This window comes from Alloalcanivorax sp. C16-2 (genome assembly GCF_046507615.1).
Classification (GTDB): domain Bacteria; phylum Pseudomonadota; class Gammaproteobacteria; order Pseudomonadales; family Alcanivoracaceae; genus Alloalcanivorax; species Alloalcanivorax marinus_A.
On sequence record NZ_JBKFTL010000001.1, the window covers coordinates 1,180,845 to 1,224,300 of the forward strand.

Annotated in this window: 48 protein-coding genes and 1 riboswitch (1 of these 49 running past the window's edge); of the genes, 14 read left to right on the forward strand and 34 right to left on the reverse strand. The window is 65.7% G+C overall.

Annotation, left to right across the window (positions count from 1 at the left end):
- The 7 genes from ACLD02_RS05615 to ACLD02_RS05645 all read right to left on the reverse strand — a co-directional run.
- Positions 1-225 carry the 5' portion of a hypothetical protein gene (locus tag ACLD02_RS05615; protein WP_410298133.1) on the reverse strand. Its footprint begins 786 nt before the window's first position, so the window shows 225 of its 1,011 coding nt (coding positions 1-225); its start codon is at positions 223-225; its stop codon lies beyond the left edge, outside the window.
- 106 nt (positions 226-331) lie between these two features.
- On the reverse strand, positions 332-652 hold the full coding sequence (gene glpE, locus ACLD02_RS05620; RefSeq protein WP_203104977.1) for a thiosulfate sulfurtransferase GlpE: 321 nt from the start codon (positions 650-652) through the stop codon (positions 332-334).
- A gap of 26 nt (positions 653-678) precedes the next feature.
- Positions 679-1,902, reverse strand: a complete 1,224-nt coding sequence (gene rhlB, locus ACLD02_RS05625) for an ATP-dependent RNA helicase RhlB (protein WP_410298134.1) — start codon at positions 1,900-1,902, stop codon at positions 679-681.
- A gap of 95 nt (positions 1,903-1,997) precedes the next feature.
- Positions 1,998-2,585 carry a DUF938 domain-containing protein gene (locus ACLD02_RS05630; protein ID WP_410298135.1) on the reverse strand — a complete coding sequence of 196 codons (588 nt, stop codon included), beginning with the start codon at positions 2,583-2,585 and terminating at the stop codon, positions 1,998-2,000.
- A gap of 11 nt (positions 2,586-2,596) precedes the next feature.
- Positions 2,597-3,430, reverse strand: a complete 834-nt coding sequence (locus tag ACLD02_RS05635; RefSeq protein ID WP_203104974.1) for an SDR family NAD(P)-dependent oxidoreductase — start codon at positions 3,428-3,430, stop codon at positions 2,597-2,599.
- Between the two features lie 122 nt (positions 3,431-3,552).
- Complete coding sequence (locus ACLD02_RS05640) at positions 3,553-4,293, reverse strand: lysophospholipid acyltransferase family protein (protein ID WP_410298136.1); 741 nt, start codon at positions 4,291-4,293, stop codon at positions 3,553-3,555.
- 76 nt (positions 4,294-4,369) lie between these two features.
- Positions 4,370-5,083 (reverse strand): START domain-containing protein, encoded by a 714-nt coding sequence (locus ACLD02_RS05645; protein WP_410298137.1) that lies wholly within the window; start codon positions 5,081-5,083, stop codon positions 4,370-4,372.
- Between the two features lie 176 nt (positions 5,084-5,259).
- Between ACLD02_RS05645 and ACLD02_RS05650 the strand changes: the two genes are divergently transcribed.
- Positions 5,260-6,534, forward strand: coding sequence for a sialidase family protein (locus ACLD02_RS05650; RefSeq protein ID WP_410298138.1), 1,275 nt, complete (start codon positions 5,260-5,262; stop codon positions 6,532-6,534).
- Positions 6,531-7,166, forward strand: coding sequence for a hypothetical protein (locus ACLD02_RS05655; RefSeq protein WP_410298139.1), 636 nt, complete (start codon positions 6,531-6,533; stop codon positions 7,164-7,166). The genes ACLD02_RS05650 and ACLD02_RS05655 overlap by 4 nt, the downstream gene beginning before the upstream one ends.
- On the opposite strand, the gene ACLD02_RS05660 is transcribed toward ACLD02_RS05655, so the two are convergent.
- Complete coding sequence (locus tag ACLD02_RS05660; protein ID WP_410298140.1) at positions 7,163-8,677, reverse strand: sodium:solute symporter; 1,515 nt, start codon at positions 8,675-8,677, stop codon at positions 7,163-7,165. The two genes, ACLD02_RS05655 and ACLD02_RS05660, sit on opposite strands and share 4 nt — an antisense overlap.
- A gap of 10 nt (positions 8,678-8,687) precedes the next feature.
- Positions 8,688-9,275, reverse strand: a complete 588-nt coding sequence (locus ACLD02_RS05665) for a cold shock domain-containing protein (RefSeq protein WP_203104968.1) — start codon at positions 9,273-9,275, stop codon at positions 8,688-8,690.
- A 123-nt stretch (positions 9,276-9,398) separates the two neighbouring features.
- Here ACLD02_RS05665 and ACLD02_RS05670 point away from each other — a divergent pair, with 123 nt between their 5' ends.
- Positions 9,399-10,475: a GNAT family N-acetyltransferase gene (locus ACLD02_RS05670; RefSeq protein WP_410298141.1), complete on the forward strand. Its 1,077-nt coding sequence runs from the start codon at positions 9,399-9,401 to the stop codon at positions 10,473-10,475.
- On the opposite strand, the gene ACLD02_RS05675 is transcribed toward ACLD02_RS05670, so the two are convergent.
- The 7 genes from ACLD02_RS05675 to ACLD02_RS05705 all read right to left on the reverse strand — a co-directional run bounded on the left by ACLD02_RS05675 (position 10,427) and on the right by ACLD02_RS05705 (position 16,776).
- Positions 10,427-10,819: a hypothetical protein gene (locus tag ACLD02_RS05675; protein WP_410298142.1), complete on the reverse strand. Its 393-nt coding sequence runs from the start codon at positions 10,817-10,819 to the stop codon at positions 10,427-10,429. The two genes, ACLD02_RS05670 and ACLD02_RS05675, sit on opposite strands and share 49 nt — an antisense overlap.
- Positions 10,820-10,883: 64 nt before the next feature.
- Entirely contained in the window at positions 10,884-12,680 is a 1,797-nt protein-coding gene (locus tag ACLD02_RS05680) for a M48 family metalloprotease (RefSeq protein WP_410298143.1), read from the reverse strand.
- 10 nt (positions 12,681-12,690) lie between these two features.
- Positions 12,691-13,278 (reverse strand): LemA family protein, encoded by a 588-nt coding sequence (locus ACLD02_RS05685; protein WP_203104964.1) that lies wholly within the window; start codon positions 13,276-13,278, stop codon positions 12,691-12,693.
- 86 nt (positions 13,279-13,364) lie between these two features.
- Entirely contained in the window at positions 13,365-14,285 is a 921-nt protein-coding gene (gene cyoE, locus ACLD02_RS05690; protein WP_410298631.1) for a heme o synthase, read from the reverse strand.
- Positions 14,286-14,323: 38 nt separating this feature from the next.
- Positions 14,324-15,397: a COX15/CtaA family protein gene (locus ACLD02_RS05695; RefSeq protein WP_238401057.1), complete on the reverse strand. Its 1,074-nt coding sequence runs from the start codon at positions 15,395-15,397 to the stop codon at positions 14,324-14,326.
- Between the two features lie 31 nt (positions 15,398-15,428).
- Positions 15,429-16,040 (reverse strand): SCO family protein, encoded by a 612-nt coding sequence (locus ACLD02_RS05700; RefSeq protein WP_410298144.1) that lies wholly within the window; start codon positions 16,038-16,040, stop codon positions 15,429-15,431.
- Between the two features lie 4 nt (positions 16,041-16,044).
- Entirely contained in the window at positions 16,045-16,776 is a 732-nt protein-coding gene (locus ACLD02_RS05705) for an SURF1 family protein (protein WP_410298145.1), read from the reverse strand.
- A 100-nt stretch (positions 16,777-16,876) separates the two neighbouring features.
- Between ACLD02_RS05705 and ACLD02_RS05710 the strand changes: the two genes are divergently transcribed.
- Positions 16,877-17,125 carry a twin transmembrane helix small protein gene (locus ACLD02_RS05710; RefSeq protein WP_410298146.1) on the forward strand — a complete coding sequence of 83 codons (249 nt, stop codon included), beginning with the start codon at positions 16,877-16,879 and terminating at the stop codon, positions 17,123-17,125.
- 258 nt (positions 17,126-17,383) lie between these two features.
- Here ACLD02_RS05710 and ACLD02_RS05715 read toward each other — a convergent pair whose 3' ends face one another.
- From ACLD02_RS05715 to coxB, 4 genes are read right to left on the reverse strand one after another with little or no spacing between them, the layout of a single operon-like run.
- A complete protein-coding gene (locus tag ACLD02_RS05715; protein WP_410298147.1) occupies positions 17,384-18,265 on the reverse strand; it encodes a cytochrome c oxidase subunit 3 in 882 nt (293 codons plus the stop codon).
- Positions 18,266-18,294: 29 nt separating this feature from the next.
- Complete coding sequence (locus ACLD02_RS05720) at positions 18,295-18,864, reverse strand: cytochrome c oxidase assembly protein (protein ID WP_203104959.1); 570 nt, start codon at positions 18,862-18,864, stop codon at positions 18,295-18,297.
- Positions 18,865-18,885: 21 nt separating this feature from the next.
- The gene (gene ctaD / locus ACLD02_RS05725; protein ID WP_203104958.1) at positions 18,886-20,487 is read right to left on the reverse strand and encodes a cytochrome c oxidase subunit I; all 1,602 of its coding nucleotides are present in this window, start codon (positions 20,485-20,487) and stop codon (positions 18,886-18,888) included.
- A 14-nt stretch (positions 20,488-20,501) separates the two neighbouring features.
- A complete protein-coding gene (coxB, locus tag ACLD02_RS05730; protein ID WP_203104957.1) occupies positions 20,502-21,710 on the reverse strand; it encodes a cytochrome c oxidase subunit II in 1,209 nt (402 codons plus the stop codon).
- A 405-nt stretch (positions 21,711-22,115) separates the two neighbouring features.
- On the opposite strand from coxB, the gene ACLD02_RS05735 reads away from it, so the two are divergent.
- A complete protein-coding gene (locus tag ACLD02_RS05735) occupies positions 22,116-22,445 on the forward strand; it encodes a DUF1820 family protein (RefSeq protein WP_203104956.1) in 330 nt (109 codons plus the stop codon).
- A 436-nt stretch (positions 22,446-22,881) separates the two neighbouring features.
- Here ACLD02_RS05735 and ACLD02_RS05740 read toward each other — a convergent pair whose 3' ends face one another.
- Both ACLD02_RS05740 and ACLD02_RS05745 read right to left on the reverse strand, forming a co-directional pair.
- A complete protein-coding gene (locus ACLD02_RS05740; protein WP_203104955.1) occupies positions 22,882-23,073 on the reverse strand; it encodes a hypothetical protein in 192 nt (63 codons plus the stop codon).
- A 92-nt stretch (positions 23,074-23,165) separates the two neighbouring features.
- On the reverse strand, positions 23,166-23,606 hold the full coding sequence (locus ACLD02_RS05745) for a hypothetical protein (protein WP_238401056.1): 441 nt from the start codon (positions 23,604-23,606) through the stop codon (positions 23,166-23,168).
- Positions 23,607-23,741: 135 nt separating this feature from the next.
- Between ACLD02_RS05745 and ACLD02_RS05750 the strand changes: the two genes are divergently transcribed.
- Positions 23,742-24,515, forward strand: coding sequence for a dienelactone hydrolase family protein (locus tag ACLD02_RS05750; RefSeq protein ID WP_410298148.1), 774 nt, complete (start codon positions 23,742-23,744; stop codon positions 24,513-24,515).
- On the opposite strand, the gene ACLD02_RS05755 is transcribed toward ACLD02_RS05750, so the two are convergent.
- Both ACLD02_RS05755 and rapA read right to left on the reverse strand, forming a co-directional pair.
- Positions 24,467-25,126, reverse strand: a complete 660-nt coding sequence (locus ACLD02_RS05755; protein WP_410298149.1) for an alpha/beta hydrolase — start codon at positions 25,124-25,126, stop codon at positions 24,467-24,469. The genes ACLD02_RS05750 and ACLD02_RS05755 overlap by 49 nt on opposite strands.
- 13 nt (positions 25,127-25,139) lie before the next feature.
- The gene (gene rapA / locus ACLD02_RS05760; protein WP_203104952.1) at positions 25,140-28,019 is read right to left on the reverse strand and encodes an RNA polymerase-associated protein RapA; all 2,880 of its coding nucleotides are present in this window, start codon (positions 28,017-28,019) and stop codon (positions 25,140-25,142) included.
- 173 nt (positions 28,020-28,192) lie between these two features.
- Between rapA and ACLD02_RS05765 the strand changes: the two genes are divergently transcribed.
- The 4 genes from ACLD02_RS05765 (at position 28,193) to ACLD02_RS05780 (ending at position 30,349) form a co-directional block, all read left to right on the forward strand.
- Positions 28,193-28,372: a hypothetical protein gene (locus ACLD02_RS05765; protein ID WP_203104951.1), complete on the forward strand. Its 180-nt coding sequence runs from the start codon at positions 28,193-28,195 to the stop codon at positions 28,370-28,372.
- A gap of 1 nt (position 28,373) precedes the next feature.
- Positions 28,374-28,565: a DUF1272 domain-containing protein gene (locus ACLD02_RS05770; RefSeq protein ID WP_203104950.1), complete on the forward strand. Its 192-nt coding sequence runs from the start codon at positions 28,374-28,376 to the stop codon at positions 28,563-28,565.
- A gap of 82 nt (positions 28,566-28,647) precedes the next feature.
- Positions 28,648-29,433, forward strand: coding sequence for a glutamate racemase (murI, locus tag ACLD02_RS05775; RefSeq protein WP_410298150.1), 786 nt, complete (start codon positions 28,648-28,650; stop codon positions 29,431-29,433).
- A 46-nt stretch (positions 29,434-29,479) separates the two neighbouring features.
- Positions 29,480-30,349 carry a glycine betaine ABC transporter substrate-binding protein gene (locus ACLD02_RS05780; protein WP_203104948.1) on the forward strand — a complete coding sequence of 290 codons (870 nt, stop codon included), beginning with the start codon at positions 29,480-29,482 and terminating at the stop codon, positions 30,347-30,349.
- Here the strand turns inward: ACLD02_RS05780 and uca are convergent.
- The 10 genes from uca to ACLD02_RS05830 form a co-directional block, all read right to left on the reverse strand.
- Positions 30,327-33,938, reverse strand: coding sequence for an urea carboxylase (uca, locus tag ACLD02_RS05785; protein WP_410298151.1), 3,612 nt, complete (start codon positions 33,936-33,938; stop codon positions 30,327-30,329). The two genes, ACLD02_RS05780 and uca, sit on opposite strands and share 23 nt — an antisense overlap.
- An 85-nt stretch (positions 33,939-34,023) precedes the next feature.
- A complete protein-coding gene (locus tag ACLD02_RS05790; RefSeq protein WP_203104946.1) occupies positions 34,024-34,662 on the reverse strand; it encodes an urea amidolyase associated protein UAAP2 in 639 nt (212 codons plus the stop codon).
- An 11-nt stretch (positions 34,663-34,673) separates the two neighbouring features.
- On the reverse strand, positions 34,674-35,390 hold the full coding sequence (locus ACLD02_RS05795) for an urea amidolyase associated protein UAAP1 (protein ID WP_410298152.1): 717 nt from the start codon (positions 35,388-35,390) through the stop codon (positions 34,674-34,676).
- Entirely contained in the window at positions 35,387-36,181 is a 795-nt protein-coding gene (locus tag ACLD02_RS05800; RefSeq protein ID WP_203104944.1) for an ABC transporter ATP-binding protein, read from the reverse strand. The genes ACLD02_RS05795 and ACLD02_RS05800 overlap by 4 nt, the downstream gene beginning before the upstream one ends.
- A 9-nt stretch (positions 36,182-36,190) precedes the next feature.
- Positions 36,191-37,006: an ABC transporter permease gene (locus ACLD02_RS05805; protein ID WP_203104943.1), complete on the reverse strand. Its 816-nt coding sequence runs from the start codon at positions 37,004-37,006 to the stop codon at positions 36,191-36,193.
- 25 nt (positions 37,007-37,031) lie between these two features.
- Complete coding sequence (locus tag ACLD02_RS05810) at positions 37,032-38,102, reverse strand: putative urea ABC transporter substrate-binding protein (protein ID WP_203104942.1); 1,071 nt, start codon at positions 38,100-38,102, stop codon at positions 37,032-37,034.
- Between the two features lie 56 nt (positions 38,103-38,158).
- Positions 38,159-38,258: riboswitch (guanidine-I (ykkC/yxkD leader) on the reverse strand.
- Between the two features lie 213 nt (positions 38,259-38,471).
- The gene (locus ACLD02_RS05815) at positions 38,472-39,245 is read right to left on the reverse strand and encodes a dienelactone hydrolase family protein (RefSeq protein ID WP_203104941.1); all 774 of its coding nucleotides are present in this window, start codon (positions 39,243-39,245) and stop codon (positions 38,472-38,474) included.
- Between the two features lie 37 nt (positions 39,246-39,282).
- On the reverse strand, positions 39,283-39,600 hold the full coding sequence (locus ACLD02_RS05820; RefSeq protein WP_203104940.1) for a hypothetical protein: 318 nt from the start codon (positions 39,598-39,600) through the stop codon (positions 39,283-39,285).
- A 64-nt stretch (positions 39,601-39,664) separates the two neighbouring features.
- Positions 39,665-40,231, reverse strand: coding sequence for a glutathione peroxidase (locus ACLD02_RS05825; RefSeq protein ID WP_410298153.1), 567 nt, complete (start codon positions 40,229-40,231; stop codon positions 39,665-39,667).
- 70 nt (positions 40,232-40,301) lie between these two features.
- Positions 40,302-40,712, reverse strand: a complete 411-nt coding sequence (locus tag ACLD02_RS05830; protein WP_203104938.1) for a hypothetical protein — start codon at positions 40,710-40,712, stop codon at positions 40,302-40,304.
- A gap of 86 nt (positions 40,713-40,798) precedes the next feature.
- Here ACLD02_RS05830 and ACLD02_RS05835 point away from each other — a divergent pair, with 86 nt between their 5' ends.
- From ACLD02_RS05835 to ACLD02_RS05850, 4 genes are read left to right on the forward strand one after another with little or no spacing between them, the layout of a single operon-like run.
- On the forward strand, positions 40,799-41,140 hold the full coding sequence (locus ACLD02_RS05835; protein WP_338015224.1) for a GIY-YIG nuclease family protein: 342 nt from the start codon (positions 40,799-40,801) through the stop codon (positions 41,138-41,140).
- The gene (locus tag ACLD02_RS05840) at positions 41,137-41,727 is read left to right on the forward strand and encodes a LemA family protein (RefSeq protein ID WP_203104937.1); all 591 of its coding nucleotides are present in this window, start codon (positions 41,137-41,139) and stop codon (positions 41,725-41,727) included. The genes ACLD02_RS05835 and ACLD02_RS05840 overlap by 4 nt, the downstream gene beginning before the upstream one ends.
- A 3-nt stretch (positions 41,728-41,730) precedes the next feature.
- Positions 41,731-42,483, forward strand: a complete 753-nt coding sequence (locus ACLD02_RS05845) for a TPM domain-containing protein (RefSeq protein ID WP_410298154.1) — start codon at positions 41,731-41,733, stop codon at positions 42,481-42,483.
- Complete coding sequence (locus ACLD02_RS05850) at positions 42,483-43,094, forward strand: TPM domain-containing protein (protein ID WP_203104935.1); 612 nt, start codon at positions 42,483-42,485, stop codon at positions 43,092-43,094. Before ACLD02_RS05845 ends, ACLD02_RS05850 begins: the two co-directional genes overlap by 1 nt.
- Positions 43,095-43,456 lie beyond the last annotated feature (362 nt).

Sequence of the window (43,456 nt, forward strand, 5' to 3'; positions counted from 1 at the left end):
GATCACCACCGGTTCCAGGCCCTGCACGGTATGCACCCGGGCCAGCCAGTCGTCCACCACCGTGGCCAGGGCGTCGGCATCCACCAGGGCGCCCACCGGCGTCTTGCCGAGCCGCTTCACGCCGTTGTCCAACTGGCTTTGCCAGTAGCCCTTGTCCTGGAGACGTTGGCGGGCGTGGTCCACGTGGGCCTGGCGCAGGGCGCCGGCCAGATCGGCTGCGTTCATCGGCTTCCTCGTTGTTGTCATGCGGGGGAGGACCATGATGGGCCACAACGGCGGCGGGCCATGCAGCCATCCCGCCGTGGGCGCGCGGCGCTGGTGCCAGCCCCGGTCAGGGCTGGTCGTCGACCTGCTCCGGATAGGCCTGGCGCCAGTATTCGAAGCCGCCGTCCAGGCTGACCACGCTGGAGAAGCCGTGCTCGGTCAGGTAATCGCTGGCGCCCTGGCTGGAATGGCCGTGGTAGCAGTACACCACCAGCGGGCGCTGGCGGTCGGTGTCGGCGAGGAATTGTTCCAGGTTGGCCTGATTGAGCGGCACGGCGCCGGGAATGCGCGCCTGCCCGTGGCTGTCCGGGTCGCGCACGTCCACGAACAGAGCATCGCCCTCGCGCAATCGTTCCAGGCCCTGTTCCGGGCTGATCCGTTCGGCCATGTGCGGTCTCCTTGTCGTTGGCGGTGCTAGCGGGCCGCGACCAGGGCCGCGTCCGGGTGTTCGCAGGTGAGCTTCATGCCGATGGCTTCTTCAAGCTGCGGCAGCAGGAAGGCGTCGTCCTCGCAGGCGAAGCTGATCGACACGCCGCTGGCGCCGGCCCGACCGGTACGGCCAATACGGTGCACGTAATCCTCCGGGTCCTCCGGCAGGTTGTAGTTGATCACGTGGGACACGCCTTCGATATGGATGCCCCGGCCGGCCACATCGGTGGCGATCAGTACCTGCAGGTCGCCGGCGCGGAACCGTTCCAGCGTCTTCAGCCGCTGGTTCTGCGGCACATCCCCGGAAATCAGCGACACCTTCAGGCCCTTCTTGTGCAGCCGGTCGTTGAGCCGCCGGGTGATGTCGCGGCGATTGGCGAACACGATCACCTTGTCCATGTTTTCGTTGGTGATCAGGTTGTAGAGCAGGTTGAACTTGTCGTCGGTGGCGGTGATGTAGACCTTTTGCTCCACGGTCTCGGTGGTCACCTGGGTGGGCTCGATTTCGACCACCGCGGCGTCCTCGGTCCAGCGCTGGGAGAGGGCCATGACATCGTCATTGAAGGTGGCCGAGAACAACTGCGTCTGCCGGTAGCGGCTTTGCGGCGTCATGCGCACGATGCGTTTCACGTCCGGGATGAAGCCCATGTCCAGCATGCGATCGGCTTCGTCGAGCACCAGGGATTCGACCCGGTCCAGCCACAGGTCGCGGCGTTTGGCGAAATCCAGCAGGCGCCCGGGGGTGGCCACCAGAATGTCGATCAGGCGGGTCTGCAGACGTTCCTGCTGGCGGTTGAAGTTCATGCCACCGACCACGCTCATGACTTGCAGGTCGGTGTAGTGAGCGAGCTGTTTGGCGTCCTTCTCGATCTGCATGGCCAGTTCCCGGGTGGGCGCCACGATCAGGGCGCGGGGCTCGCCGGCGAAGCGTTGCACGGTGATCGGGTGACGCAGCAGGTCGTTGATCATGGTGATCAGGAAGGCGGCGGTCTTGCCGGTGCCGGTCTGGGCGCGACCGATGGCGTCGGCGCCGGCCAGGGTGTGTTTCAGCACGCTGGCCTGGATCGGCGTGCAGTACTGGAAGCCGGCATCGGCGATACCGCGCATCAGTTCCGGTGCCAGATCGAAATCATGGAACCGGGTTTCCCCCTCTTTCTCGGGAACCTGGAACTGGTCCAGGGTCCACGCGTTGTCGCTCTCTTTTTGCATGGATTCGCTCGGTTGAGAAGCCAGAAACGACCCGGCGCGGCACGGATTGGCCGACCGGCGGCGTCGTCAGACCGAACAGTGTATAAAAAGCGGGCTTATCCGAATACCAAAACCCGGTTATTGGCGGGCATGGCGTGATCGCCCAGCAGGGCGCGGCCATGGTCGGCGAAGCGCGCCACCACCCACTCCTGATCGCGCAGTCCCATGGCCGGGTCCCGGGCACGCAGGCTGTCGTCGAACAGGCGGTTGCTGTCGGTGGTGGGGCGGCCGCCATAGCGGAACGGCCCATACACGGCGAAGCGACCGCCCGGTGCCAGCCGCCGGCAGGCCTGGTCAATGCAGCAGATCACCTGGTCGCGGCTCATGATATGGAAGGTGTTGACCGTGAGCACGTAATCGAAGGGTCCGGCGGGCCAGGCCGCCTGGTCCTGAACCCGCAGCCCGATGGCCGGGCGCAGATTGTCGGCGGGCTCGGCGGCCAGCCGGGGAAGCAGGGCCTCCAGGTAGTCCGGCTGTTCCGATGGCGTCCAGCCCAGGTGGGGCAGGCGCGGCGCCAGCCAGACCGCGTGCTGGCCGGTGCCGGCGCCGATCTCCAGCAGTTCCCCCGGGGCGGTGAAGTGGTCGCGCAGGACCTCCAGAATCGGGTCCTTGTTATTGTCCGCCGCCTGGGAGAACGGGAGCATGGGGCAGGTCCTTACTTTTTGATCATCTTCTGGCCGGCCACCATGATGCGTTGATAGGCGGTGGGCATCAGTCGCTGCATGCTGTCGATGGCGCGTGCGTCGGAACCGATCAGCACGCGCCGCTTGTTGCCGCGCACGCCCTTGAGAATAGTACGGGCGGCTTCGTCCGGAGTGGTGCGGAACATCTTCTCGAAGTCCCGGCGAGCCTTTTCCGGGTCCCCGGTAATGTGCTCCATGCCCTTGGCCATGCGTGCGTTGCGGGCGATGTTGGTCTTGATGCCGCCGGGATGCACCGACGTGCAAGACACCTTGCCACCTTCCAGTTCCAGTTCCTGGCGCAGGGACTCGGTGAAACCGCGCACCGCGAACTTGGCCGCGTTGTAAGCGGACTGGGTGGGCACGCCGATCAGGCCGAACACGCTGGAGACGTTGACGATATGCCCTTCGCCGGCCGCTTTCAAATGGGGCAGGAATGCTTTGGTGCCGTACACCACGCCCCAGAAATTGATGCCCATGAGCCACTCGAAATCCTCGTAGGTCATGCGCTCCACGGTGGCGCCCAGGGCCACGCCGGCATTATTGATCACCAGGTGAGCGGCGCCAAAATGGCTGGTGACCCGTTCGGCGAAGCGGTAGACCGCGTCCCGGTCGGCCACGTCGAAGGCTTCGGTGATCAGGCGGCTGTCGTCCAGTCCCAGCTCGTTGGCGGTTTCCCGCAGGCCGGTTTCGTTGATGTCGGAGAGCGCCAGTCGGGCGCCGGCGTCGGCCAGTTGACGGGCCAGGGCGCGGCCGATGCCGGAGCCGGCGCCGGTGACCACGGCCACCTTGTCGTTGAATTGCTTCATTGCGAGCTCGTCGATTGCGATGGATTGGCCGGAGTGTAGCGATTCCGGCTATTCCAAACGGGCCAATCCCCGCTGGCGCGCTGGCCGGGGGGACGGGATGCGTCGACGCCAGGGTCCGGGGCTCAGGTGAGCTCCAGGCAACCTTCCGTGGCCACGCCGGCGATTGCCGAGCGGCAACTGGCCAGGGCTGCTTCCAGCGCCGCCTCGTCGCCGCCGTCCATGGTGACCGGCGCGTGTACCGTCATCGATACCGGGCCCGGGTGCAGGCGCAGGGTGTCCGGCGGCAGCACTTCCCGGGTGCCGGTGAGGGTTACCGGCAGCAGTGGCAGGCCCAGGTCCTGGGCCATGCGGAAGGCGCCTTTCTTGAACGGTCGCAGCTCGCCATCGCGGCTGCGGGTGCCCTCCGGGAAGAACAGGATGCTGGTGCCGTTCACCAGCCTTGCCTTGGCGGTTTCCAGGCTGGCGATGGCGGCCCGGGAGTCACGACGGTCGATGAAGATATGGCCGAGCAGGGCGCAACAGAAACCGATCACCGGCACCTTGCGCAGCTCGTGTTTCATCACCCAGCGGAAGTCCTTGTCCAGGTGTCCGTAAAGCACCCAGATGTCGTACTGGCTGAGGTGGTTGGCGACGATCACGTAGCTTTGCTCCGGATCCAGGTGCTCGGTGCCGTGCAGGCGCACCTGCACGCCGCTGAGCATCAACCCCAGCCGTGACCAGGGCACGGCGGTGAGGCGGCCCACGCGGCGAGGGCCCAGGAAAGGCATCATCAGGAAGCAGAGCAAACCGAACAGGACGGTGGCCGCCAGCATCAGGGGAGCGAACAGGAACCAGGAGTAAATGAAGAAAAGCGCGTTCACCATGCCTGTCGTCTCCATGGCCGGGCGGCGAATTGGTCCAGGCACTGATTTTAGCGAAGATGGCCGAATATGACAGGTATCACGGGTTTTTTGTTACGTTTTCCGAGGACGGACGGCCCGGGCCATTGAGGTCCAGCTCCGGATAATAGTGGCCCTGGTAGCGCGGGCGGCGCACCACCCGGTTGAGCCGTTCCAGGGTGAAGTGGGGCGTCTCGCGCAGCAGCACCTCGGTGAGCCAGCCGGGTATCCGGCCCCCCGGGTCGAAGAGCAGTTGGTAGACCACTTCCACCTGGTCCGGCGCCACCCGTTCAAAACGCAGCTCGCCGCTCAAGGCCGGCACACGCAGGTAGTCCGGGGCCGGGGGCAGCGTGGCGGGCCGGTTGAGCAGGCTCACCACCACCGTGCCCCGGCCCTGGCTGACGTGGCTTTCCAGTATTGCGTCGCGGTTCGTGAGCGGCCAGGGCATGCGCGTGGTCAGGCGCAGCCGCCGTGGGCCCGGCGCGTCCCGGTTAAGCACCTGAACACCGTCCACCAGATGCAGCCAGTCCGGGTAGGCCGCGTAGTCCTCCAGCAGCGCCACCAGCGCGTACTCGTCGGTGACCCTGAGTCGGGTGACACCGCGAAAGCCGCGCAGGCGCGAGTCGGGCACCCGCGCGGGCTGGTAAACCTGGATGCCCTGGCGATCACTGATCAGCCGCCATTGCCGTTCCTCGGCCAGCGGCGTCAGAGTGCCGGCGCCGGTCAGGAGCGGCAACAGCATGAGCAGGGACAGCCGGAGAGCGCTGATTTGCATAGGGTCTGATCCGAACTGGGAGAGGCCAATCCCCCATCATAGGCAAGGAAGGAACTCCGTGCCGGGCCGTTGGTCCGATTTTCCGGCGCGCCGGGCGGTTCGGTCAGGGTCAAGCGCCGGTTCGCGGTGTTAACATCGCTTTTTTATAAATAATACGCAGCGAGACGCGGTGCTGTATGAAGCGTTTCATTCATTGGTTCGTTGGGGGATTGCTGGTCGCCGCCTTCTGGGTGTCGCTGCCCGCCGACCCGGGTCGCCGGGAAACCCCCGCCTTCCGCCCCGACTATGTGCGCGGCCACGATGACCTGAACGGTCGCTGGCAGATGCGCTTCGCCTCCGATGCCGAGACCCCTCTTGTCCACGCCGCCTCCATGGTGGAGTTGCCGGATGGCCGTTTGCGGGCATTCTGGTTCGCCGGCAAGCGCGAGGGCGGGCCGGACGTGGGCATCCATTCCGCGGTGTTCGATCCGCGCGCGGCGCGCTGGAGCGAGGAGGAGCGGGTGATCACCCGCGAACAGATCCGCCGCCAATGGGGGCGCCATGTCCGCAAGCTGGGCAATGCCGTGCCGGTGCTCGACGACGACGGCCGCATGCGGCTGTTCGTGGTGGCGGTGAGCTTCGGCGGCTGGGCGGCGAGCCGGCTGGTGGCTCTGGAATCCGACGACCTGGGTGCCAGCTGGCAATTCGACGAGGCACTGATCGCCTCCCCCTTCCTGAACATCAGCACCCTGGTGAAGACGCCGCCGATTCACTACCAGGACGGCACCGTGGGGCTGCCGGTCTACCACGAAATGGTGGGCAAGTTCGGCGAGATACTACGGCTTGATCGTGATAACCGCATCGTCGACAAGGAGCGCATCGGCCATGGCCGCAAGGCGATCCAGCCGTTGGTGCTGGTGGACGGTCCCAAGCAGGCCACCGCCCTGCTGCGCAACGAGGACGAGGACAACCAGGGCATGCTTTACCGCAGCGACTCCCTGGATGGCGGTCAGGACTGGTCGCCCCTGTACGGCTCGCGGCTGACCAACCCCTCCTCGGCGGTGGGAGGCGTGGTGCTGTCGCCGGGGCACTGGCTGGTGGTGGCCAACTGCAATCCTAAGGAGCGCGACGATCTGTGCATGCGCGAAACCTGGGACAGCGGCGTAACCTGGTCCGACCGTTTCTATTTCCACAACCGGCACCGCTGGCGCGCCGACGACGTGGCGGAGCCGATCTATCTGGAAATGATCTCCGAGGAAGTGGCCAACACCCTGGAGGCGGAGAATCCGGAGTTGATTCGGCGCCGGGTGGAACACAATAAGTGCCATGCCAAGGGGTGCGAGTTCCAGTACGACTATCCCTATGTGCTCCAGGCCAGTAACGGCGACGTGCACATTCTCTATACCTGGAATAAATCCGCCATTCGTCATGCCTGGCTGCCAGCCGGCTCTGCCCGTGGGGGGGAAGGATGATATCGGAATGGATCTGCGCCCTGGTGCTGGTGGCGCTGGTGCTGCGCCTGGCGGTGCGGCTGCCGTTGCCTTGGCGGGTCGGCCTGGCCGGGGGCATGCTGGTGGCGGCCTTGCTACCGTTCCCCTATGGCTTGAGCGGCTGGGTGCTCAGCTACCTGAGCCACTTCAGCGTGTCTTCCGGGCTGTTGGCGCTGGTCGCCATTCAGCACCGTCTTACCGGCCATTACTGGCTGCCGGTGTGGCAGTTGCGCGCGGTTTGCGTGCTGTTGGTGGTGCTGGCGCTGTGGTTCTACCCGATGAGTCTGGGTTCCAGTTACGTGGACCCCTATGCGCTCGGGTTCGGCGACGTCGCCTTCAGTGGCGTGCTGTTGCTGATGGGGTTGCTGGCCTGGCTGTATCGCGCCTACGCCAGCTGTCTGGTGCTGGTGGTCGCGCAGTTGGCCTACGGCGCCAACCTGCTGCACTCGGATAACCTTTGGGATTACCTAGTGGATCCGTGGCTGGTGTGCTGGGCGGCGGGCTGGCTGGTGCGTGACCGCCTGCTGGTCCGTCGCGAGCGGCGTCACCGGCGGGCCGCCGGCGAACAGCCGGTGACGGCGCCGGCTTCCCGGGTCGCCGGCCAGGGCTCCTAGCGGCGCGGCCACAGGCGCGCCGCGCCGTAGCCCACCGCGAACATCACCAGATTGCCGATCAGGCCGGTGTAATAAAGATCGAACGGCGCGCTTAGCGCCACCGGCAGCATCCCCTCGTTGGTGAGCACCGTCCAGGACGTGAACACCAGGGTGCAGCCGATCCCCCACCAGGCCGCCCGGGCGTCCCCGCGCCGGCTCAGAAACCCGAGCAGATACAGCCCCAACATGCCGCCGCCGAACAGTGACACCAGAATGGTGGAGGTGTCCTGCAGGGTATGGGTGTGGGCGCCATTGAGCCACAGGGCACCGAGGATCATCAGGCCGGTGACCGCCGCCGCCACGCCGCGTGCCACGCGCAGATAATGGCGGTCATCGCGACCGGTGCGCAGGTGGCGCCGGTAGAGATCGACGATCGACACCGTGGTCACCGAGTTGATGCTGGAATCCAGGGAGCTCATGGCGGCGGCCAGCGCCGCCGCCACCACCAGCCCGGCGAGGCCCGCCGGCAGGTATTCGGTAATGAACCAGGGCAGGATCGCCTCGGCTTTCTCGGTGCCGGCCAGTACCGCCGTGGCCATGGGGTCCGGAAAGTGCTGGAAGAACACCCACAGAGCGGTGCCCAGAAGCATGTAGAACGCCCATACCGGCAGGGCGGTGAACAGATACACCCACAGGCCACGGCGGGCCTCCAGGGTGGAGCGCGAGGCGCAGTAGCGCTGCACCGTGTTCTGGTTGCTGGAGTATTCGGTGAGCCAGTTGGTGAGGCCGATGAACAGCATCATGGTGGCGGTCTTCTCACTCAGGGACAGGCCCCAGCGCACCGGTTGCGGCTCGCCGTCGCGCCATTCCGCCAGGGCGAATTTGCCGGCGGCGCCGGCCTCGCGGAACACCTGGCCGAGGCCGCCGGGCAGGGCGTCCACCACCACCCAGATACACAGCAGACCACCGATCAGCAGCACCAGGGTCTGCATGACATCGGTCCAGATCACCGCGTCGATGCCGCCGATCACCGTATACAGGCCCACGAACAGGCCGGCGGCGACGATCGCCGTGGTCGGTGACACCTCCACCAACTGCAGGATCAGCAACGACAGCAGATACAGGATCATCGCCAGGCGTACCAGTTGCGCGACGATGAAGGCGAGCGCGCCGTACACCCGCACGCTTGGGCCGAAGCGCTGCTCCAGGAATTCATAAGCGCTGGTCATGTTGCCGCGCCGGAAGAACGGCAGGAACACCCGTGCCGCCACCACTAGCGCCACCGGCAGCGCCAGATTGGGCAGGTAACGCAGCCAGCCGGTCTTGAAGGCATCCGCCGGGTAGGCCAGGAAGGTCACCGAGCTGATCGAGGTGCCCACCAGGGACAGGCCGATCACCCAGCCGCGAAAGCGGCGTCCGCCGACGAAGTATTCCTCGGTGTTGGTGTTGCGCCGCGCGAAATGGAAGCCGATCAGCAGGATCGCCGCCAGATAGACCAGCAGCACCGCCCAGTCGAGCGTGGCCAGCGTCATCGGGCGGGCGTCATGGCTGGATCTCGACCTGGTCGGCCTGCATGCCGCGCTCGGACTGGCGCACCACGAAGCGCACCCGGCTGCCGGCGCGCAGGCTGCGGCGTCCGCCATTCCGGACCGCCTTGAAGTGGACGAAGATTTCCTCCCCGTTGTCGGCAAGGATGAACCCGAAACCCTTCTTCGGGTTGAACCACTTCACCTCGCCCTGGCGGCGCTCGTCACCGCCGGTCGACACCGGCAGCCGGTTCCAGGGGGCCAGTGGCAGCGCGTACAGCGCCACCGGAATCCACAGCCAGGCGGCGGCGCCGAACGCCGGCGCGCCATGGCTGGCCACCAGACCGGCCAGATAGAACAGCACCGCCACGTGCAGCGGCAGCCGGGTGGGGCCGCCGGCCAGGCACACCAGGTTCACCGCCGCCGCCAGTAACAGCCCCAGGCCGGTCTGTTGGGTGAGCAGGGGCGAGATCAGCAGAACCTCGTCGCCGCCATGGGCAAGCAGTACGAAGGATCGCGGGGCGAACAGCAGCCAGGCGCCGGGCAGGGCCAGCAACACGACGGCCAGAGCGTACACGACCGCCAGGGGTTTGGAGACTTTCATGAAATCGGTATGTCCTTGGACGCATCATTATCATTATGGACGGCGCATTGTAACGAACCGGCCCGGCAATCTCACGGGCACGGCGCTCTCGCCGCCATGCGCCACGGCCAGTATCATGCGGCCATGCGCTTTCCTTTTCTCACCGATGCCTTTCTCGGCGCCCTGGAGCAGACCGGCGCCACGCCGGCCCGTGGCTGGGGCCCCTGCCACCTGCGTGATGGCGATGCCTTTGTTCCGCTCTACGCGCGCGACGGTTCGCGGGGCGAGTACGTATTCGATTTCGCCTGGGCGGACGCCTATGAGCGCCATGGTCTGTCGTACTACCCCAAGCTGGTCACCGCGATTCCGTTCACGCCGGTGGTCGGGCCGCGCTGGCGCGGCCAGTGGCGGGCGGCGGATCTTTGGGCAGGGGTGCGCGAGCGGGTCGCCGAGCAGGGCGCCAGTGGCTGGCATCTGCTGTTCCCGGACGCGCCGGCCCGGGCGGCGCTGGCGGAGCTGCCGCTGATCGAGCGCCAGGCCTGCCATTTCCGCTGGTTCAACCGGGGCTATACGGATTTCGATGCTTTCCTGGGCACCTTTAATTCCCGTAAGCGCAAGAGCGCGCGCCGGGAGCGCCGCCGGGTGGCGGAGCAGGGGCTGACCGTGCGGCGGCTCACCGGCGCCGCCATCGAACCGCGCCACTGGCGTTTTTTCTTTCAATGCTACGCCAACACCTACTTGGTGCGCGGCCAGTTGCCCTATCTCGATGAGACCTTCTTCCGCCGCCTCGCCGACGGTCTCGGCGAACAAATCCTGCTGGTGCTGGCGGAGCACGGAGAGGAGCCGGTGGCGGCGGGGCTTTACCTGTTCGACGACCAGGCCCTGTACGGTCGTTATTGGGGCAGCATACGGGAATACGACGCTCTGCATTTCGAGGTGTGCTACTACCAGGGCATTGAGTTCGCCATCGAGCGCGGGCTGGCGGAGTTCGACCCGGGGGTGCAGGGGGAGCACAAGATACTGCGTGGCTTCGAGCCGGTGCTCACCTATTCGCTACACTGGCTGGCGGAACCCGCTTTCCACGAGGCGGTGGCGGATTTCTGCGAGCGTGAGGCGGAGCATGTACGCGCCTATCGCGACGAGGCGCGGAGCCTGCTGCCGTACCGCGCCGATCAGGCCGGCACCGGCTCCGGCGCGGGAGAGGGCGCCAGCCCACGCTGAATCATCAGCGCCATGGTGACCGGGTCGCAGGGATCGTGGCGCGGGTGGTCGGGGCATTTCGGGCCCAGTGCCAGGGTCACGTCGTCGAGGCCGTCGTCGTCATTCTCCGCGCCGGCCAGATTAGCCAGGTACTCGAACACCCGGCCTCGACCGTCCACCAGGGTGCCGGTATACAACTGCTCGTCGCAGCGACGCACCAGTGGGAACACGCACTCGGCGAGGGTGATGCCGTGGGCCACCAACCAGGCGGTCAGGGCCGGTTCCAGGGCACCGTCGCGGATACGGTGAGTGTGCTCGCAGACGTTGCGCCAGGTGTTGCGGTGACTGTTCTTGGCCAGTTCCATGTTGTTGTTCTCCCCAATACGCCCCCTTTTACAATTGTGAACCCTATCACAAAAATTGATCTGCTCAAATATTGTTCAGCCGGTTCGGGAAAAGAGGCGGCATGGGGCATTCGAGCAGCGCGCACAGGGCGCGAAGCAATTCCGCCTCGGCTACTTGCACCTGGCCATCGGAGAGCACCAGATCGGCGGCCGCGTCGATCAGGGGGGCTTTCAGCAAGGGGGTGAGGCGAGCCAGCCGGGCCACCGCGGCTTCCATGCGCGGCGCCGGGTAGCGATCCGGCGGCAGCAGCAGCCGCCCGCCGGGCAGCAGCCCGCGGGTGGCGCGCTGAAAGGCGGCCAGGGCGGTGGTGCGGGCGGAGTCACCGGCCCAGGCCAGCGCCGAGAACACCACCTGGATTTCCGTGGCCACCGCGCTCAGGCGGTGAATGTCCGGCTTGTGTCCTCGCCGCTCGGTATCGCTCAGGGTTTGGCGTGCCATGGCGGCCAGGGCCCAGCACAGCAGGTCCTCGCGGCTGCGTTGGCGGGTGATGGCGTGCAGTTGACCAAGAATCACCGGTCGGCGGCTGGCCGGCGCCTGGGACAGGGTGGCCAGGGCCAGGTCCAGCAAGGGCAGCCGCAGGCGGGTGCCCAGGCCGCGCACCTGCTCCACCAGCGCGGCCCGGCGGCCGGTGCGCAGTGCCGGCGGTGGCGCCACCGGCCCCAGGGCCAGGGTGTAGAGCACGCATTCGGCGCCCTCCTGGGTATGCAGGGCGTGGCGCAGATCCTCGGGCAGGCTTTCCAGCAGGGAGCGGGCATAGCCCAGGTTGGCGTCGTCCATCCGCCCTACCTGCCGTGACGGGGGCATGTCGCTGGCTTCCGGCGCCCGCCGGCGCCGTGCCCGGGCCCGGGCCGGCCAGTCGGCGCCCAGGTCGCCGAGGCGCTGTTCGATGCTGGGGTGGGTGGCCAGCAGGCGGCGCCAGCGCAGCGCCAGCGTTTCGGCGAACGCCATATGGCTGAGGTCCTCGGCGTGCAGGCTGTGCAGGTAGGACCCGGCACCGTTGCGGATTTTGATCAGGGCGCCGGCCAGGCCGTCGGCCCGGCGGGTGAATTGCACCGCGCTGGCGTCGGCCAGGCGTTCCCGCTGGCGCGAAATAGCGGCCTTGATCAGACGCCCGAAGAACAGGCCGGCGTAGCCGATGATCATTAACGCCAGGCCTCCGACGGCGAACGGCGCATTGCCCCGGCGGTGGCCGTCGCCGCTGGAGAAGTGCAACAGGAATTCCCCCACCTTGCCGATCGCCAGGATGCCGGCCAGGGCGGCCAGCAGGCGCAGGTTAAGACGCATGTCGGCGTTGAGGATATGGCTGAATTCATGGGCCACCACCCCCTGTAACTCGTCGCGGTCGAGTTGCTCCAGGGCGCCCCGGGTGACCACCAGCACCGTGCAGGATGGCGTCAAGCCGGCCACGAAGGCGTTGATGCGCTCTTCCGCGGGCAGCACATAAAGGCGTGGCACATAGGCGCCGGCGGCGATGCTCATTTCCTCGACCACGTTGCGCAGGCGCCGCTCGCCGGCGTCCTCCGGGGCGGCCGGTACTTCCCGGGCGCCCAGCAGGCGGGCCAGGGCCGGACCGCCGTCGCGCAGTTGCCAGGATTTGCGCAGGGAGCCGCCGATCAGTACCGCCAGGGTGGCCAGGGTGACCCACAGCCCGGTTTCACTGGTCAGCCAGTGGGCCAGGCTCAGGTCCGGGCGCAGCCAGCGGGTCAGCAGCCAGGCCGCCAGGTCCACGGTGGCGGCCACCGCCGTCAGGGCGGCCAGGAAATACAGGACCAGCAGAAAGGTGCGGCGCCGGGCCCGTGTCTGATGGTCGAAGAAATCCATGGCCCGGGGATCAGAAGGTGACGTTCACCGCCTGACGGGCCTCCGGGTTCTCGATCTCCAGCAGCCGGGCTTCCTTGAACGGGCCGAACAGGCCGCTCACCACGTTGTTGGGGAACTGCTCCCGGTAGGTGTTGTAGTGCATCACCGCGTCGTTGAAGGCCTGGCGTGCGAAGCCGATGCGATTCTCGGTGCTGGACAACTCTTCCATCAGCTCGGCCATGGTCTGGTTGGCCTTCAGCTCCGGGTAGTTCTCGCTCACCGCCAGCAGCCGCGACAGGCCACCGCTGAGCAGGGATTCGGCGCGCCCCAGCCGGTCCACGGCGGCGCCGTCGTCGGGCCGGGCGGCGGCGTCGCGGCGTGCCGCCTCGGCCTGGTTGCGTGCCTCGATGACGGCGGTCAGGGTCTGGCGCTCGTGGTCGAGGTAGGCTTTGGCGGTTTCCACCAGGTTGGGGATCAGATCATGGCGGCGCTGTAACTGCACGTCGATCTGAGCAAAGGCGTTCTTGAAGCGGTTGCGCAGGCTGATCAGACGGTTATAGACCGCGATCAGATAAACCAGCGCCGCGATGATCACGGCGAAAAACAGCCAGGTACCCATCCTTCCCCCTTTCCCCAGGGTGATTGTTGTGCGCTCTAAACTACTGCAAGCATCCGGGCTTGGCTATCCGCGTGATGGCGACCGGTTCACGGTTGCAGCGGATGCACTGGAATGTAGTGATCCACCAGCAGGGCGGTGAACAGCACGAACAGGTAGACGATGGAATAGCCGAAGGTCTTCATCGGCAGTTTCGGGTCCTGGCTGAAGCGCAGTCGCACCGCGTGCACCAGGAAAATGCCGCTGAGGATCACCGCGCTGACCAGATAGATCAGGCCGCTCATGCCGGTCAGATAGGGGAGCAGGGAGCAGATGAACAGCAGAATGGTGTAGTAGAGCACCGATTCCCGGGTGAAGGGGATGCCGTGGGTTACCGGCAGCATGGGCACGTCCGCCTTGGCGTACTCATCGGCGCGGTGGATCGCCAGCGCCCAGAAATGCGGCGGCGTCCATACGAAGATGATCAGCACCAGCAGCCAGGCGTACGGGTCCAGGGAGTTGGTCACCGCCGCCCAGCCGAGCAGCGGCGGGATGGCGCCGGCGATGCCGCCGATCACGATGTTCTGCGGCGTGGCGCGCTTCAGGTACAGGGTATAGACGAAGGCATAGCCGACGAAGCCGAACAGGGTGAGTCCGGCGGTGAGCGGGTTGACCAGGAAATACAGCATGGCCATGGACGCCAGCGCCAGGGCCACGGCGAACGCCACCGCCGCCTTGGGCGAGATCACGCCGGCCACCAGCGGGCGCTTCTCGGTGCGCTTCATGATGGCGTCGATCTTCTGGTCCATGATCTGGTTGATCGCCGCCGAGGCCATCATCGCCAGGGACAGGCCCACGAAGGCCGGGATGAAGATGTCCAGGGGCACCATGCCCGGCGGATCGGTGGCCAGGAACATGCCGGCCACGGCGGTCACCATCAACAGCATCACCACCCCGGGTTTGGTCAGTGCCAGGTAGTCACGCCAGCCGGCGGCGGCGCGCGCCTGATGATCGGACTGATTAGGGCTCATCGCCTTGTCGTTCACGCTCATGATGGCTCCCTGTCGGCCTATGGCTGCCCGTCCGGGTGCCGTGGGTGGCGGGCACCGCATTTTACGTTAATCGAGCGGATAAAGAGTACCAGCGACACCAGCAGCGCCACGGCGCCGAAGTTGTGGGCCACGGCCACCCACAGTGGCACCGCGAACACCACGTTGCTGATGCCCAGGGCCACCTGCAGGGCCAGTAGCCCGAGGATCACCAGGGCGAAGTTTCGGAAGAACACACTGCGCGCGCGCAGCAGAATGCGGCCCACCAGTAACAGCACCATGAGGGTCACCAGCAGGGCGCCGAAGCGATGCATCACGTGGATGGTGGTGCGGGCGTCGTTTTCCAGCACGCCGAACTCATAGTCCGGCTTGTCGTGCTCGTGGCCCCAGAACACGAAGGCATCCTCGAAATCCAGATGCTCGGTCCAGCCGCGCTCGCACACCGGCAGCTCGGTGCACACCACGGCGGCGTAGTTGGCGGTGGTCCAGCCGCCCAGGGCGATCTGCAGAATCACCGCCGCCAGGGCCAGGCCCCCCAGGGTTCTCAGGCTACGCACGTCGCAATCATTGAGGAAGCGCGGCCAGCGGTAGAGGCGGGCGGTGAGCAGGGCGAGCAGGGTAAAGGTGGTGAAGCCCCCCAGCAGATGCAGCATGACGATGGTGGGCTGCAGCCCCAGGGTCACCGTCCACATGCCGAGAATGCCCTGGAAGATCACCAGCACCACCAGAAACAGGGGCAGCTTGAGCGGCTGTTTTTCACGTTTGCGGTTGGCCAGGCTCAGGCCGGCGATGATCAGGATCAGCAGCCCCAGGGTGGACGCGAAGTAGCGATGCACCATCTCCGGCACCGCCTTGTGGGCTTCCCGCAGGGCGCCCGGGTTGCTGGCGTTCTGTTCATTGACGTGCTCGATGGCCTTGCGCACGTCCAGATGGCCGTAACAGCCAGGCCAGTCCGGGCAGCCCAGGCCGGCGTCGGAGAGCCGGGTCCAGGCCCCCAGGATGATGACGCCGGCGGCCAGCACCAGGGCCAGCACCGCGATGCGGCGCAGCCAGATTTGCGAGGGAGTCGGAGTTTGCACGGTTTCGGGATGCATGTATCGGGACCTGTCAGGGTTGCGGCGGCGCTCAGATCAGCGAGCCTTTCAACGTGCGTTCTAGATCCAGGCGGATGTTTTCCGCCTCCTCAAGGGTGGCGTCCATGTCCTCGTGGGTGGGGTAGCGCATGAAGATCTGCCCGTCCGGGCTGATCACGAAGACGTCGCCGATGGCGTCGCCTTCAAGGCCTTCGTAGGCCGGCGCCAGGGCCTGGCGGACGGTGTCCGCGTCGCCGTTGACCTCCACCGTGCCGGGCACCTTGTCATCCAGAAAAGCACGCAGCTCGTCGGAGGCCGGGGCGGTGTGCACCACGATGCGGCGCAGCCGGTCCATGTTTTCGCCCAGGGTGCGCTGCACCTGGCGCATCTGATAATAAAGCCCGTTCTTGCAGGCCGCGCCGCAGTCGGCCCCGGCCACGTACATCAGGCTCCATAGCCCGGCGGTGTCCTTGGCGTTGTATGCGCCGCCGTCGTCCTCATGCAGCGCCAGGGCGCGCAACTGCACATGGGGCAGGATCAACTGCCCCTTGTTCTGCCGGGGCAGTTCCCAAGGGTCCACGAAATAACGGCCAGCGATGAAGAACAGAACGAAGGGGCCGACGATGGCGAGCAAGGTCAGCCTGTTTTTGGTACGTGGCGACATGGTTTCAGCGGTCCGATCGGGGGCGCCGGCGGAAAAGGGCGACCAGGTACATGATCAGGGCGGCCAGGGCCAGGCCCAGCCATTGCAGGGCGTAGGCCTGATGACGCTCCGGGCTGATAGCCGCCGTCGCCGCTTGCCAGGGTCGTGGCAGCGGTTCGCGATCGCCCAGGGGTTGGTCGGGGGCCACCCGAATCTCGAAGGGCGCCAATTCTACCCCAAGTCGGTGCCCGATGGCTGCAAAATCCACTTTTTGTACCCGTAACGGCCAGTGATTCTCCGGCAACGGCGTGTCCTTGAGCACCAGGGCGTTGTCCGGTGGCACATAGGCCGTGCCGTCGACCGTGACCGGGCCGCTTACCGGCGGCACCGCGGGCAGCTCCCGGCGATCGGCGCCGCGCGGCAGCCAGCCCCGGTTGACCAGCACCCAGTGGCCGTCGTCGGCGCGCAGCGGCGTCAGCAGGTAATAGCCCGCCACGCCCTGGTAAGTGCGGTTGTCCAGCAGCACCGAGCGGCCGCTGTCCAGTTCACCGTGCACCCGCACCGGCCGGTGGTCCGGGTCCGCCTCGGCGAGGGCGGTGGCCAGCGACACCGGCGCGGAACGGGCCTTGGCGGCCTGATCCGCCAGCCAGGCGCGCTTCTCCCCGGCGCGCTGCCATTGCCACCAGGACAGCGCCAGGCACAGCGCGATCACGGTGAGCGTGAGCAGCAGACCAAGTGGGGAAAAGCGCCTCTTCATCTTTCACTCGCTGGGGTGGCGGCTACAATGGGCGCGTATTGTACCCGACCGGGGTCGGGCGTCGAGGCAATGTCGCCCCGGCAAGGCAAAGGAGAACACTATGTGGTGGGTGAAGCTGATCATCCTGGTGCTGCTGGTGGCGGCGGTGGCGGCGCTGGCCCGCGCCCTGATGTCGCTGGTGCGCGGTGAAGGCAAGGATGGCAAGACCATGCGCGCGCTGGCCTGGCGGGTCGGTTTCTCGGCGGCGGTGTTCCTGTTCATCCTGATGAGCATGATGATGGGCTGGATCCAGCCCCACGACGTCAACCCGGGCCAGCGCTACGGCGAGCCCATCGAGCAGGGTGAATGACGCCGGGCGCCGGCACTGGAGACGCGACACGCGACACGCATGCACGCTTGCACGCAACACGCAACACGCAACACGCCCGCACGCCCGCGAGACACCGCCATACCGCCCGGCAGGAAACACGCCACGCCCTCCGGATAGGGGTTGAGCGTGTAAGCGTGTAGGCGTGCCAGCGTGTAAGCGTACATGCGTTAAGCAAGCCCCAAACAAAAAGCCCCGGCTTGTGACCGGGGCTTTTCGTTTCCAGGGTGGTCGGCGGGGTTACAGCCAGTACACCACCACGAAAAGGAACAGCCAGACCACGTCCACGAAGTGCCAGTACCAGGCCCCCGCTTCCCAGGCGAAGTTGTTCTCCGCGTCGAAGTGGCCCTTGATCACCCGCATCAGGGTGACGAACAGGAAGATGGTCCCGATGGTCACGTGGGCACCATGGAAACCGGTCAACAAGAAGAACAGGCTGCCGTAGATGCCGGCGTGCAGCGTCAGGCCCATTTCGGTGTAGGCGTGGATGTATTCCTCCACCTGCAGACTCAGGAAGATCATGCCCAGCAGTACGGTAACCGCCTGGAAACCGATCAGCTTGCCGCGCTTGCCTTCCAACAGAGCGTGGTGGGCGATGGTCAGGGTGATCGAGCTGGTCAGCAGGATGGCTGTGTTGATCGCCGGCAGACCCCACGCGCCCATGGCCTGGGTGGTGGTGCCGTCCGGAGTCTGAATCAGCGGCCACATGGCCTGGAAGTTCGGCCACAGCAGTTCATGGGTCATGGCGTTGTTGCCGGCGCCACCCAGCCACGGCACGATCAGCCAGCGGGTGTAGAACAGGGCGCCGAAGAAAGCACCGAAGAACATCACCTCGGAGAAGATGAACCACAGCATGCCCTGGCGGTAGGAGATGCCCAACTGCTTGCTGTGCAGGCCGCCCACGGATTCCTTGATGGTGTCGCGCCACCAGATCGCGATGATGAACAGCAGGGTGGCCAGGCCGACGAAGAACAGCGGCATGCCCCAGCTACCCTGGAACTTGTCCGGGTCGGTGCTCTGCTGGATAAAGTGGGCACCGCCGAAGGCGGTCATGAACAGACCCACCGAGGCCGCCAGGGGCCAGGGGCTGCTCTCGGGTACGTAATACTTGTCAGTAGCCATTGCGAAAAAATCTCCTGTACAACCGGCCGTTATGGGGCGACCACATTGTTGTTGGTGGCGGCGACCCGGTCGGTCACATCGAAAATCGTGTATGACAGCGTCAGGGTGTTGATATGACGCGGCAGCTCCGGGTCCAGGTAGAAGATCATCGGCATCTCCTTGCGCTCGCCCGCCGCCAGGGTCTGCTGGTCGAAGCAGAAGCACTGGGTTTTGTGCAGGTAGCGCGCCGCTTCCCCGGGGGTCACGGACGGGATGCTCTGGGTGACGATGTCACTGTTCTTCGGGTTGCTGGCGTAAAAGTTCACCAGGGTGATTTCTCCCGGATGCACCTTCACCCGGCGCGTGGCGGACATGAAGTCGCCGTTCACGCCCTGGCCCCGCTGGGTGATGAACTCCACGGTCACGGTGCGGTCTTCCACGGTCCGTGACGGCCCCTCGCTGCTTGCCGTTGACGATGTCTTTCCATTCAAACCGGTGATGTCACAGATCACGTTATAGAACGGCACCATGGCGAACGCGAAGCCGAACATCGCCAGCGCCCAGATCAGGAGCTTGCGCAGGGTGCGCTTGTTGCGATGTTCGAGGCTGTCGTTGCTCATGGCGCCGTTATCCGCGATCCGTTATTTCACCACCGGGGGCGTTTCAAAGGTGTGGAAGGGCGCCGGGGAGGGCACTTCCCATTCCAGGCCTTCCGCCCCTTCCCACGGCTTGGCCGGGGCCTTCTCGCCTTTCTTCAGGGCGCACAGCACGCACACCGCCAGGAACAGCAGCTGCGACAGGCCAAACCAGAAGCCGCCGATGGAAATCCAGAAGTTATAGTCGGCGAACTGCAGGGCATAGTCCGCGTAACGACGCGGCATGCCCGCCAGGCCCACGAAGTGCATCGGGAAGAACAGCAGGTTCACGGAGATCAGGGAACTCCAGAAGTGCAGCTCGCCGAGCAGCTTGTTGGGCATCACGCCGGACCACTTGGGCAGCCAGTAGTAGGCGGCGGCGAACATGGTGAACACGGCGCCGGACACCAGCACGTAGTGGAAGTGCGCCACCACGAAGTAGGTATCGTGGTACTGGAAGTCCACCGGCGTGATCGCCAGCATCAGACCGGACAGGCCGCCACAGGTGAACAGGATCACGAAGGCGATGGCCCACTTCATGGGCAGCTCGAAGGTCAGTGAGCCGCGCCACATGGTGGCCACCCAGTTGAACACCTTCACGCCGGTGGGCACCGAGATCAGCATGGTCATGTACATGAAGAACAGAGTACCGGCCAGGGGCATGCCCACGGTGAACATATGGTGCGCCCAGACCACGAAGCTGAGCAGCGCGATGGACGCGGTGGCGTAGACCATGGAGGCGTAGCCGAACAGCTGCTTGCGCGCGAAGGTGGGGATGATCGCCGACACGATCCCGAACGCGGGCAGGATCATGATGTACACCTCGGGGTGCCCGAAGAACCAGAATACATGCTGGAACAGCACCGGGTCACCGCCGCCGGCGGCGCTGAAGAAGCTGGTGCCGAAGTGGCGGTCGGTGAGCATCATGGTCACCGCGCCGGCCAGTACCGGCATTACCGCGATCAGCAGGAAGGCGGTGATCAGCCAGGTCCATACGAACAGCGGCATTTTCATCAGGGTCATGCCCGGCGCGCGCAGGTTGAACACGGTCACGATCACGTTGATCGCGCCCATGATCGAGGAGATCCCCATCATGTGCACGGACAGGATGAACAGGTCGGTGGACGCCGGGCCATACTCGGTGGAGAGCGGCGCGTAGAAGGTCCAGCCGAAGTTCGGCGCGCTCGGATGCCCGGCGCCGAAGGCGCTCATGAACATCGAGCTCATCAGGATCAGGAAGGCGAACGGCAGGATCCAGAACGACCAGTTGTTCATGCGCGGCAGCGCCATGTCCGGCGCGCCGATCATCAGCGGAATCATCCAGTTGGCCAGCCCGACGAAGCCGGGCATCACGGCGCCGAATACCATGGCGAGGCCGTGAACGGTGGTCAGCTGGTTGAAGAATTCCGGGTCCACGAACTGCATGCCCGGTTCCAGCAACTCGGTACGGATCACCATCGCCAGCAGACCACCGAGCATGAACATGGCGAAGCTGAACCACAGGTACAGGGTGCCGATGTCCTTGTGGTTGGTGCTGAACAGCCAGCGTTTCAGGCCGGTCGGGGCGTGGTGATGATGGTCATCGTGTGCGGTGGCAGCGGTACTCATCGATCTCCCCTCCCTTACTCTTGTTCGTAGACGTCTTCGGGTTGAATCAGGTCACCGGTCTCGTTACCCCAGGCGTTACGCTCGTAGGTAATGACGGAGGCGATCTGGCGCGGTGACAACTGGGCGGCGAAAGCGGGCATGGCGCCACGGCCTTCGATCAGCACATGGATGTGCTCTTCCAGATGTTCTTCCTGGGTGGCGAAGTCGCTGCCCGCGAACGGCAGGCCGACACCGCCTTCCCCATTGTTGCCATGACACACGGCGCAGTTGCCGGCGTAGGTCTGCTGGCCCAGCTCCATGGCCTCGCCGAGATCGGCGAACGGCGTCAGGTCCGGCGCGGCGGCGGCTTCTTCCTTCTTCTTGGCCAGCCAGTCCTGGAACTCCGCCTGGCTTACCACTTCCGCCTCGATGGGCATGAAAGCGTGGTTCTTGCCGCACAGCTCGGCGCACTGACCGTAATAGGTGCCTTCCTGACCTTCGGGAACCTTTGCCCAGGTTTCGTTGACAAAGCCGGGGATGGCGTCCTTCTTGCCGCCGAAGTCAGGCACCCAGAAGGAGTGAATGACGTCCGCGGAGGTGACCAGGAAGCGAACTTTCTGGCCGGAAGGGAGGACCAGCGGGTTGTCCACTTCCAGGTTGTAGTTCTTGTCTTTCTCGGGGAATTCCTTGCCCACGGCATCCTGGGCGGTGCCGTACGGGAACAGGCCGCCCGCCAGCACCGGGTTGTTGATCTGTTCCGGCGGCGTGGCGATGTTGGACATGAAGGAGACGCCGATATTGTTGTCGTCGCCGTAGGTCAGGTACTCGTATTCCCACTTCCAGCGATGGCCGGTGACCTTCACGGTGAGTTCCGCGTCCGAGGAATCGTCCAGTTGAATCAGCACCCGGGTGGCGGGTACCGCCATGGCGATCAGAATCACGAACGGAATCACCGTCCACAGCACTTCCAGGAAAACGTTTTCATGGAAGGTTGCCGGGTTCGGGTTGCGGGAGCGGCGGTGGCGGATCATGGAGATCAGGATCAGGCCGAACACCAGCAAGCCGATGATGGTGACGATCCAGAGGATCGTGGTGTGAAGGTCGTAGACCTCCTGGCTGACCGCGGTGACCCCGGGCCGCAGGTTATGGTCGGAACGTTCAGTCCAGTCGCTGGCCACGGCCATGCCGCTGATCATCAGCGACATAAGACCGACCGCCGCGCGGTGGAACAGAGTTGACTGCATGCGTAAGCTCCCTGTTTTCCCCAGCGAGTACCCCCCGGAACAAGGGGTCACGCCTGTTCTTTTGCCGTCACCGGCACCTGGAAAGCGAGTTTCAGGATATGATGCTGTGGAGCCCTGCCAGGTCCCTGTCTCCGGTAGGGCGGGGGCAGCCAAGGGGGTGGCCAATAACCCGCCTGGTAATGGGGAAAACCGTTCCCGGTCAAGCACTTACTTCTGGTAAGGGAAAGCCCGGCGGTTTTCCAGGGTGCGGCAAAACGCCCCACGGCATTGTGGCCGGTAACTCTAGTCATTCAAAGGGGTAAAGTCCAGCCGGAAAGCCGCGTGCGGGCTGCTTCGGCGGGGGATGCCGGGGCCCCGAATTGTGCTAGACTGCGCCCCCGTTTCAGGCCGTGTCGGACCCGCATCATGACGAAAAACCGCCAAATCTATCGGGTCATTTTCCTCAACCAGGGACAGATCTACGAGATCTACGCCGGGCAGATCTACACCAGCGATCTCTATGGGTTCATCGAGGTGGAGGAATTCCTGTTCGGCGAGCGCGCGCAGATGGTGGTGGACCCCTCCGAAGAGAAGCTCAAGAACCAGTTCGCCGGGGTGCAGCGCTCCTTCATTCCCATGCACGCGGTGATTCGCATCGACGAGGTGGAGAAGGAAGGGGTAGGAAAAATTACCGAGGCGGGCAGCAATGTCACCGCCTTCCCCCTGCCGTTCGGGCCCGGTGGCGGCAAGAAATAGCAGACTCACAAAATCGCCGGGAGCGAGTTTGGACGTCGCCGCCAGCGACGGTCCGCGGGATGACCGCCAGGGACGGTGGTCACAAAAAAGAAGGGCGCCAGCCTTACTGTACGCCCGGAGGGTTGCCTGATTGTATCAAAGGAGACTCATTCGTTTAGTGCGCATGGGAAGGGGGATAGTTCCCGGCGGCGCGCCAACTTTTTCCGAATTCGTCCCAATCTCGCTTCAACAACAGCATCAGCTTGCATATGTCCAGTGCCGGGCGGCGGCGGTGGAGCGGCGGCGTCCATGCTCCCTGGCCTTCCCTGTTCAGGCCCACTGCCCACCAACGTCATCGCCGTCGGCACTCAATAAGAGTGTGCCCGGGGCACGGCGTTCCTGTACCGGCGTGCAATTGTGAACCGGCGCACGCGGGTTTTTCCGATTTAACAAACCATCAATCGTTGCCGTCGACCGGCGTCGCCGGACGAATCAGCGCCGGGCTGTTTTCCGCTGCGTCATCGGCGTTCAGACGGGTTTCCGTGGTGGGATCGCCGGACCAGGCCGAGCGGGAACTGGTATCGGCCTGGCCTGGTAGCCAGATGGCGGTGGTGATCGCGAGCAACCCCTGAATGGCCAGTTTCGACATGGCGAGCCCTCCTGTTGTGGGAATGATTTCCATTTTGGAGAGGGGCTCGGCCGGTTCGGTTCCGTGAAATCGTGGTGGTGGGACGTCGGAAATCAGCGGTTGAGTCTGAAAACGTCCATGATGGTCTGGGTGGCGTCCAGAATGCGCACGACTTCATTGTCGATCACCACGTCCGAGTAGCCGTCCGGGGTATGGTAAACCGACTCCGGCAGGCGGTAGCCCTGATAGTAGAGATCGTCGGGCAGGCGCCGGCCTTCGCGCAGCTTGTCCCGCCAGCCCGGCGGCAGATCGCCGCCCCGGGCCACCTTCTTGCGCAGCCCCGGGGGCAGCTCATCTCCACGGTAGCGGTCACCAAAGCGGCGCAGGGCCTCCCGTTCCTGGTCGCTGAACAGGCGCGCGTCGCGCTGCGTGGCTTCCGCCCGCCCGGAGCCAGGCTTCCCCTTGCCGGCCCAGGACGGCGGGTCCGCCTGGGCCCCCAGGGTGAGACCGGCCAGGCCGGCGGCGAGCAGAACCCGAGGGAATGCATTTTTCATGGTTGGCCTCCTGTTATTGGCTCGTGCCCCATGAAAGCCCCATGGGGGTGAAGGCGCCATGATGCGGTTCCGGTTGATTGCGGGTGGAAGGTAACGAAGTGTTTAATGGCGGGCGTTTTGATCGGGAGACAAGCAATGAGCGATATCGTCAATCAAGCCATCGACTATGAAGTGGACGGCCGCGCCTTCCGGGGCCACCTTCTGTATTTGCGCGGCGCCACCCCCAGCCGCGCGCTGTTGATGGCCCCCAATTTCTTCGGTGTCAGTGATGCCGCCATCGCCCAGGCCGAGCGCTGCCTGGATAACACCCGGGCCATTTTCGTGCTCGACCCGTTCGGCAGGGACGTGCGTCCGGCCAATCCGGACGAGGCGATGGCCGCCATGGGGGAAGCGCGTGCCGATAACACCGTCCTGCGGGCGCGGCTGCGCGCCGCCCTGGCGGTGCTGGAGCAACAGGCCGGTGAGCTGGGCATCGCCCGGGACCGGCTGGCCATGTTCGGGTTCTGTTTCGGTGGCGCCTGTGCCCTGGAGCTGGCCCGGGACGGCGCCGATCTGCGCGCCTTCGTCAGTTTCCATGGCCTGCTGGATACCCCGGCGCCGGCCACCGGCGCGGTGAAGGGCAGCGTGCTGGTGCTTAACGGTGCCGACGACCCCATGGTCAGTGAGGACTCACTGAGGGCCTTCAAGCAGGAGATGGACGGTGCCGGCGCGGACTGGCAGCTCACCCACTTCGGTGGGGCGGTGCATTCGTTCACCGACCCGGGGGCGAATATCCCGGGCCGTTCGGTCTACGACCCGAAGGTGGCGCGCCGTGCCTTCGCGGCCATGGACGATTTGTTTAACGAGGTGTTCGGCGCCGGTCATTCACCATCATCAAACACCCGTCCCAGGAAGCCGGCGATGTCCTGAATCTCTTCCAGGCACACCGCGTGCTCCATGGGGTAGGTTTTGTACTCGGTGGGGTAGCCCTTGGCGCTCAGGGTGTCCGCCGCCTGGCGGCCGCCCTGTTCCGGCACCATGGGGTCGAAGGTGCCATGGGCGATGAAAATCGGCAGGCCGGCGTTGGCGTCGCTGAAAGCGATGCTGTCGGCGGTGGCGAAGTAGGTGGACAGCGCCATCAGGCCGGCCAGTTTTTTCGGATGCCGCAGGGCCGCTTCATAGGCCACCGCGCCGCCCTGGGAAAAACCGGCCACGACAATGCGTTCGGCGGGCACGCCGCGCTCGATCTCGCGCTCGATCAGAGCATCCACCTGGGCGGCGGACCGGCGGATGCCGTCCTCGTCCACGGGGCTGGTGCCGCCCAGGCCGGCGATGTCGTACCAGGCCGGCATCACCATGCCGCCGTTCACCGTCACCGGGATTCGAGGGGCATGGGGAAACACGAAGCGGGTGCGTTTGCGACCCAGTTCCGGCACCACCGGCTCGAAGTCGTGGCCGCTGGCGCCCAGGCCGTGCAGCCAGATGACGCTGGAATCGGCGGGCTGTTGCGGCTCCATTTCCACGCAGGGCAGATAATCCATCACTGTTGTCCTCTTAATTGCCGGCAACGATCACGCGCACCGCTTCCAGGCGGAAGCGGGCGTCCGCAAGCCGGGCTTCCAGGGCTTCGGTTTGCTGTTCCAGGAAAGTGATTTCCTCGTCACGGACCAGCGGATTCTTGTCGCGCAGGGCGCGCAGGCGTCGCAGATCCCGGTCCTGGCTCTCGCGCATTCGCGCCAGGGCCTCGTCGATTACCGTGCGGGCCTGATCCACCGCTTTCTTTTCATCCTCCTTGAGGCGCTCTTCCAGCAGCGCTTTCTGGCTGCCGACGATCTTGCGCGCCAGGGGCTTCTCCAACTTGTGACACTGCTTGCACAGGGCCTCGTGGGTGATCGCCGAGGACAGATCGCGGCCGTTGGCGTCCAGCAGCCGGCGTACCGTGGTCACGGGCAGGAAGCGGTCCGCCTGCAGGTGGCGTGGCGCTTCCGGCTCCACCGTGTAGATCAGCTCCAGCAGCAGGGTGCCGGCCTTGATCTTGGGGTTCTTGAGCAGGCTCACCGAGGCCTTGCCCCGGTGCTCGTCGAGAATCAGATCCAGGGCGCCTTCCACCATGGGATGCTCCCAGGTCAGGAACTGCATGTCGTCCCGGGCCAGGGCGGTGCCACGCTGGTCGGTGACGGTGACGCCGTCCTCGGGAAGATGGGGGAAGGGCTCGCGCATATGGCTGCCGGGTTTGAGAATCCAGGCATCATCGGAATGCTCTTCCTGATCCACGCCATAGTGGTCCAGAACCCGTGTCATGAACGGCCAGGGACTGTCCGCGTCCGCCGCCGCCAGATGCTGCTTGAGTACCTCCGCCTGGCGCGGATCGAAGGACGCCAGCTCAAGCAGCCGGTCGCGGCCTTCTTCCAGGCGTTGGCGCAGCGCCTCCGCTTCCGTGCGGGTGATGGTCACCAGGGTGTCGCGGGCCTCGGCGGCCTGCGGATCGGCGAGTGCCTTTTCCAGGGCGTCGGCGGTGCGCTGGCGTATCTCATGGCCGGCCGGATTGGTGTGCTCGAAGGCGTTCATGCCCTGGTGATACCAGTGGAACAACACCTCCTGGGCGTGGCCCTGGAAATAGGGCACGTGGATTTGCACGTCCTCGCTCTGCCCGATCCGGTCCAGGCGGCCAATGCGCTGCTCCAGCAGATCCGGGTCCAGGGGCAGGTCCAGCAGCACCAGGTGGTGGGCGAACTGGAAGTTGCGGCCCTCGGAGCCGATTTCCGAACAGATCAGGGCCTGGGCGCCGTCCTCATGATCGGCGAAATAGGCGGCGGCCCGGTCCCGCTCGATCAGGTCCATGCCTTCATGGAACACCGCCAGATTCATGCCCAGCTTGTAGCCGCAATGAGCGTGCAGGTCGATGGCGGTGTCGCGGCGCGCGCAGATCACCAGCACCTTCTCGCCGCGGTGCTCCTTGAGGAAACGTTCCAGCCAGCTCACCCGGGGATCGTCGGCGCACCAGCGATCATCGGCGAAGCCCGCCTCCGGGTAGAGCCGCAGGGCCAGCTCTTCGTCCGCGTCCACCCGGTACGCATCGGGCAGCGGCAACGGCTCGCCGTGAACCCGCCGGGCCGGGAAACCGGCCACGTTGTGCCGGGTGTTGCGGAACATCACCCGGCCCGGGCCGAAGCGGTCCAGCAACTCAGCGAGCACCGCGTCGCGGTGGGCTTCGTCCACGGTTTCGTCGGGCAGCAGCGCGGCGGCCCGTTGCTTGAGATCCGCCGGCCAGCTTTCCTGATCATGCAGCTCTCCGACCAGGTCCGCCACTTCCCGGTAGTGCGTCTGCTCATCGATGAACGCTTCCAGGTCCGGGTAGCGATCCGGGTCCAGCAGGCGCAGCCGCGCGAAGTGGCTTTCCAGTCCCAGTTGCTCCGGCGTGGCGGTAAGCAGCAGCAGGCCACGGCTGGCCTCCGCCAGGCGCTCCACTCGCTGGTAGGCTTCGGAGGGCGCGTCCGGGGACCAGTGCAGGTGGTGGGCTTCGTCGACCACCACCAGGTCCCAGTCAGCCTGTGCCAGGCTGTCGATGTCGCAGCCTTCCAGGAAGGCGGTGCTGCATAGCACCAACTGCTCGGAAAGGAACGGATTGTCGTCCATCTCCGGGGCGTCGCCTTCGCCTTCCGCTTCGGCGAAGAGGTCCGCCAGCATTTCCTTGACGTCGTCCACGCTGGGGCGTGACAGGGCGTTGAGGCGCTCCTCGTCGAAGATGGAAAAACGCAGATTGAAGCGCCGTGCCATTTCCACGAACCACTGGTGAACCAGGGCGTCCGGCACCACGATCAGCACGCGCCGGGCGCGGCCGGTCTGCAACTGCTGGTGGAGAATCAGGCCGGCCTCGATGGTCTTGCCCAGACCCACTTCATCGGCCAGCAGCACCCGGGGCGCGTAGCGACGCGCCACCTGGTCGGCGATGTGCAGCTGGTGGCCGATCAGATCAATGCGCGGGCCACGCAGACCCTGAATCGGCGAGCCCTCGCGGTGGGCGCGGGCCTCCAGGGCGGCCACCCGCAGTTCAAACCAGCGGTTCGAGGAAAGCTGATTGGTAAGCAGCCGCTCCTGGGCGCCGCTGAGCCGCAGGCGGTGGCCGAGCAGCGATTCCGGCACCGGCTGCACATTGTCCGGCTCGCCGGCCGGATGGGCGTGGTAGACCATCAGGCCGTTGTGGTCCTCGGCGCTGCGCACCACCAGATCCAGGCCGTCACCGGTGGTCAGGGTGTCACCCACGTCGAAGGTGATGCGCGACAGCGGCGCATTGTTCTTGGCGTAGGTGCGTTCCTCTTCCACGGCCGGGTAGCTCACCGTCACCAGGCGGTAGTCCACCTCCTTGATCAGGCCGAGCCCCAGTTCGGTCTCGGATTCACTGAGCCAGCGCTGGCCGGGGGTAAAGTCGGTCATGGCAATCCTGTGGCCGGTGGATTTCGGGAGCGGGATTATACGGGTTCGGCCGCGTCGGCGCGATGAAAGCCGGGGTTTTCGAGGAAATCCCGGTCGTGCCCAAGGGGGGCGGCCCGAGGACGGCCCCGCCGCATTGCGTTATTCTGGCGGTGATGTTGGTTGAAGGTGATGCCATGGGTGAGATCGTCCCGTTCAAGAAACCGGCCCGCAAAAAGCCCAAAAAAGGGCTGTGCCAGCACGGTTTTCATAAATGGAAGGTGGTGAAGAGTACCCGCTTCGACAGCCAGAAGGGCAAGCTGGTGACCCGCTATCAGTGCGAGCGGTGCGGCAAGCGGAAAGTGGAGGCCCACTGATATGTTGGAAATGAAGACCCACTGCCAGCACTGTGGGGATGAGCTGCGCGCCCAGGGCGAAGTGTACATCTGCTCCTATGAGTGCACTTTCTGTGTGGATTGCTGTACGGCCCTGGGCACGGTCTGTCCCAATTGTGGCGGTGAGCTGGTGCGCCGCCCCCGGCGGCCCGACCATCCCGCCCCGGCCCCTTAGGCGTCGCGCTTGATGGGCCTTTATTCCCCCTCGGGCTGGCGCTACGCTTGGCCGCCTGTGCGATCCGTTCGAGACCCCGTCCATGGTTCCACCCCTTAACGGCCCGGTGCTGATCTTCGATTCCGGCGTTGGCGGCCTGTCCGTGGTGCGCGCCCTGCGTGAGCGGCTGCCGGACGCGCCGCTGGCCTACGCCTGCGACAACGCCGCCTTGCCCTACGGCACCAAGGAGGATGGCTGGCTGGTGGCGCGTATCGTGATGGTGTGCCGGGCGGCGGTGGCGGCCAGTGGCGCCGAGGTGCTGGTGGTGGCCTGCAACACCGCCAGTACCCTGGCCCTGGATGCTCTGCGCGCGGCACTGCCTGTTCCGGTGGTGGGTACCGTGCCGGCCATCAAGCCGGCGGCGGCGCTTACCGCCAGCGGCGTGATCGGCCTGCTGGCCACCTCCGCCACGGTATGCCGGCCCTATACCGACCGCCTGATCGAGGACTTCGCCACCCACCGTACCGTGGTGCGGGTGGCCGGCGATGCCCTGGTGGGTCAGGCCGAGCAGCTGCTCGCCACCGGCTCGGTGAACGCGGCGGTGATCGAGGCGGCGCTGGCGCCGCTTTGGCGACAGCCGGAACTGGACACCGTGGTGCTGGGCTGCACCCATTTCCCGTTGCTGCGCGACCATTTCCGTCCCCCCCGGGCGATCACCTGGGTGGACTCCGGTGCCGCCATCGCCCGCCGCGTGGATCAGGTGCTGGGGACGCCGCATTGGGCGCTCACGCCGCCCGCCATGGCCTGGGCCACCGACGCGGAGCGGGCCGGCCTGGTGGCCGCCTGCCGAACCTTTGGTTTCCCGCCGCCGCTTTCTCTACTAACGTAGAGACGCCTGCAAACACTCAGACCTGCAAACACTCAGAAGAGAAACCATGCCCCCTTCAATGCCACGTTTCGTGAAACTGCTCGTCCTGGCCCTCGTCCTTGCTCTGAGCACGGGCATGGCCCGGGCGGCGGACAAGACCCTGACCTTCGGCTGGACCGCCTGGTCCGACGCCGAGTTCGTCACCAAGCTGGCGAAGCGGGTCATCGAGGAGCATTACGACTACGACGTGAAGCTGCAGCTCTCTTCCATTGGCGTGCAATATCAGGGCGTCGCCAACGGCGACCTGGACGCCATGTTGATGGCCTGGTTGCCCTCCACCCATGAAAATTACTGGAACAAGGTGAGCGACAAGGTGGTGGATCTGGGGCCGCTGTATGAGGGCGCCCGGCTGGGTTGGGCGGTGCCGGACTACATCCCCAAGGCCGAGTTGTCCTCCATCGAGGATCTGAAAAAGCCCGAGGTGAAGGCGAAGCTGCGCGGCAGCATCCAGGGCATCGACCCCGGGGCCGGCCTGATGCAGCTTTCCGAGAAGGCCATCGACGACTACGGGCTGGATTACCACCTGCGCTCCGCCAGCGGCGCCGCCATGACCGCCGCCCTGACCCGGGCCATGCGCGACAAGGAATGGGTAGTGGTCACCGCCTGGACACCGCACTGGATGTTCGGCCACTGGAATCTGCGCTTCCTGGATGATCCCAAGGGCAGCCTGGGCGAAGCCGAGCACATCGACGTGCTGGTGCGCAGGGGCTTCAAGGAAGACCACCCGGAGGTGGCCGGTTTCCTGACCCGCATGCGGTTGCCGCTGGATGAGTTGCAGGAGGCCATGGACGAGGCTCAGGAAACCAGCTACGAAGAGGCCATCGATCACTACCTCGCCGATCACCAGGATCGCATCAACGAGTGGCTCGGCCAGTAGTTACCACCATCACCGCCTGGCCGGCATTGATCTGCTGGCCTTCCTGGCGGGCGACGTGGATCACCTTGCCGGCCTCCGGCGCGGCGATCTCGATTTCCATTTTCATCGATTCCAGAATCGCCACGGTCTGGCCCTCTTCCACGGTGTCGCCCTGGGCCACCAGCAGCTTCCAGATATTGCCCGCGGTGGGCGCTTCCACCGGGGTGCCCTCCGGCAGGCTGTCGCCTTCGTCGGCGTTCAGATCCTGCTGGCTTTCAAAGTGCATCTGGCCGTTTGCTTCCCAGCGCCGAAGCTCCTCGTCGAAGGCGGCGTTGCGGGCCTCGGTGAACGCCTCGATGGAGGTCGCGTTGCGCTCCAGGAAGCGCTGGTACTCGCCCAGGTTGAAGGTGGTTTCCTCCACCTTGAACGGGTAGCGACCCTTGGGGAAATCCCGGCGAATGCGCTTGAGCTCCTCGGCGCTCACCTCGTAGAACCGTATCTGATCGAAGAAACGCAGTAGCCAGGGCCGGGTGAACGCCTCGGTGCGCTGGTAGCGGTTCCACATCTGGAAGGTGCGGCCCACGAACTGGTAACCGCCGGGGCCTTCCATGCCGTACACGCACAGATAGGAACCGCCGATGCCCACCGAGTTTTCCGCCGTCCAGGTGCGCGCCGGATTGTACTTGGTGGTCACCAGCCGGTGTCGGGGGTCATAAGGGGTGGCCACCGGCGCGCCCAGATAGACATCGCCCAGGCCCATGACCACATAGCTGGCCTCGAACAGGATGCGCTTTACCTCGTCGATGCTGTCCAGGCCGTTGATACGGCGGATGAACTCGATGTTGCTGGGGCACCAGGGGGCGTCCTTGCGTACCGACTGCATGTACTTCTCGATGGCCAGCCGGCAGGCCTCGTCGTCCCAGCTCAGAGGCAGGTGGACGACGCGCGAGGGCACTTCCAGGTCGTCCTGCTTGTCCAGGGTCAACTCGGCGCTCTTCAGCAGCGCCAGCAGATCGCCCCGGGGCAGCACCGCCGGATCGAAGTGCACCTGCAGGGAACGGATGCCCGGGGTCAGCTCCAGGATGCCGTCCGGGGCCTTGTCCTCCAGCCATAGCATCAGGGCGTGGGCGCGCAGCCGCAGCCGCAGGTCCAGCTCCAGGGGGCCGTATTCCACCAGCACATAGCGGTCGCCGGCGGCCCGGTAGACCACCTCCGGCCCGTCCGCCTGCTCCTCCAGGCGGTCCAGAATCGGTGAGCCCAATGGCGCCGGGGCCACGCTCAGGGTCGGCGCTTTCGGCGTCGCCAGGCAGGCGTCCTGCTCGGCGGCCAGCCGGTCAGCGTCCTCCAGGCTCACCGGTACAAAGCGCAGCCGGTCGCCGGCCTTGAGCTGGCCCAGCTTCCAGCGGTCCGCGGCGATCACCGTGGCCGGGCACACGAAGCCGCCCAGGGAGGGGCCGTCCGGGCCCAGGATCACCGGCATGTCGCCGGTGAAGTCCACGGTGCCCACCGCGTAGGCGTTATCGTGGATGTTGGACGGGTGCATGCCCGCCTCGCCGCCGTCCCGGCGCGCCCATTCCGGCTTCGGGCCCACCAGGCGGATGCCGGTGCGGCTGGAGTTGTAATGCACCTGCCAGTCGGCGCTGAAGAAGGTCTCGATGTCGTGGTCGGTGAAGAAGTCCGGCGCGCCGTGGGGGCCGTAGATCACGCGCAGTTCCCAGTGCTCGCCCAGGGTCGGCGCCAGACCCTCGGGCAGGGCCACGTCCCCGGCTGGTGCCGGCTCGGCGTCGCTCAGGTGCAGCACGTCGCCGGTGCGCAGGGCGCGGCCGCCATGGCCGCCGAACTGGCCCAGGGTGAAGGTGGCGCGGGAGCCCAGGTAGGGCTGGCACTGGATGCCGCCGGCCACCGCCAGGTAGGCGCGGGCGCCGCGACCGTCGGCCTTACCCAGCTTCAGGGTCTGGCCGGCCGCCACCGGGATCGCCCGGTGCGTGGGCACCGGCTCATTGTCCAGGGTGGCGCCCATGTCGGCGCCGGTAAGGGCGACGCGGGTGTCGCTGTTGAAGCGCAGGGTGGGGCCGTTGAGGGTGAACTCCAGGCCGGCGGCGTCCTCGTCGTTACCCAGCAGCCGGTTGCCAAGGCGGAAACTGAGCGCGTCGAACGGGCCGGACGGCGGCACGCCCACCGGCCAGTAGCCCTGTCGGCCGGGGTAATCCTGCACCGTGGTCAGGGTGCCGCCGGCCAGCACGTCCAGGGTGCGCGGCTGGTAACGGAAGTCGTTCAGGTAGCGGGTGGTCATGGCCCCGTCGGCGAACACCGGATCGGCAAGTACCGCGCGCAGGTAGCCCCGGTTGGTCTCGATGCCTTCCACCAGGGTGTCGGCCAGGGCGTCTTCCAAGGCCCGCAGGGCGGCGTCGCGTTCCGCCCGGTGGACGATGATCTTGGCGAGCATGGGGTCATAGTAGGGCGATACCGTCAGTCCGGTCTCGATCCAGTGATCGATGCGCAGGGCGTCGCCGTCCGCCTCGGGAAAATCCACGGTGGTGAGCAGGCCGGCGCTGGGTTGGAAGTCCTTGTTCGGGTCTTCCGCGTACAGGCGCGCCTGGATGGCGTGTCCGCGCGGGCTCAGGTTGCCGCCCAGCTCCGCCAGGGCGGGCAGCTCGCCGGCGGCCAGCCGCACCATCCAGTCCACCAGGTCGACGCCGTAGACCTGCTCGGTGACGCCGTGCTCCACCTGCAGTCGGGTGTTCACCTCCAGGAAGTAAAAGCGGTGGCTGTCCTGATCGAGGATGAATTCCACGGTGCCGGCGTTGCGGTAGCGCACCGCCGCCATCAGCCGGCGGGCGGTGTCGTGCAGGGTGGCGCGCACCTCTTCCGGCAGATTCGGCGCCGGGGTTTCCTCGAGGACCTTCTGGTGGCGGCGCTGGGCGGAGCAGTCCCGTTCGCCCAGGGCCAGAGCCTCGCCCTGGCCGTCGCCGAACACCTGCACCTCGATGTGACGGGCGCGCTGGATGTATTTCTCCAGGAACACGCCGTCGTTGGAAAAGTTGTTGGCGCTGAGCCGGCGCACCGTGTCCCAGGCTTTTTCCAGGGTCGCCGGGTCGGCGCAGATCTGCATGCCGATGCCGCCACCGCCGGCGGTGCTCTTGAGCATTACCGGGTAGCCGATGTCGGCGGCGGCGCGGCGGGCGTCCGCCAGGTCTTCAAGCAAGCCGGTGCCGGGCAGCAGCGGCACCTGGCTGTCCTCGGCCAGTTGCCGGGCGGTGTGCTTGAGGCCGAAGTCGCGCATTTGCGCGGCGGTGGGGCCGATAAAGGCGATGCCGTTGGCCTCGCAACGTTCCACGAAGTCCGGGTTCTCGCTGAGAAAGCCGTAGCCGGGGTGCACGGCATCGATGCCGTGTTCCGCCATCAGCGCGAACAGTTTGTCCTGGTCCAGATAGGTTTGCGCGGCGTTGCCGTCGCCCAGGCTCAGGGCTTCATCGGCCAGGGCCACATGGCGGGAGTCGGCGTCCGCTTCCGCGTAGACGGCCACGCTGGTCACGCCCAGCGCGCGCAGGGTGCGAATAATGCGGGTGGCGATGGCGCCCCGGTTGGCGATCAGTACCTTGTTGAACATGGCTTGGCACTCGTCCGGTTGGCGGGCCGTCCCGCCGTGGTTGCGATTCACCGGGGTCGTCCCCGGCGCGGCGCGGGAGCGCCGTTCAGTGCCAGATCAGCACTTCGATGGGCGTCGGGTCGTAGCCGTTGCACGGGTTGTTGAGCTGCGGGCAGTTGGAAATCAGCACGGTGATGTTCATCAGCGCCTTCATTTCCACGTACTTGCCCGGCGCCGAGATGCCGTCCTCGAAGGTCAGGCCGCCCTTGGCGGTGACCGGCACGTTCATGAAGAAATTGATGTTGTGGGCAATGTCGCGCTTGCTCAGCCCGTATTCTTCATTCTCGTTGATCGCCAGCATCCAGCTGTCCCGGCAAGCGTGCATGCAGCGCTTTTTCAGGTCGTAGCGCACCGTATTGCTTTCCGTGGCGCAGGCGCCGCCCAGGGTATCGTGGCGGCCGCAGGTGTCGGCGGTGATTTCCAGCATCGGGTTGTTGCGGTTGGAGCGCAGCACGCTGCCGGCGGTGAGGTAGACGTTGCCCTGTTCGCGCACCGTGTCCATGGCGCTGTAGCGCTCGGCGGGATCGTCGGCGTTGTAGAACAGGGTATCCGCGGCCTGGTTGCCCTCCAGGTCGAGAATGCGCAGGGTCTCGCCGGCGCGCAGCACTTTCAGGAAGTAGTCGCCGGCGGGCACCACTTCACGGAACGCGGCCTGTTCGGGTTGCAGTTGGCTCTCTTTGATCATGGGGCTCTCCGTCAGGCGCCGAGGTAGTACAGGCGGTTGTTCTCGAAGGCGCGGGCGTTTTCCGGACGGAAGTTGAGGCAGTAGTCGTCCTCGGTGACCGGGTCCGCCTTGAACATTTCGATGCGCACCTTCTTTTTCGGGTACTCCGGCGCCGGGTTCAGCGGGTGCGGGCAGGTGTGCATCAGCACCAGGGTGTCCATCTCGAAGCGCAGGGTGACGGTGGCGCCGGCTTTCGCCGCGCTGGGGTCGAAGCACAGCGCGCCGTCGTCGCCGCTGGCCACCTTGCTGAACAGGTTCAGGTTGGCGGCCAGGTCTCGCTCGGTGAGGCCGTATTTGGCCATCTCCACGAGAAAACTGTCGTGGCCGCTCAGGTACCAGCCGTTGCGGTATTGCTGGTAGCCGTGCTCGCCGTATTTCTGCTTCAGGGTGTCCGGGTGCAGGTTGCCGCACACGGTGTCGTGCCAGCCGAAATCGTCCTCGACGATGGAGGCGAATACCCGGCCCATGTCGGAATACAGGCAATGGCCCCGGGTCAGCTTGAAGGTGTGCTGGCCCTTGAGGGTGTCCGGCGCGTTGTAGCGCTCCAGTTTCTCTTCCGGGTTATAGAACAGCATGCCCACGTTGGCGCCGCCGTCCACGTCGGTGAGGCGCAGGGCGGTGCCGCGCCGCATCCGGAAGGACCAGTGCGCGCCGCCGGGCATGGTGTACTCGTACAGCGCTTCGGTCATCGGGGTGCTCCTTCGAGTAAGCGGGACGTGTTATTCACGTTTTGCGAAATGGATTGCAGGGTGCCCTTGTCGCTGTCGCCCACGGGCAGGTCGTAGGTGATGCGCGCGCCATAGCTTTCCGGGGTTTGCGGGTCCAGGCGGTCCTTGTCGAACACCCACAGCCGGGTGCCCAGATAGAAGCCCTCGGCCAGGTCATGGGTGATCATGAACACGGTCAGTGCCTGCTCGCGCCACAGCTTCAGGACCAGTTGGTGCATGTCCCGGCGGATGCCCGGGTCCAGGGCGCCGAACGGTTCGTCCAGCAGCAGGATGCGCGGCTTCTTGATCAGCGCCTGGGCCAGGGCCAGACGCTGCTGCATGCCGCCGGACAACTCGTGGGGGTATTTGTCCAGGGCGGCGCCCAGGCCCACGGATTCCAGCATCGCCACGGCCTGCTCGCGCAGCCGCTTGCGGGTGGCGCCGAAGGCGCGGCCCAGCCAGCGGCTGGTTTCCAGCTCACCGCACAGCATCACGTTGGCGAGGGCGTTCAGGTGCGGCAGCACCGAGTAGCGCTGGAACACGATGCCACGGCTTTCGTCCGGCTCGTCCGGGATCGGCTTGCCGTCCAGCAGCAGCTGGCCCCGGGTCGGGGTCTCGGTGCCCAGCAGCAGCTTCAGGAAGGTGGTCTTGCCGCAGCCGGAGGCGCCGACGACGGTGACGAACTCGCCTTCCTCCACTTCGGCGTTGAGGCGCTCCAGCACCACCTGGTCGCCGTATTCCTTCCACAGATTCTTCAGTTCAATGGTGGCCATGGTTCCTCCTTACCCCGCCTGGTGGAACCAGGGGTAGCGCCAGCGTGAGTAGCGGGCCAGCGCGAAATCGATGGCGAACGCCAGGAAGGTGATCCAGACCACGTAGGGCAGGATCACGTCCATGGCCAGATAGCGCCGTACCAGGAAGATGCGGTAGCCCAGCCCCTCGGTGGCGGCGATCGCTTCGGCGGCGATCAGGAACAGCCAGGCGGAGCCCAGCGACAGGCGCACCGCGCCGATCAGACGCGGCATCACCTGGGGCCACACCAGGCGCAGGATGATCTGCCAGGTGTTGGCGCCCAGGGTCTGCATCTTGATCAACTGCTCGGTGGGGATCTCCTCGGCCCGCTGTTGTAAATCGCGGATCAGGAACGGGGTGATGCCGATGATGATGAGCATCACCTTGGCCAGCTCGCCCAGGCCGAACACGATGAACAGGATCGGCAGGATCGCCAGCGGCGGCACCAGGGAGAGGCCGGTGACCAGCGGCGAGATGCCGGCCCGGAACAGGGGCAGGGCACCGGTGACGATGCCGAACACCAGCCCCAGGGTGGCGCTGATCACCACGCCGATGCCGAGCCTTTCCAGGCTCGCCAGGGTGTCCACCCAGAGCAGGTATTCACCGCTGCGTTTGCTGGGCTCGAAGGCCATGCGCTGAATGGCGTCCACGAAGCTGGCCAGATCCGGCAGCAGCTTGTCGTTGGGGTTGGCCGCCAGGCGCGCGTCCGAGGCCACCAGGTAGAGCACCACCAGCACCACGAAGGGCAGCAGGCCCAGGGCCCAGCGGCCCACCGGGCCGGCTTGACGGTTGATCAGCTTCTTCATGACGGCTCCCGGCCGGCGTTATGGATCAAAGCGCGCCGTCGGCGGCCATCTTCATGTAGGTGGGGTCGAAGCGCAGCTTCACGTTGCCTTCGCTGCCGAACACGCCGGAGGGTGTTTCCACGCCCACGAAGCCGGCGTCCGGGGCGCCTTCGCCCAGCAGGCCATGCTCGAAGGAGAACTCCGCCACCCGTTGCATGGTGGTTTTCACGTCCGGGCTGTTGACGAATTCCACCGCGTCGGCGGGTTCATAGAACATGCGGGTGGCTTTCAGTTGGGCTTCGAAACCGGCCTGGTCGGTGCCGGCGATCTCGCCCATGGCGGTGCGCGCCTGCTTGCCGGTTTCCCCCTGGTCGCGCATGTTTTCCATGATCTCGTACCAGGCACCGGCCAGGGCCTTGCCCAGTTTCGGGTTGGCTTTGAGGGTGTCGGTGTTGACCACCATCAGGTCGATGATTTCACCGGGGATTTGCGAGGAGTCGAACACCAGGTGGGCATCGGGCTGTTCGGTGATGGCACTCAGCAAGGGGTTCCAGGTCACCACGGCGCTCACGTCATCGGTCTGGTAGGCGGCGACCAGATCGGCGTCGGACGTATTGACCACGTCCACGTCGCGCTCGCTCAGGCCCACGGTTTCCAGGGCACGGGCCAGCAGATAGTGGGAAACGGAAAGCTCCACCAGATTGACATTCTGGCCTTTGATGTCCGCCAGTTTGCTTTTGTCCTTGAGGATGATGCCGTCGTTGCCGTCGGAGAAGTCACCGACGATCAGGGCGGTGGTATCCACGCCGCCGGCGGCGGGAATGGTCAGCGCATCCATGTTGGTCATGGTGCAGCCGTCGTACTGGCCGGCGGTGTACTGGTTGATGGATTCGATGTAGTCGTTGATTTGCACCACGTCGATGCTGATGTCGTACTTGTCCGCCCATTTGTCGACGATGCCCTGGGCGTCGCCGTACTCCCAGGGAATCCAGCCCACATAGATGGACCAGCAGACTTTGAAGTCGTCGCGTTCAGCGGCGGCCAGGGCCGGTTTGGGGAGGGCGGAGAGCGCCAGCAGCGCGGCCGCGGAGAGGCAAGCAGTCAGAATACGGGTCATGTCGACCTCCTTCAGGCTATGACGGTGAGGAATCCAATGACACGGTCGTCATGGTGTCCTCCCGGGCTTTTGTCCCGCCGTGTAACCTTGCTAGAAGGTCGATCGCTCTCGGACCAGTCGTGGGCGAAGCCCACCGGAACCCTAGCGATCCATTTTTCCGAATTGTCCGGGTCGTGATGGCGACAGTGCCATTCGATTCCTGTGATTTAGCGGAGCAAGTCCGGTGCCAGGATCGGCAAGTGGCTGTTTTGCAAGGGATCGCCCCGGTCGGGGCAGGGGAGGAAGGGCTAAAACGGGGCGCCGGGTGGTGCCATTGTGGTGCGCGGCGCCCCTTTTTGGGGCGCGGCCGGTGGGGCAGGGTTGTGCCATTCAGGGTTGTTCAATGAAGTCCATCAGCGCTTGCCAGCTGATCAGGTCGGCTTGCCGGTCGTAGGCCAGCGGCAGCTCGAAACGCTGGCCCAGCTGGTCGGCCCGCGGGTTGGTGAAGCCATGTTGGGCGCCGGGAAAACTGAGCAGTTGAAAGTCCACGCCGGCGTCGGTCATTTCCTTCACCAGGGCGGTCACCTGATCGGCGGGCACCATGGGGTCGGCCTGGCCGGTGGCCACCAGAACCCGCGCCTGGACATCGCCGGCGGTGGCGCGCTTCTCGGTGCCCAGCGTGCCGTGGAAGCTGGCCACGCCGGCCAGATCGTTGCCGCGCCGGGCCTGTTCCAGCACCACGCCGCCACCGAAGCAGTAACCCACCGCGAAGATGCGATCATTGTCCACGTATTGCTGGTCGCGCAGCAGTTTCTTGGCGGCGTTGAAGCGGGCGGTGGTCTTTTCCGGGTTGGCCAGCGCCTCCTGCATGAAGGTCTTGGCGTCGTTCGGGTGGCCGGCCACCTTGCCCTTGTCATAGAGGTTCACGGCAATCGCCACATAGCCCTCATCGGCCAGCAGCCGGGCCCGGTTACGGGCATAGTCATTCAGGCCCCACCACTCATGCACCACGATCACGCCGGCGGTGGTCCGGTCCAGGTCGTCGTCCATGTAGAGCACGCCGTCGCCGACGCCGCCGGGCAGGGTGACCGCCTGTTCCAACACCTCGGCGGTGGCGCTGCCGGCCCACAACAGCAAACAGATCAAAGCGCTCAAGCGTTTCATGAGGGGTTCCTTCTACTCGGAATGGAGTTGTCTTGAATCAGTCGTCCCAGACCCAGCGCAGCGGCTCACCGAAATCGTCGTAGATCAGGCGGCGGCGCGGGCCGGCCTGCCGGGACGGGCGGCGCTTGCCGTGCTTCTTGCGCGCATCGATGGCCGCCGCCAACTGCGACAGGTCCGTGCGCGTGGCACGCGGTGTCTGGGCGAAGGGGAAGGCACGCCGTTGCCGGGGCTGGTCCGGGTTATCGCCGGACGTGCCGCTGGGCACTTCCTCGATGCGTCCACCCCGGGAAAGGAACCGCTCCATATCCCGCCGCAGGCGCTGGCGTTGCTGTTCCTTACTGTTGCGGACTTTCATCGGACTGGCGATTACCGGTATTGAACCTGACACCATAGCAGCGCCGGCACGGCGCCGCCAGATGTCAGCGCAGCGCCGCCTGGACCGCCGCCTCCAGCTCGCCGCCCCGGGGCTTGGCGGAGGACGGGAAGTGGCGAAGCACCTCGCCGTCCCGGTTTACCAGGTATTTGTTGAAATTCCATTCCGGCTCGCCGGCGGCGCGATTGAGTGCCTGGAACACCGGATTGGCGTCCGGCCCGCGCACCGGGGAAGTGGCCATCATGGGGAAGGTCACGCCGTAGTTCACGTAGCAGACCTTGGCGGTGGCGCCTTCATCGTCCAGTTCCTGGCGAAAAGCGTCGGAGGGGAAACCCAGCACCACCAGTCCCTGATCCCGATACGTCTTGTAGAGCGCTTCCAGGCCCTTGAACTGGGGCGTGAACCCGCACTGGCTGGCGGTATTCACCACCAGCACCACCTTGCCGGTGGTCAGGGCGCAGAGATCCACGTCCTCCTTGCTGTGCAGCTTGCGCGCTTCATGCTGAAACAGGGCGGGGCAGGCGGCTTCGCCGTCGGCGGCGCGGGCCGGGCCGCCGAGCAGCAGACTGCCCAGGCCCAGGGCGCAGGCAAGGATGAAACGTAGCGGGCTCATCGGCTGTTCCTCTGATGGATCACGGGAGCATCACTATCGGACGCCGCCGGTCAAGGCGGCGCCAAGGGGGTCACAGCGGGGTGCGCGGGCCCTCGGGGATGGCGGCCTTGCCCTCGCCGCCGCCGGCGCGCAGCGGGTTGCAGTCCTTGAGCACCACCTGGCCTTCCAGCATGTTGCCCCGGGAGTATTCGCGGAAGATGCAGCGGTTGGTCTCCGGATCGTAATTCTCGATCCAGAGGTTGTCGCCTTTCCAGGTGGCGGCGATGTGCTGCTGGCCCGCCGGAATGGTCAGGGTCATGGTGCCCCCCAGGCGCTTGACGAAAATCTGCTCCAGCCAGAAATAGTAGAGCAGGGTGCCCGCCAGCCACAGGATCGCGGCGATGATCAGCGCCGGCTTCCATTTGCCCATGCGCACGCCGACGCCGAACAGCACCAGGAAAATGGCCACCGCCACCAGGAACCAGTACAAATAGGTGATCATGCGAAACTCCCTGTTTCAGGCTATTGTTGTGTCGCTTCAGTACCGCCGATGATGATAGCAACTTGAACGCAAGAGGATGTAAAACCGTGAAACAGGGCAGCGACTGGTGGGTGTATATGCTGCGCTGCGCGGATGGCTCCCTATATACCGGCGTCACCACCGACGTGCTGCGGCGCTGGAACGAACACAACGACGGCCCGCGCGGCGCCCGCTACACTCGCGCCCGGCGGCCGGTAGCCCTGGTGCTGTGCGTGGAGGTCCCGGACCGGGCCCGCGCCGGTCGCCTGGAGGCGCGCCTCAAGGCGTTGCCCCGGGCCCGCAAGGAACGTTTGATCCGTGCCGTTACCGCCGGCGCATCCAGGCCGGTTGCCAACGGCGCCGGGAATTGCTTGACTGCCGACACTTCCAAACAGGAGACCCTTACATGAAGCTTTGGCGTGCCTTCGTGCTGATGTGGCTGGCCATGACCCTGGCCGGCTGTGGTATCAACACCATTCCCACCTACGACGAGCAGGTCAAGGCGGCCTGGGCGCAGGTGCAGAACCAGTATCAGCGCCGCGCCGATCTGGTGCCCAACCTGGTCAACACCGTGCAGGGGTTCGCCGATCAGGAGCGCGAGGTACTGGTGGCGGTCACCGAGGCCCGCGCCAAGGTGGGCTCGATCCAGGCCGGCGAGGACATCCTCGACAACCCGGAGAAGTTCAAGCAGTTCGAGCAAGCCCAGAGCCAGCTTGGCTCCGCCCTGCAGCGGCTGATGGTGGTGGTGGAACGCTACCCGGAGCTGAAATCCAACCAGAATTTCCTGGCCCTGCAATCGCAGTTGGAAGGCACCGAAAACCGCATCGCGGTGGCTCGCCGGGATTACATCGAGGCGGTGCGTAAGTACAACACCGAAATTCGCACCTTCCCCGGTCGCATCTGGCACAGCCTGCTGTACAGCGAGCTGGAGCAGCGCGAAAACTTTGAAGCCACCACGGAAAACGCCGAGCAGGCGCCGACCGTCAACTTCGAGTAAATCATGACCCTGATACGACACGGCGGTCTGGCCGCCCTGCTGTGGCTGATGGCGGCCAGCGTCTGGGCCGCCCCGCAGTTTCCCGAGCTCACCGGTCGGGTGGTGGACAACGCCAACCTGCTCAACCCCACCGAGGAGCAGGCCCTGGCCGACAAGCTCGCCACCGAGGAGCAGCAAAGCTCCAACCAGGTGGTGGTGGTCACCATCCCCGACCTGCAGGGCTATCCCATTGAGGAGTACGGCTACCAGCTTGGTCGGGAATGGGGTATTGGCCAGGAAGGCAAGGACAACGGCGTGCTGCTGATCATCGCCCCCAATGAGCGCCGCCTGCGCATCGAAGTGGGCTATGGCCTGGAAGGCGCCCTCACCGACGCCCTTTCCGCCACCATCATTCAGAATGAGATCCGCCCCGCCTTCCGTCGCGGTGACTTCGCCGGCGGCATCAACGCCGGCGTCGACGCCATCCTCGCCGCCATCCAGGGCGAGTACCAGGCGCCACCGCCGGCCAAACGCATTCACGTCAGTGGCGGGCTCACCACGCTGCTCTATCTGATCGGCCTCGTGGTGATCACCATCTTGTTCACCTTCGGCGCCATGGGCGGCGGCGGTGGCCGTGGCCGGGGTGGCGGCGCCATGTTCCTGCCCATGGGCACCGGTGGTTTCGGTGGCGGCGGTGGGGGTGGATTCAGCGGTGGCGGCGGCTTCGGTGGAGGCGGCGGCGGTTTTGGGGGCGGCGGCGCCTCGGGAGGCTGGTAATGCTATTGAATGAAGAGAACCAAAAGCGGGTGGCCCGCGCCATCGCGGCCATTGAGAAGGACACCGATGCCGAGCTGGTCACCGTGCTGGCCCGGCAGGCCGACGACTACCGCTACATCCCCCTGATGTGGGCGGCGCTGCTCTCCCTGCTGGTGCCCCTGGTGCTGGCGTTCCTGCCGATCTGGCTCAGCGCCCTGGAAACCCTGCTCGCCCAATGGACCGTGCTGGTGGCGCTGGCGCTGCTGTTCCGCTGGCCGCCGCTGATGATGGCCCTGGTGCCGCGCCGGGTGAAGCAATGGCGCGCCGCCAACCTGGCCCGCCGCACCTTCCTCGACCAGGGCCTGCACCACACCAAGGATGGCACCGGGCTGCTGATCTTCGTCAGCGAGGCGGAGCACTACGTGGAAATCCTCGCCGACCGGGGCATCGCCGCCCGGGTGCCGGACGAACGCTGGAAATCCATCGTCGACACCTTCACCGGCCACGTGAAGCAAGGCGAGGTGCTCAACGGCTTCCTGGAATGCATCGCCTCCTGCGGCGACGAACTGATCACCAAACTCCCCGCCACCGAACAGAAGAACGAACTGCCCAATCACCTGGTTATGCTCTGACGCGGTGCCTTCGGCATCGCGACTGAAGTCGCTCCTACCGCGGAAACCCACGGAGATAACCCCCCATCGGTTGGTTCTACTCCGTAGGAGCGGCTTCAGTCGCGATCAAAAGCTTGAACGGGCAGGCCGCCCTGCGCCGATCCCAGCAAAAAAAGCGGGGTCGGCCAACGGAACGGGAACGCGGCTCCGCAAACGAAAAAGGCCGCCCGAGGGCGGCCTTCCTGAAGAGTGGTAGCAAGGGGCGGACTTGAACGGGCAGGCCACCCTGCGCCGACCCCAGCACATAAAAAGCGGGGTCGGCCAACGGAACGGGAACGCGGCTCCGCAAACGAAAAAGGCCGCCCGAGGGCGGCCTTCCTGAA

Coding starts and splice junctions, on each gene's coding strand:
- ACLD02_RS05810 (WP_203104942.1), bottom strand. CDS start 38,102: ATGACCCGTATTCTGACTGCTTGCCTCTCCGCGGCCGCGCTGCTGGCG.
- murI (WP_410298150.1), top strand. CDS start 28,648: ATGGTTCCACCCCTTAACGGCCCGGTGCTGATCTTCGATTCCGGCGTT.
- ACLD02_RS05630 (WP_410298135.1), bottom strand. CDS start 2,585: ATGCTCCCGTTCTCCCAGGCGGCGGACAATAACAAGGACCCGATTCTG.
- ACLD02_RS05695 (WP_238401057.1), bottom strand. CDS start 15,397: ATGCATCCCGAAACCGTGCAAACTCCGACTCCCTCGCAAATCTGGCTG.
- ACLD02_RS05675 (WP_410298142.1), bottom strand. CDS start 10,819: ATGGAACTGGCCAAGAACAGTCACCGCAACACCTGGCGCAACGTCTGC.
- ACLD02_RS05665 (WP_203104968.1), bottom strand. CDS start 9,275: ATGAAAGTCTCCAAACCCCTGGCGGTCGTGTACGCTCTGGCCGTCGTG.
- glpE (WP_203104977.1), bottom strand. CDS start 652: ATGGCCGAACGGATCAGCCCGGAACAGGGCCTGGAACGATTGCGCGAG.
- ctaD (WP_203104958.1), bottom strand. CDS start 20,487: ATGAGTACCGCTGCCACCGCACACGATGACCATCATCACCACGCCCCG.
- ACLD02_RS05845 (WP_410298154.1), top strand. CDS start 41,731: ATGACCCTGATACGACACGGCGGTCTGGCCGCCCTGCTGTGGCTGATG.
- ACLD02_RS05765 (WP_203104951.1), top strand. CDS start 28,193: ATGGGTGAGATCGTCCCGTTCAAGAAACCGGCCCGCAAAAAGCCCAAA.
- rapA (WP_203104952.1), bottom strand. CDS start 28,019: ATGACCGACTTTACCCCCGGCCAGCGCTGGCTCAGTGAATCCGAGACC.
- ACLD02_RS05795 (WP_410298152.1), bottom strand. CDS start 35,390: ATGACCGAAGCGCTGTACGAGTACACCATGCCCGGCGGCGCGCACTGG.
- ACLD02_RS05685 (WP_203104964.1), bottom strand. CDS start 13,278: ATGGGTACCTGGCTGTTTTTCGCCGTGATCATCGCGGCGCTGGTTTAT.
- ACLD02_RS05645 (WP_410298137.1), bottom strand. CDS start 5,083: ATGCAAATCAGCGCTCTCCGGCTGTCCCTGCTCATGCTGTTGCCGCTC.
- ACLD02_RS05815 (WP_203104941.1), bottom strand. CDS start 39,245: ATGAAACGCTTGAGCGCTTTGATCTGTTTGCTGTTGTGGGCCGGCAGC.
- ACLD02_RS05805 (WP_203104943.1), bottom strand. CDS start 37,006: ATGAAGAAGCTGATCAACCGTCAAGCCGGCCCGGTGGGCCGCTGGGCC.
- ACLD02_RS05635 (WP_203104974.1), bottom strand. CDS start 3,430: ATGAAGCAATTCAACGACAAGGTGGCCGTGGTCACCGGCGCCGGCTCC.
- ACLD02_RS05720 (WP_203104959.1), bottom strand. CDS start 18,864: ATGAGCAACGACAGCCTCGAACATCGCAACAAGCGCACCCTGCGCAAG.
- ACLD02_RS05705 (WP_410298145.1), bottom strand. CDS start 16,776: ATGAAGAGGCGCTTTTCCCCACTTGGTCTGCTGCTCACGCTCACCGTG.
- ACLD02_RS05735 (WP_203104956.1), top strand. CDS start 22,116: ATGACGAAAAACCGCCAAATCTATCGGGTCATTTTCCTCAACCAGGGA.
- ACLD02_RS05830 (WP_203104938.1), bottom strand. CDS start 40,712: ATGATCACCTATTTGTACTGGTTCCTGGTGGCGGTGGCCATTTTCCTG.
- ACLD02_RS05790 (WP_203104946.1), bottom strand. CDS start 34,662: ATGATCAAAGAGAGCCAACTGCAACCCGAACAGGCCGCGTTCCGTGAA.
- ACLD02_RS05800 (WP_203104944.1), bottom strand. CDS start 36,181: ATGGCCACCATTGAACTGAAGAATCTGTGGAAGGAATACGGCGACCAG.
- ACLD02_RS05770 (WP_203104950.1), top strand. CDS start 28,374: ATGTTGGAAATGAAGACCCACTGCCAGCACTGTGGGGATGAGCTGCGC.
- uca (WP_410298151.1), bottom strand. CDS start 33,938: ATGTTCAACAAGGTACTGATCGCCAACCGGGGCGCCATCGCCACCCGC.
- ACLD02_RS05715 (WP_410298147.1), bottom strand. CDS start 18,265: ATGGCTACTGACAAGTATTACGTACCCGAGAGCAGCCCCTGGCCCCTG.
- ACLD02_RS05640 (WP_410298136.1), bottom strand. CDS start 4,293: ATGGTGAACGCGCTTTTCTTCATTTACTCCTGGTTCCTGTTCGCTCCC.
- ACLD02_RS05850 (WP_203104935.1), top strand. CDS start 42,483: ATGCTATTGAATGAAGAGAACCAAAAGCGGGTGGCCCGCGCCATCGCG.
- ACLD02_RS05755 (WP_410298149.1), bottom strand. CDS start 25,126: ATGGATTATCTGCCCTGCGTGGAAATGGAGCCGCAACAGCCCGCCGAT.
- ACLD02_RS05740 (WP_203104955.1), bottom strand. CDS start 23,073: ATGTCGAAACTGGCCATTCAGGGGTTGCTCGCGATCACCACCGCCATC.
- coxB (WP_203104957.1), bottom strand. CDS start 21,710: ATGCAGTCAACTCTGTTCCACCGCGCGGCGGTCGGTCTTATGTCGCTG.
- rhlB (WP_410298134.1), bottom strand. CDS start 1,902: ATGCAAAAAGAGAGCGACAACGCGTGGACCCTGGACCAGTTCCAGGTT.
- ACLD02_RS05745 (WP_238401056.1), bottom strand. CDS start 23,606: ATGAAAAATGCATTCCCTCGGGTTCTGCTCGCCGCCGGCCTGGCCGGT.
- ACLD02_RS05660 (WP_410298140.1), bottom strand. CDS start 8,677: ATGACGCTGGCCACGCTCGACTGGGCGGTGCTGCTGGTCTATCTGGCG.
- ACLD02_RS05670 (WP_410298141.1), top strand. CDS start 9,399: ATGCGCTTTCCTTTTCTCACCGATGCCTTTCTCGGCGCCCTGGAGCAG.
- ACLD02_RS05650 (WP_410298138.1), top strand. CDS start 5,260: ATGAAGCGTTTCATTCATTGGTTCGTTGGGGGATTGCTGGTCGCCGCC.
- ACLD02_RS05825 (WP_410298153.1), bottom strand. CDS start 40,231: ATGAGCCCGCTACGTTTCATCCTTGCCTGCGCCCTGGGCCTGGGCAGT.
- ACLD02_RS05750 (WP_410298148.1), top strand. CDS start 23,742: ATGAGCGATATCGTCAATCAAGCCATCGACTATGAAGTGGACGGCCGC.
- cyoE (WP_410298631.1), bottom strand. CDS start 14,285: ATGAGCCCTAATCAGTCCGATCATCAGGCGCGCGCCGCCGCCGGCTGG.
- ACLD02_RS05820 (WP_203104940.1), bottom strand. CDS start 39,600: ATGAAAGTCCGCAACAGTAAGGAACAGCAACGCCAGCGCCTGCGGCGG.
- ACLD02_RS05700 (WP_410298144.1), bottom strand. CDS start 16,040: ATGTCGCCACGTACCAAAAACAGGCTGACCTTGCTCGCCATCGTCGGC.
- ACLD02_RS05710 (WP_410298146.1), top strand. CDS start 16,877: ATGTGGTGGGTGAAGCTGATCATCCTGGTGCTGCTGGTGGCGGCGGTG.
- ACLD02_RS05655 (WP_410298139.1), top strand. CDS start 6,531: ATGATATCGGAATGGATCTGCGCCCTGGTGCTGGTGGCGCTGGTGCTG.
- ACLD02_RS05780 (WP_203104948.1), top strand. CDS start 29,480: ATGCCCCCTTCAATGCCACGTTTCGTGAAACTGCTCGTCCTGGCCCTC.
- ACLD02_RS05680 (WP_410298143.1), bottom strand. CDS start 12,680: ATGGATTTCTTCGACCATCAGACACGGGCCCGGCGCCGCACCTTTCTG.
- ACLD02_RS05840 (WP_203104937.1), top strand. CDS start 41,137: ATGAAGCTTTGGCGTGCCTTCGTGCTGATGTGGCTGGCCATGACCCTG.